Source organism: Streptomyces sp. NPDC048197 (assembly GCF_043202395.1).
Classification (GTDB): Bacteria; Actinomycetota; Actinomycetes; order Streptomycetales; family Streptomycetaceae; genus Streptomyces; species Streptomyces siderophoricus.
In genome coordinates this window covers 1-55910 of sequence record NZ_JBIDAJ010000028.1, presented here as the reverse complement: position 1 = coordinate 55910, position 55910 = coordinate 1, and the positions used below count along the sequence as shown (strand labels likewise).

General features: G+C 73.3%; 51 protein-coding genes. 33 read left to right on the top strand and 18 right to left on the bottom strand.

The window, feature by feature from the left end; genetic code table 11:
- Positions 1-22 precede the first annotated feature (22 nt).
- The 4 genes from ACGF4C_RS29255 to ACGF4C_RS29240 all read left to right on the top strand — a co-directional run bounded on the left by ACGF4C_RS29255 (position 23) and on the right by ACGF4C_RS29240 (position 4821).
- Positions 23-1213: a segregation/condensation protein A gene (locus ACGF4C_RS29255; RefSeq protein WP_393570054.1), complete on the top strand. Its 1191-nt coding sequence runs from the start codon at positions 23-25 to the stop codon at positions 1211-1213.
- The gene (gene scpB / locus ACGF4C_RS29250; RefSeq protein WP_393570051.1) at positions 1210-1974 is read left to right on the top strand and encodes an SMC-Scp complex subunit ScpB; all 765 of its coding nucleotides are present in this window, start codon (positions 1210-1212) and stop codon (positions 1972-1974) included. The genes ACGF4C_RS29255 and scpB overlap by 4 nt, the downstream gene beginning before the upstream one ends.
- Positions 1974-3119, top strand: a complete 1146-nt coding sequence (locus ACGF4C_RS29245; RefSeq protein WP_393570049.1) for a pseudouridine synthase — start codon at positions 1974-1976, stop codon at positions 3117-3119. Before scpB ends, ACGF4C_RS29245 begins: the two co-directional genes overlap by 1 nt.
- A 658-nt stretch (positions 3120-3777) precedes the next feature.
- Positions 3778-4821 (top strand): ADP-ribosylglycohydrolase family protein, encoded by a 1044-nt coding sequence (locus tag ACGF4C_RS29240; protein WP_393570047.1) that lies wholly within the window; start codon positions 3778-3780, stop codon positions 4819-4821.
- A gap of 715 nt (positions 4822-5536) precedes the next feature.
- Here ACGF4C_RS29240 and ACGF4C_RS29235 read toward each other — a convergent pair.
- A complete protein-coding gene (locus tag ACGF4C_RS29235; protein WP_393570045.1) occupies positions 5537-6232 on the bottom strand; it encodes a DNA polymerase beta superfamily protein in 696 nt (231 codons plus the stop codon).
- Positions 6233-6449: 217 nt separating this feature from the next.
- Between ACGF4C_RS29235 and aroH the strand changes: the two genes are divergently transcribed.
- From aroH to der, 5 genes are all read left to right on the top strand, one after another.
- Positions 6450-6812 (top strand): chorismate mutase, encoded by a 363-nt coding sequence (aroH, locus tag ACGF4C_RS29230; protein WP_393570043.1) that lies wholly within the window; start codon positions 6450-6452, stop codon positions 6810-6812.
- Positions 6809-7894: a prephenate dehydrogenase gene (locus ACGF4C_RS29225; protein WP_030417225.1), complete on the top strand. Its 1086-nt coding sequence runs from the start codon at positions 6809-6811 to the stop codon at positions 7892-7894. Before aroH ends, ACGF4C_RS29225 begins: the two co-directional genes overlap by 4 nt.
- Before the next feature lie 99 nt (positions 7895-7993).
- On the top strand, positions 7994-8758 hold the full coding sequence (cmk, locus tag ACGF4C_RS29220; RefSeq protein WP_393570040.1) for a (d)CMP kinase: 765 nt from the start codon (positions 7994-7996) through the stop codon (positions 8756-8758).
- Positions 8759-8862: 104 nt separating this feature from the next.
- Positions 8863-9495 (top strand): 1-acyl-sn-glycerol-3-phosphate acyltransferase, encoded by a 633-nt coding sequence (locus ACGF4C_RS29215; RefSeq protein ID WP_236681018.1) that lies wholly within the window; start codon positions 8863-8865, stop codon positions 9493-9495.
- Between the two features lie 69 nt (positions 9496-9564).
- Positions 9565-11025 carry a ribosome biogenesis GTPase Der gene (der, locus tag ACGF4C_RS29210; RefSeq protein ID WP_393570038.1) on the top strand — a complete coding sequence of 487 codons (1461 nt, stop codon included), beginning with the start codon at positions 9565-9567 and terminating at the stop codon, positions 11023-11025.
- A 230-nt stretch (positions 11026-11255) separates the two neighbouring features.
- Here der and ACGF4C_RS29205 read toward each other — a convergent pair whose 3' ends face one another.
- On the bottom strand, positions 11256-11597 hold the full coding sequence (locus ACGF4C_RS29205; RefSeq protein ID WP_393570036.1) for a hypothetical protein: 342 nt from the start codon (positions 11595-11597) through the stop codon (positions 11256-11258).
- 117 nt (positions 11598-11714) lie between these two features.
- Positions 11715-12521: a hypothetical protein gene (locus tag ACGF4C_RS29200; protein ID WP_393570034.1), complete on the bottom strand. Its 807-nt coding sequence runs from the start codon at positions 12519-12521 to the stop codon at positions 11715-11717.
- Positions 12522-12805: 284 nt separating this feature from the next.
- Between ACGF4C_RS29200 and ACGF4C_RS29195 the strand changes: the two genes are divergently transcribed.
- Positions 12806-13906 carry a transglycosylase family protein gene (locus ACGF4C_RS29195; protein WP_393570032.1) on the top strand — a complete coding sequence of 367 codons (1101 nt, stop codon included), beginning with the start codon at positions 12806-12808 and terminating at the stop codon, positions 13904-13906.
- On the opposite strand, the gene ACGF4C_RS29190 is transcribed toward ACGF4C_RS29195, so the two are convergent.
- The gene (locus tag ACGF4C_RS29190; protein ID WP_393570030.1) at positions 13852-14133 is read right to left on the bottom strand and encodes a hypothetical protein; all 282 of its coding nucleotides are present in this window, start codon (positions 14131-14133) and stop codon (positions 13852-13854) included. The genes ACGF4C_RS29195 and ACGF4C_RS29190 overlap by 55 nt on opposite strands.
- Before the next feature lie 494 nt (positions 14134-14627).
- On the opposite strand from ACGF4C_RS29190, the gene ACGF4C_RS29185 reads away from it, so the two are divergent.
- The 3 genes from ACGF4C_RS29185 to ACGF4C_RS29175 all read left to right on the top strand — a co-directional run bounded on the left by ACGF4C_RS29185 (position 14628) and on the right by ACGF4C_RS29175 (position 17567).
- A complete protein-coding gene (locus ACGF4C_RS29185; protein WP_393570028.1) occupies positions 14628-15887 on the top strand; it encodes a glycosyltransferase family 4 protein in 1260 nt (419 codons plus the stop codon).
- Positions 15884-16873 carry a hypothetical protein gene (locus ACGF4C_RS29180; protein ID WP_393570026.1) on the top strand — a complete coding sequence of 330 codons (990 nt, stop codon included), beginning with the start codon at positions 15884-15886 and terminating at the stop codon, positions 16871-16873. The genes ACGF4C_RS29185 and ACGF4C_RS29180 overlap by 4 nt, the downstream gene beginning before the upstream one ends.
- Positions 16874-17351: 478 nt before the next feature.
- Positions 17352-17567, top strand: coding sequence for an I78 family peptidase inhibitor (locus ACGF4C_RS29175; protein ID WP_030414095.1), 216 nt, complete (start codon positions 17352-17354; stop codon positions 17565-17567).
- Positions 17568-17719: 152 nt separating this feature from the next.
- Here the strand turns inward: ACGF4C_RS29175 and ACGF4C_RS29170 are convergent, their stop codons facing one another.
- The gene (locus ACGF4C_RS29170; RefSeq protein WP_393570023.1) at positions 17720-18757 is read right to left on the bottom strand and encodes a phosphatase PAP2 family protein; all 1038 of its coding nucleotides are present in this window, start codon (positions 18755-18757) and stop codon (positions 17720-17722) included.
- A 307-nt stretch (positions 18758-19064) separates the two neighbouring features.
- Positions 19065-20258 (bottom strand): hypothetical protein, encoded by a 1194-nt coding sequence (locus ACGF4C_RS29165; protein WP_393570021.1) that lies wholly within the window; start codon positions 20256-20258, stop codon positions 19065-19067.
- Between the two features lie 211 nt (positions 20259-20469).
- Here ACGF4C_RS29165 and ACGF4C_RS29160 point away from each other — a divergent pair, with 211 nt between their 5' ends.
- Positions 20470-22119, top strand: a complete 1650-nt coding sequence (locus ACGF4C_RS29160) for an MFS transporter (RefSeq protein WP_393570019.1) — start codon at positions 20470-20472, stop codon at positions 22117-22119.
- Positions 22120-22260: 141 nt separating this feature from the next.
- Positions 22261-23493 (top strand): acyl-CoA dehydrogenase family protein, encoded by a 1233-nt coding sequence (locus ACGF4C_RS29155; RefSeq protein ID WP_393570017.1) that lies wholly within the window; start codon positions 22261-22263, stop codon positions 23491-23493.
- Between the two features lie 114 nt (positions 23494-23607).
- Here the strand turns inward: ACGF4C_RS29155 and ACGF4C_RS29150 are convergent, their stop codons facing one another.
- The 4 genes from ACGF4C_RS29150 to ACGF4C_RS29135 all read right to left on the bottom strand — a co-directional run bounded on the left by ACGF4C_RS29150 (position 23608) and on the right by ACGF4C_RS29135 (position 26844).
- Entirely contained in the window at positions 23608-24057 is a 450-nt protein-coding gene (locus ACGF4C_RS29150) for a cell division protein SepF (protein ID WP_362146234.1), read from the bottom strand.
- 245 nt (positions 24058-24302) lie between these two features.
- Positions 24303-25256 carry an ABC transporter substrate-binding protein gene (locus ACGF4C_RS29145; RefSeq protein ID WP_393570014.1) on the bottom strand — a complete coding sequence of 318 codons (954 nt, stop codon included), beginning with the start codon at positions 25254-25256 and terminating at the stop codon, positions 24303-24305.
- Positions 25253-25759 (bottom strand): GNAT family N-acetyltransferase, encoded by a 507-nt coding sequence (locus ACGF4C_RS29140; RefSeq protein WP_393570012.1) that lies wholly within the window; start codon positions 25757-25759, stop codon positions 25253-25255. Before ACGF4C_RS29140 ends, ACGF4C_RS29145 begins: the two co-directional genes overlap by 4 nt.
- Positions 25756-26844 carry an LLM class flavin-dependent oxidoreductase gene (locus tag ACGF4C_RS29135; protein ID WP_393570010.1) on the bottom strand — a complete coding sequence of 363 codons (1089 nt, stop codon included), beginning with the start codon at positions 26842-26844 and terminating at the stop codon, positions 25756-25758. Before ACGF4C_RS29135 ends, ACGF4C_RS29140 begins: the two co-directional genes overlap by 4 nt.
- Before the next feature lie 501 nt (positions 26845-27345).
- Here ACGF4C_RS29135 and ACGF4C_RS29130 point away from each other — a divergent pair.
- From ACGF4C_RS29130 to ACGF4C_RS29080, 11 genes are all read left to right on the top strand, one after another.
- The gene (locus ACGF4C_RS29130) at positions 27346-28236 is read left to right on the top strand and encodes an amino acid ABC transporter permease (protein ID WP_393570008.1); all 891 of its coding nucleotides are present in this window, start codon (positions 27346-27348) and stop codon (positions 28234-28236) included.
- Positions 28233-30092, top strand: coding sequence for an FAD/NAD(P)-binding protein (locus ACGF4C_RS29125; RefSeq protein WP_393570006.1), 1860 nt, complete (start codon positions 28233-28235; stop codon positions 30090-30092). The genes ACGF4C_RS29130 and ACGF4C_RS29125 overlap by 4 nt, the downstream gene beginning before the upstream one ends.
- Positions 30076-30975 (top strand): amino acid ABC transporter permease, encoded by a 900-nt coding sequence (locus ACGF4C_RS29120; RefSeq protein WP_393570004.1) that lies wholly within the window; start codon positions 30076-30078, stop codon positions 30973-30975. The genes ACGF4C_RS29125 and ACGF4C_RS29120 overlap by 17 nt, the downstream gene beginning before the upstream one ends.
- Positions 30976-30989: 14 nt before the next feature.
- Positions 30990-31742, top strand: coding sequence for an amino acid ABC transporter ATP-binding protein (locus ACGF4C_RS29115; RefSeq protein WP_393570106.1), 753 nt, complete (start codon positions 30990-30992; stop codon positions 31740-31742).
- Between the two features lie 2 nt (positions 31743-31744).
- Complete coding sequence (locus ACGF4C_RS29110; protein WP_393570002.1) at positions 31745-32737, top strand: ABC transporter substrate-binding protein; 993 nt, start codon at positions 31745-31747, stop codon at positions 32735-32737.
- Positions 32738-32763: 26 nt separating this feature from the next.
- A complete protein-coding gene (locus ACGF4C_RS29105; RefSeq protein WP_393570000.1) occupies positions 32764-33789 on the top strand; it encodes an LLM class flavin-dependent oxidoreductase in 1026 nt (341 codons plus the stop codon).
- The gene (locus tag ACGF4C_RS29100; RefSeq protein WP_393569998.1) at positions 33786-35138 is read left to right on the top strand and encodes an NtaA/DmoA family FMN-dependent monooxygenase; all 1353 of its coding nucleotides are present in this window, start codon (positions 33786-33788) and stop codon (positions 35136-35138) included. Before ACGF4C_RS29105 ends, ACGF4C_RS29100 begins: the two co-directional genes overlap by 4 nt.
- Positions 35135-35920 (top strand): DUF1684 domain-containing protein, encoded by a 786-nt coding sequence (locus ACGF4C_RS29095; RefSeq protein ID WP_393569996.1) that lies wholly within the window; start codon positions 35135-35137, stop codon positions 35918-35920. Before ACGF4C_RS29100 ends, ACGF4C_RS29095 begins: the two co-directional genes overlap by 4 nt.
- A 264-nt stretch (positions 35921-36184) precedes the next feature.
- Positions 36185-37093: a S1 family peptidase gene (locus ACGF4C_RS29090; RefSeq protein ID WP_393569994.1), complete on the top strand. Its 909-nt coding sequence runs from the start codon at positions 36185-36187 to the stop codon at positions 37091-37093.
- A gap of 175 nt (positions 37094-37268) precedes the next feature.
- Positions 37269-38264: a slipin family protein gene (locus ACGF4C_RS29085; protein ID WP_393569992.1), complete on the top strand. Its 996-nt coding sequence runs from the start codon at positions 37269-37271 to the stop codon at positions 38262-38264.
- Positions 38265-38628: 364 nt separating this feature from the next.
- Positions 38629-39702: a S1 family peptidase gene (locus tag ACGF4C_RS29080; RefSeq protein ID WP_393569990.1), complete on the top strand. Its 1074-nt coding sequence runs from the start codon at positions 38629-38631 to the stop codon at positions 39700-39702.
- A 91-nt stretch (positions 39703-39793) separates the two neighbouring features.
- Here the strand turns inward: ACGF4C_RS29080 and ACGF4C_RS29075 are convergent, their stop codons facing one another.
- The 3 genes from ACGF4C_RS29075 to ACGF4C_RS29065 form a co-directional block, all read right to left on the bottom strand.
- The gene (locus ACGF4C_RS29075) at positions 39794-40603 is read right to left on the bottom strand and encodes a metallophosphoesterase family protein (RefSeq protein ID WP_393569988.1); all 810 of its coding nucleotides are present in this window, start codon (positions 40601-40603) and stop codon (positions 39794-39796) included.
- 84 nt (positions 40604-40687) lie between these two features.
- Positions 40688-41128: a subtilase-type protease inhibitor gene (locus tag ACGF4C_RS29070; protein WP_030811498.1), complete on the bottom strand. Its 441-nt coding sequence runs from the start codon at positions 41126-41128 to the stop codon at positions 40688-40690.
- A 411-nt stretch (positions 41129-41539) separates the two neighbouring features.
- Positions 41540-42223, bottom strand: a complete 684-nt coding sequence (locus tag ACGF4C_RS29065) for a TetR family transcriptional regulator (RefSeq protein ID WP_393570104.1) — start codon at positions 42221-42223, stop codon at positions 41540-41542.
- A gap of 143 nt (positions 42224-42366) precedes the next feature.
- Here ACGF4C_RS29065 and ACGF4C_RS29060 point away from each other — a divergent pair, with 143 nt between their 5' ends.
- Positions 42367-43137: an SDR family NAD(P)-dependent oxidoreductase gene (locus tag ACGF4C_RS29060; RefSeq protein ID WP_393569985.1), complete on the top strand. Its 771-nt coding sequence runs from the start codon at positions 42367-42369 to the stop codon at positions 43135-43137.
- A gap of 167 nt (positions 43138-43304) precedes the next feature.
- On the opposite strand, the gene ACGF4C_RS29055 is transcribed toward ACGF4C_RS29060, so the two are convergent.
- A complete protein-coding gene (locus ACGF4C_RS29055; protein WP_393569983.1) occupies positions 43305-44369 on the bottom strand; it encodes a DUF3533 domain-containing protein in 1065 nt (354 codons plus the stop codon).
- 247 nt (positions 44370-44616) lie between these two features.
- On the opposite strand from ACGF4C_RS29055, the gene ACGF4C_RS29050 reads away from it, so the two are divergent.
- Complete coding sequence (locus tag ACGF4C_RS29050; protein ID WP_393569981.1) at positions 44617-48165, top strand: DNA polymerase III subunit alpha; 3549 nt, start codon at positions 44617-44619, stop codon at positions 48163-48165.
- The gene (locus ACGF4C_RS29045; protein ID WP_393569979.1) at positions 48162-49274 is read left to right on the top strand and encodes a hypothetical protein; all 1113 of its coding nucleotides are present in this window, start codon (positions 48162-48164) and stop codon (positions 49272-49274) included. Before ACGF4C_RS29050 ends, ACGF4C_RS29045 begins: the two co-directional genes overlap by 4 nt.
- 21 nt (positions 49275-49295) lie before the next feature.
- Here the strand turns inward: ACGF4C_RS29045 and ACGF4C_RS29040 are convergent, their stop codons facing one another.
- Complete coding sequence (locus tag ACGF4C_RS29040) at positions 49296-49871, bottom strand: pyridoxamine 5'-phosphate oxidase family protein (RefSeq protein WP_393570102.1); 576 nt, start codon at positions 49869-49871, stop codon at positions 49296-49298.
- 457 nt (positions 49872-50328) lie between these two features.
- Between ACGF4C_RS29040 and ACGF4C_RS29035 the strand changes: the two genes are divergently transcribed.
- Positions 50329-51180: an esterase/lipase family protein gene (locus tag ACGF4C_RS29035; RefSeq protein WP_393569977.1), complete on the top strand. Its 852-nt coding sequence runs from the start codon at positions 50329-50331 to the stop codon at positions 51178-51180.
- A gap of 64 nt (positions 51181-51244) precedes the next feature.
- Here ACGF4C_RS29035 and ACGF4C_RS29030 read toward each other — a convergent pair whose 3' ends face one another.
- Positions 51245-51832: a helix-turn-helix domain-containing protein gene (locus ACGF4C_RS29030; RefSeq protein ID WP_351535055.1), complete on the bottom strand. Its 588-nt coding sequence runs from the start codon at positions 51830-51832 to the stop codon at positions 51245-51247.
- A gap of 120 nt (positions 51833-51952) precedes the next feature.
- On the opposite strand from ACGF4C_RS29030, the gene ACGF4C_RS29025 reads away from it, so the two are divergent.
- A complete protein-coding gene (locus tag ACGF4C_RS29025; protein ID WP_393569974.1) occupies positions 51953-52435 on the top strand; it encodes an SRPBCC family protein in 483 nt (160 codons plus the stop codon).
- Here the strand turns inward: ACGF4C_RS29025 and ACGF4C_RS29020 are convergent.
- Positions 52402-52731 carry a hypothetical protein gene (locus ACGF4C_RS29020; protein WP_393569972.1) on the bottom strand — a complete coding sequence of 110 codons (330 nt, stop codon included), beginning with the start codon at positions 52729-52731 and terminating at the stop codon, positions 52402-52404. The genes ACGF4C_RS29025 and ACGF4C_RS29020 overlap by 34 nt on opposite strands.
- Positions 52732-52859: 128 nt before the next feature.
- Positions 52860-53864, bottom strand: a complete 1005-nt coding sequence (locus tag ACGF4C_RS29015; protein WP_393569970.1) for a lytic polysaccharide monooxygenase — start codon at positions 53862-53864, stop codon at positions 52860-52862.
- 457 nt (positions 53865-54321) lie between these two features.
- Between ACGF4C_RS29015 and ACGF4C_RS29010 the strand changes: the two genes are divergently transcribed.
- Positions 54322-54861 (top strand): hypothetical protein, encoded by a 540-nt coding sequence (locus ACGF4C_RS29010; RefSeq protein WP_393569968.1) that lies wholly within the window; start codon positions 54322-54324, stop codon positions 54859-54861.
- Positions 54862-54941: 80 nt separating this feature from the next.
- A complete protein-coding gene (locus tag ACGF4C_RS29005; RefSeq protein ID WP_393569966.1) occupies positions 54942-55661 on the top strand; it encodes a methyltransferase domain-containing protein in 720 nt (239 codons plus the stop codon).
- Positions 55662-55910: the final 249 nt, after the last annotated feature.

Here is a 55910-nt window from a genome sequence, read left to right as displayed (position 1 = left end):
CGCTGACGGGGCTCCCGTAGAGGTGGCCGATGAGACACCCGCGGGCCGGACGTTCGTAGAGGCCGGGGGTGGGGCCGGGGTCGCCACCGGAGCTGGAGCCGGGGCCTCGTGCCAGGTCGATGACGAGACCGGTGGTGAGACCAATGCCGGGACCAATGCCGGGACCGATGCCGAGACCGGTGGCGGGCCCGGCAGTGAGACCGGCAATGAGGCCCGTGGCGAGGCCGGCGGTGAGGCCAGGGGCGAGACCGGCAGTGAGACCGGCAGTGACGGGAAGTTCACGCTCCGGCTCGACAACTTCGAGGGGCCCTTCGATCTCCTGCTCCAGCTGATCTCCAAGCACAAGCTGGACGTCACCGAGGTCGCGCTGTCCAAGGTGACCGATGAATTCATGGCGCACATCCGGGCCATGGGACCGGACTGGGACCTCGACCAGACCACCGAATTCCTGGTCGTCGCCGCGACCCTGCTCGACCTGAAGGCGGCCCGGCTGCTGCCCGCCGCCGAGGTGGAGGACGAGGCGGACCTCGCGCTCCTGGAGGCCCGCGACCTGCTCTTCGCCCGGCTGCTCCAGTACCGCGCGTACAAACGGATCGCCGACATCTTCAGCGACCGGCTGGCCGTCGAGGCACGGCGCTACCCGCGCACCGTCGGGCTGGAACCGCAGCACGCGGAACTGCTCCCGGAGGTCGTGATCAGCATCGGCGCCGAGGGCTTCGCCAAGCTCGCGGTGAAGGCGATGCAGCCCAAGGCCAGGCCACAGGTCTACGTCGACCACATCCACGCGCCCCTGGTGAGCGTGCGGGAGCAGGCCGAGGTGCTGCTGGCGCGGCTGCGGGAGGCCGGCGGGGCCAGCTTCCAGCAACTGGTCGCGGACGCCCCCGACACCCTCACGGTCGTCGCGCGTTTCCTGGCCCTTCTGGAGCTCTACCGCGAGCGGGTGGTGGCCTTGGACCAGGAGGAGGCCCTCGGGGCGCTCACGGTGCGCTGGACGGGCGCGGAGGGGGCAGTACCGGTCGTCACCGACGAGTTCGACCAGGAACCGGCCCAGCAGGAACCGGGCCGACACGAACCAGGCCGACAGGTACCGGGCCGGCACGAACAGGGCGGGCCCGGACCAGGCAGGCAGGAACAGCAACCGGAGCGGCAACAGCAACCGGAGCGGCAACAGGTACCGGGGCGGGCCGGGCGAGCGGAAGAGGAGCAGGCATGAGCGGCGTGCCCGAGGGCGACGCGTACGGCGTGCAGCCGTACGACATCAACGCCTACGACATCGCCGCGTCCGGCGGTGTCGACGCGTACGAGGTCACGGAGGCCGGGGCGGGCGGCGGGGGGCCGGCGGAGCGTCCGGGGCCGCCGGCCGGGGCGCTCGGCGTCGCCGAGCTGGAGCTCAAGCCGGCGCTGGAGGCGGTTCTCATGGTCGTCGACGAGCCGGCGACCGAGGAGCACCTGGCCAGGGTCCTGCAGCGGCCCCGCCGCGCGGTCGCGCTGGCGCTGCGCGAGCTGTCCGACGACTACGCCCGCGAGGGCCGCGGATTCGATCTCCGGCTGGTCGCCGGCGGCTGGCGGTTCTACTCCCGGGCCGAGTACGCGGACGCCGTGGAGAACTTCGTCCTGGACGGCCAGCAGGCCCGGCTCACCCAGGCCGCCTTGGAGACACTGGCCGTGGTCGCGTACCGTCAGCCGGTCAGCCGTTCCCGCGTCTCGGCCGTTCGCGGTGTGAACTGTGACGGCGTGATGCGCACGCTCCTCCAGCGCGGCCTGGTGGAGGAGGCGGGGACGGAACCTGAAACAGGTGCGATCCTGTACAGGACGACGAACTACTTTTTGGAGCGGATGGGCCTGCGCGGCCTGGACGAGCTCCCTGAGCTCGCACCGTTCCTCCCGGAGGCGGACGCGGTCGAGGGCGACTCCCCGGAAGGTATCCCGTCGTTCGACGTAGACGACAGCGGCGACTCTCAGACGGATCATTGATGCGAAGCAGCGGCAGGAACAGCAGGGACAGCGGACGCGGCAACTACCGCGGCGCGGGTGGGGGCAGCTCCCAGCCGAAGGCTGGGGGAAAGAAGGACGAGAAGCAGCAGCGCGCCGGCCGCCCCCGTCCCGAGGAGCGCCGCTACGACGTGGGCGGATCCGGGAGCGCGGGCGGCGCCAAGGACGAGCGCCGGGGCGGCGGCCCCAAGGCGGGCGGCAGCCGGGGTGCGGCGGCCCGGGGCGGCGCCAAGGGCGGTCCGCGTACCGGTGCCAAGACCGGGGGCCCGGGCGGCAAGGGCGGCCCCCAGCGCGGCCGCGGCCAGGCGCCCGCCCGGCCTCGCGAGTACGACGCCCAGGTCGAGGAGCGCAACCGCGCCCGGCACAACAAGCCGCAGATCAAGACCCCCAAGACGTTCGACGAGCAGGAGGGCGAGCGGCTCCAGAAGGTGCTGGCCCGGGCCGGCATGGGCTCGCGGCGGGCCTGCGAGGAGCTGATCGACCAGGCGCGGGTCGAGGTCAACGGCAAGATCGTCATGGAGCAGGGCGTCCGGGTCGACCCGGAGAAGGACGAGATCAAGGTCGACGGCCTGACGGTCGCCACCCAGTCGTACCTGTTCTTCGCGCTGAACAAGCCGGCCGGTGTCGTCTCCACGATGGAGGACCCCGACGGCCGCCAGTGCCTGGGCGACTACGTCACCAACCGCGAGACGCGGCTGTTCCACGTCGGCCGGCTCGACACCGAGACCGAGGGCATCATCCTGCTCACCAACCACGGTGAGCTGGCCCACCGCCTGACGCACCCGCGCTACGGCGTCAAGAAGACTTACCTGGCCGCCATCCAGGGCCCCCTCCCGCGCGACCTGGGCAAGCAGCTCAAGGACGGCATCCAGCTGGAGGACGGCTACGCCCGTGCCGACCACTTCCGGGTCGTCCAGCAGACCGGCAAGAACTACCTCGTCGAGGTGACCCTCCACGAGGGCCGCAAGCACATCGTGCGCCGCATGCTGGCCGAGGCCGGCTTCCCGGTCGACAAGCTGGTACGCACGGCCTTCGGCCCGATCTCCCTGGGCGACCAGAAGTCCGGCTGGCTGCGCCGCATGACCAACACAGAGGTCGGCATGCTGATGCGCGAGGTCGAGCTCTAGCCCCCACCCACGGCCCAGCGGGCCCGCCTGCCCTTTGGGGTGGGCGGGCCCGTTCGTGGTTTTGGGGCGGGGCGCCGGGCGGTGCTTGGTTTTGGGGGCGGGGTGGGGTGGGCCCGTGCTTGGTTTTCGGGGTCGGCGTCGGTGGCCGCGCCTGGGTTTGGGGTAGGGCGTTGGGGGAGGCTGTGCCTGGGTTTGGGGTAGGGCGTTGGGGGAGGCTGTGCCTGGGTTTGGGGTGGGGCGTCAAGGGTCCGTGCTTTGACTTTCGGGCTGGGGCCTCGGGGCCGTGCCTGGGTTGCGCGGCGGCGTGCCCGGCATCGGCGTATGGCGTTCACGGCGGGCGCCCGGAATCCGGGGCCGGAACCGTTGCGCGCGCCGGAACCTCACCACCTCACCCGCCCACCCGCGAAGGGGGGTGGGCGGCGGGGAAAAAGAGGTAGCAGAGGGTGGGTCAGATGCACATGGCTCCACCGGGCGCGCCGAAAAAGGCCGCTCCACCAGACCGGGCAGTCACGTCGCTCTTACAGGATGCGCAGAGCATGCCGCCGCACTACGCCATCGAAGGAACGCCACTCACCTGGGCGCCCGAGCGCGTCAACTGGCTTGCGATGGCGGCCCGTCACCCCTTAACGTCACCATGACGATTAAGGGGTGGTTTTTCATGAGGAACGCGAGCTCCACAGGCTCGGTATCCGGCACGGGTACAGGTACGGGCGCGGCCATCGGCGCGCTGGTCGGGCTGGCGCTCGGTGATGCGCTGGGCTTCCCGACCGAGTTCAACGACGTACCGGCGATCGAGGCCAAATTCGGCCCCTGGCGGCAGATGGCACTGCCCGACCCCGCCTTCGTCACCGACGACACCCAGATGACGCTGGCACTGGGACGCGGTCTACGGGCGGCCATGGACGCCGGTGAGCTGACGCCGGCGCGGCTCGTCGGGCCGGTGCGTACCGAGTACGTCGCCTGGTGGCGCTCGCCCGACAACAACCGTGCACCCGGTAATACCTGCCTGCGCGCCTGCCAGCTGCTCAGCGACGAGGACCGCCCCTGGGCCGAGGCGAGCCAGATCGGCTCCAAGGGGTGCGGCGCCAACATGCGGGTCGCGCCCATCGGGCTCGCCCCGGGACTGAGTGCGCAGCAGCGTTCCGGCGCCGCCCAGCTCCAGTCCGCGCTGACCCACGGCCACCCGACCGCTCTCGCCGCGAGCGACCTCACCGCGTACGCCGTGCGCGCCCTCGCCGACGGCACTACCCCCGCGGAGCTGCCCGCCCTGCTCCGTACGTACGCGCACAACCAGCGGACCGTCTACCGGGAGGACTGGCTCGGGGATCTGTGGCAGCGCGCCCAGGACGCCTCCGCGGCCGCGTTCATCGCCCGCGGCTGGGACGACTGCCTCGGCGTCCTGGACCGGCTGGACGCGGCGCTCGCCGCCCCGGACCGGGAGGCCGACCCCTGCCTGGCGACCGGCGCCGGCTGGATCGCCGAGGAGGCGCTGGCCACCGGCCTGCTCTGCTTCCTGCTCTTCCCCACCGAACCGCTCACCGCCCTGCGCCGGGCCGCCTGCACCTCGGGCGACTCCGACTCGATCGCCTGCCTCACCGGTGCGTTCGCCGGCGCCCATCTGGGCGCCGGCGCATGGCCCGCGGACTGGGCCGCCCGCATCGAGTACCGCAGCGAACTCCTTTCCCTGGCGGAGGGGTTCTGACCCCACGTACCCGTCTTTCCCGCCGTGCCGCTGCGCTTTGCGGCGCCTCCCACGTACTTGGCCGTCCCGTCGCGGGGCTTGGTCGCCGTGGCGCTTTGCGGCGCCCCGTACGTAGCTGGCCGTCCCGCCGCGGGTGGTCTCGCCGTTGCGCCTGCGGCGGGCTGGGTTGTTGTTGGGTGCGGTGACAGCCCTACAGACTTCGTCCTCCGGTCTGTCCCCTCCCGTTGGGGGAGTGGGAAGAGGGCGGTGGGGGTGGGCGTTGGGGGTATAAGGGGGCCTGGGGACCCGTAGGGGTTGGTCGAACGGATCCCGTAGGGGTCGTGAGGGCCCCCTGCGGGGCCACAACTCAACGGGCGGGGCGAGGTATTCCCGAGATCTCATGACGCGAGGTGCGTGCTCGACGACGCGCGCCCCCACTTACCCGCACACTCCCTCAACGGGAGGGGACGGGCCGGAGGGGCCGGTGTTTGGGACGTAAAGCGTCAGCAGTCCCAAACACCGGCCCCGGAGGCCCGTCACCGCACCCGACACCCACCCAGCCCGCCGCAGGCGCAACGGCGAGACGCCCCGCGGCGCCACAGATTGCTACGTGCGGGGCGCCGCAAAGCGCAACGGCGAGCGAGCCCCGCGGCGGGACAGCCAGGTACGTGCGGGGCGCCGCAAAGCGCAACGGCGAGCGAGCCCCGCGGCGCCGCAGACGGGTACGTGGGAAGGCTCAAGCAAGCGCTGAGGAGCGACGAGCCCGGAACAAGAAGTCCGCCACCCGGGCCCGGTCCGGTTCGGGTGGGAGGGGGGAGCCGGACACCGCCGCGTCGGCCTCCTCGGCCAGGTGGGCCATCCGTCGTTCGACCGCCTCCCAGGGCACCTCGCCCCGCCGGACCGCCAGCAGCTCGGTGCGGTCGTCGCCGACGTCCAGCGTGAGCGCGCCCGTACGCAGCAGATCGCGGGCGCTCGCCAGCAGGCGCAGCAGATGCATGGCGTGCTTCCAGCGGGGCGCCCCGTGGCGTCGGAGATCCGCCCGCAGTTGCTTGAGCTGCCCGGTGGCGTAGCCGGTGAACGTGCGGTGGACCTGGCGGGAGAGGAACGCCGCGCGCAGCGACAGCAGCTCGTGGCCGGTGGCGTCGATGCGCTCCACGAAGGGGGAGTGCAGGCACTCCAGGGCGGTGGGGTTGGCCCGCAGCGCCAGTTGGCAGAAGCGTTCCAGCTCCCAGGAGAACTCCTCCTCGCGCGGCCCCTCCACATGGGTCGGCGGCTTCTCGAAGCCCCAGAACAGGCGGGTGGGGGCGAGATACACCCCGCGCCGGTCGGTGTCACTGCTCCCGGTCGCCAGCCCGAAGGCCCGCGAGCCCATCACGCAGGCGTAGACGGTGTGCTCGGTGACCAGGGCGTGGTCTGCGGCAGCTGCGGACATGGCGGCGATTGTCGCTGGTGGGAGGGGGAATGTCACCAGGTTTGCGGCGGGCGGCCGGGACCGGTCCGGTGCGTTCCGGCCGGGCCGGGCGCCGGGCGGTGCGCGGGGCCGGGCGGGCGGACGGCCGTCGCGTACGCGATGTCGGTGCGGCTGGTTACGCTGAGCAGTGAAGCGCACGGGTGTGTGGCGGGGTTCGAGGACGCAGGGGAGCAGTGACGTGGCGGTACGAGCGGTCCGCGGGGCCGTCCAGCTGGAGCGGGACGACGCGGAGCACATGCAGGAGCAGGTCGGTGAGCTGCTCACCGCCATCCTGGAGCGCAACGGACTGCTCGCGGACGACCTGATCAGCGTGTGGTTCACGGCCACCCCGGACCTGCACAGCGACTTCCCGGCCGCCGCCGCGCGCGCCCTGGGCATCGCGGACGTCCCGCTGATCTGCGCCCAGGAGCTGGACGTCGACGGCGCCATGGAGCGCGTGGTGCGGGTGCTCGCCCATGTGGAGACCGAGCTGTCCAAGACCGGGATCGCCCACGTCTACCTCGGCGCCGCCGGGGCGCTGCGAAAGGACATCGCGCAGTGAGGACCGCACTCGTCATCGGAACCGGCCTGATCGGCACCTCGGCCGCGCTCGCCCTCGGCGCACGCGGCGTGCAGGTCTACCTGGAGGACCACGACCAGGCCCAGGCCCTGACCGCGGCCGCGCTCGGCGCGGGCACCGCCGAGGCGCCCCCGGGGCCGGTCGATCTGGCCGTGGTGGCCGTGCCGCCGGCCCATGTCGCGTCGGCGCTCGCCGATGCCATACGGCGCGGGGTGGCCCGCGGGTACATCGACGTGGCCAGCGTCAAGGGCGGCCCGCGCCGTGAGCTGGAGGCGATGGGCTGCGACCTGAGCGCCTACCTGGGCACGCACCCGATGGCCGGCAAGGAGCGCTCCGGCCCGCTGGCCGCCACCGCCGACCTCTTCGAGGGCCGCCCCTGGGTGCTCACCCCGGCCCCCGGCGGCGACACCGAGGTGCTCAACCTCGCCCTGGAGCTGGTCGCGCTCTGCCGGGCCGTCCCGGTCGTGATGGACGCGGACGCCCACGACCGCGCCGTCGCCCTCGTCTCGCACACCCCCCAGCTGCTCTCCAGCCTGGTCGCCGCCCGCCTCAAGGGCGCCGACGAGACCGCCGTCCGGCTCTGCGGCCAGGGCATCCGGGACGTGACCCGGATCGCGGCCTCCGACCCGGCGATGTGGATCGACATCCTCTCCGCGAACCCCGGTCCGGTCGCGGACGTGCTCGCCGAGATCGCCGCCGACCTGGACGAGACCGTCCGGTCCCTGCGCTCCCTGGAGTCCGCAGACGAGGAGAAGCGCGGCGGCGGCGCCAGCGGCATCGAGGACGTCCTGCGGCGCGGCAACGCCGGCCGCGAGCGGGTCCCCGGCAAGCACGGCGCCGCCCCGGCCGCGTACGAGATCGTCGCCGTGTACATCGGCGACCAGCCCGGCGAGCTGGCCCGGATCTTCGCCGACGCCGGCCGTGCCGGGGTCAACATCGAGGACGTCCGCATCGAGCACGCCACCGGGCAGCAGGCCGGTTTCATCCAGCTGATGGTCGAGCCGAAGGCGGTCCCGGTGCTGACCGCGGAGCTGCGGGAGCGGGGCTGGTCCATCCGGCAGTGACGTCCCGGTTCCCTCCGGCGGTGACGTCCCGGGTCCGCCCGGCCGGGACGCGGTGGACGGCGCCGTCCGGGTGAGCCAGTAACCTTGGGCGGGGCCCTCATGGCCCTTGGACCCGCCCCGTGTACCAGAAAGGTGTTCGTCACCGTGGAAACCGCCGCCCGGACCGCCCCGGCTGCAGTGATTGTCGCCATCGACGGCCCCGCAGGCACGGGCAAGTCCAGCACGTCCAAGGCCGTCGCCGCCAAGCTGGGCCTCGGCTACCTCGACACCGGCGCCCAGTACCGCGCGATCACGTGGTGGATGCTCAACAACGGCATCGATGTGAACGACGCCACGGCAGTGGCCGACGCCGCCGCCAAGCCCGCGATCGTCTCCGGTACGGACCCGGCCGCCCCGACCATCACGGTCGACGGCCTGGACGCCGCGGGCCCGATCCGCACCCAGGAGGTCACCGCCGCGGTCAGCGCCGTCAGCGCGGTCCCCGAGGTGCGGTCCCTGATCACCGACCTGCAGCGTTCCATCGCCACCGCGGCCCCGAACGGCATCGTCGTCGAGGGCCGGGACATCGGCAGCACGGTCCTGCCCGACGCCGACCTCAAGGTCTTCCTCACCGCCTCGCCGGAGGCCCGGGCGGCCCGCCGCAGCGGCGAGCTCAAGGGCAAGGAGGCCGCGGACCTGGCGGCCACCCGCGAGGCGCTGATCAAGCGGGACACCGCCGACTCCTCCCGTAAGACCTCGCCGCTGGCCAAGGCGGACGACGCGGTCGAGGTGGACACCACCGAGCTCACCCTCGACCAGGTCATCGAGTGCGTGGTCACCCTCATCGAGGGCGCCAGCGCCGAAAAGGCGGGACTCGCCCGGTGACCGACACGGGGGCACCGAGCGCCACCGGCGCCGGGGCCGGGCAGGCGTCCGGCGTCCCGAGCGCCAGCGGTGCCGCGGTCGGCCGGCGGATCGGCATCGGCCTGATGTACGGCCTGTGGCGGCCACGGGTGCTGGGCGCCTGGCGGGTGCCGTCCACCGGCCCGGTGATCCTCGCCGTCAACCACTCGCACGGCATCGACGGCCCGATGCTGATGGGCACCGCGCCGCGGCCGGTGCACTTCCTGATCAAGAAGGAAGCCTTCGTCGGCCCGCTGGACCCGTTCCTGCGGGGCATCGGGCAGCTGAAGGTGGACCGCAGTACCGCCGACCGCAAGGCGATCACCGACGCGCTCGCGGTGCTGGCGCACGGCGGCGTGCTGGGGATCTTCCCGGAGGGCACCCGCGGCGCGGGCGACTTCGCGTCGCTGCGGGCGGGCCTGGCGTACTTCGCGGTGCGCTCCGGCGCCCCCGTCGTGCCGGTGGCGGTGCTCGGCGGCGCGGAGCGCCGCAGCCGGCTGACACCGGCCGTGCCGCCGCTGCGCAGCCGCGTCGACGTCGTCTTCGGCGACGCCTTCGAGGCCCAAGAAGGTGCGCGAAGCTCGGCCGAGGGCGGTGGCGGGCGACGGGCGGGCGGCAGCGGCCGGCGCACCCGTAAGGCGCTCGACGAGGCGACCGTACGGATCCAGGAGCGGCTGACCGCCCACCTGGCAGCGGCCAGGCGCCTGACCGGGCGCTGACCGAAACTTGAGTAGTGGGCCGCGGACGAGCGGCCCACCGATCACGATGATGAACGAGGAACGGACTTCATGAACGACCAGATCCCCACCGGCGACGAGCACGGTGCGCTTGGCGACGCCGAGTACGCGGAGTTCATGGAGCTCGCCGCGCAGGAGGGCTTCGACCTCGAGGAGGTCGAGGGCGACATCGCCGCGGCCGGCCACGGCCCGCTGCCCGTCCTCGCCGTCATCGGCCGCCCCAACGTCGGTAAGTCGACACTGGTGAACCGCATCATCGGCCGCCGTGAGGCGGTCGTCGAGGACAAGCCGGGCGTCACCCGCGACCGGGTCACCTACGAGGCCGACTGGAACGGCCGCCGCTTCAAGGTCGTCGACACCGGCGGCTGGGAGCAGGACGTCCTCGGCATCGACGCGTCCGTGGCGATGCAGGCCGAGTTCGCCATCGAGGCCGCCGACGCGGTGGTCTTCGTCGTCGACGCCAAGGTCGGCGCGACCGACACCGACGAGGCCGTCGTCAAGCTGCTGCGCCGCGCCGGCAAGCCGGTCGTGCTGGTCGCCAACAAGGTCGACGGCCCGTCCGGCGAGGCCGACGCGGCCATGCTGTGGTCGCTGGGCCTCGGCGAGCCGCACCCGGTCTCCGCGCTGCACGGCCGGGGCACCGGCGACATGCTCGACGCGGCGCTGGAGGCACTGCCCGAGGCGCCCGCGCAGACCTTCGGCCAGACCGTCGGCGGGCCGCGCCGGGTCGCGCTGATCGGCCGTCCGAACGTCGGCAAGTCCTCACTGCTGAACAAGGTCGCCGGCGAGGAGCGGGTGGTCGTCAACGAACTGGCCGGCACCACCCGCGACCCGGTCGACGAGCTGATCCAACTCGGCGGCAAGACCTGGAAGTTCGTGGACACCGCCGGTATCCGCCGCCGGGTGCACCTCCAGGAGGGAGCGGACTACTACGCCTCGCTGCGCACCGCCGCGGCCGTGGAGAAGGCCGAGGTCGCGGTCGTCCTGATCGACGCGGGCGAGTCCATCAGCGTCCAGGACCAGCGGATCATCACGATGGCCGTGGAGGCCGGCCGGGCCCTGGTCATCGCCTACAACAAGTGGGACAACCTCGACGAGGAGCGCCGCTTCTACCTGGAGCGGGAGATCGAGCGGGACCTCGTCCAGGTCCCGTGGGCGATGCGGGTGAACGTCTCCGCGCGCACCGGCCGCCACATGGAGAAGCTGGTCCCGGCCATCGAGACCGCGCTGGCCGGCTGGGAGACCCGTATCCCCACCGGCCGGCTGAACGCCTTCCTCGGCGAGATCGTCGCCTCCCACCCGCACCCGATCCGCGGCGGCAAGCAGCCCCGCATCCTCTTCGGCACCCAGGCCGGCACCAAGCCGCCCCGCTTCGTCCTCTTCGCCTCCGGCTTCCTCGAGGCCGGCTACCGCCGCTTCATCGAGCGCCGCCTGCGCGAGGAGTTCGGCTTCGACGGCACCCCCATCCACATCTCGGTGCGGGTCCGCGAGAAGCGCAACAAGAAGAAGTAACGGCTGTTGCGGCTGCGCCCTGGGGAGGTGTGGCCCCGGCTGCGTGGGGGTGGCTGGGGGGCTGGGGGACTGGGGGTTATCCCCCGGGTGGGTGCAGTATCGAGCGCCGCCTGCGCGAGGAGTTCGGCTTCGACGGCACCCCCATCCACCTCTCGGTGCGGGTCCGCGAGAAGCGCAACAGGAAGAAGTAGCGGCTGCCGGTGCCCCCGGTTCCTTGGTGCCCCGGGGCCTCAGGGGTGGCGGGGGCGGGCGTCGCGGGGGCTCGGGGGGAGAGCCGGGAGGGGGCTGTGGGCTTGGTACGGCTGGCGGCCGACGACCTCCCAGTGGCCCGTGGACGCCGTCGTACGGGCCCAACTCCCGGTGCCGCCCAGCACTTCCGAGGTCTCCGGCTCGTCCGTGCGGTCCCCGGGCAGGGCCCGGAAGGAGCGGCGGTACTCGGCGTACAACGCGTCGTAGATCGGCGTGGCGGAACCACGGTCGGTCGGGCGCGTCGTCCCGTGCTCGCGCGACGGGCGCATGCCGGGGATCGGGTGGGCGTACGGGGCGCGGGAGGAGGGGTCGTATGCGTGCACGTATGTGCCAACGACCCCGATGGCCGCGGGATGCGGGCTGTGTGCGGAAATGGCTGATCGCGGGGGCAGGACCGGCCGAAACGACGGTCCTGCCCCCGCGATCGGGTGCCGGTTCGGTCAGGTGCCGGCCAGCGGCATGGCCGCGGCGACCAGCTTGCCCTGCGCGGCGGCCTGCTCCAGCGCCTGCCGCATGAGGTCCTCGCGCGGCTGGTGACCGATGGTGCCCGCGGGCGCGGCGTACATCAGCACGGTCTGGGCCTTGTTGGCCGCGGTGCGCCAGCCGTCCGACACGGCCAGCGGCTGGTGGGCCTGCCACCAGGCGGCCTGGCTGCCGCCGCTGCTCGGCTGCAGCACGGCGTGCAGCTTGCCCATCGCCAGCAGGGCGGACCAGCCCGGGATCACGGCGGGGAGCTTGTTCATGTCCGACACCGGCTGGAAGCCCTGCTCCAGGAGCAGCGGCAGGAAGTCGTCGTCCAGGCTGACCGAGCCGGGGCGGGCGATCGGGCCGTCCGGTTCGACGACCAGGGCCGGGCGCAGATCGTCCTCGACGAGCACCAGACCGCAGGTGATCCCGAGGGTGGCCTGGCGCTCACTCGTGGGGATCGCAGTGGCCGGCGCGGCCTGCGCTCCGGGGTGGGGGGCGGCGTCCTCTCCGGTGATGGAGCGCACGGCTCCCTGGAGCTGCTCCTCCGATACCGGGACGACCTGCGAGGGGATGCAGGTGGCATGGGCGAACGCGAGCACCGCGGTCTCCTCGCCCACGAACAGGACGGTGCTGGTGCGCTCCTGCTCGCTGTCTCCGGGGGTCCGGCAGGAGGTGCAGTCGTAGCTGCCGGGGGCGTCGCCACCGGCCAGCAGGCGGTCGGCTTCTTCGTCGCCGATCTCGGCGCGAACGTCGTCGCTGACGTCGAGCATGCGCGGCACGGGTGGCTCCTCGATCTCTGTGCGTCTGCCGGGCGGTCTCCCGGCTCGTACAAGGACAACGGGTGACCTGCGGCAGGGGTCACGCGACGACGGGAACAGAATCGAACCATTCCCCGCACAGAGGAGAACTGCGGAAAGTCACCTGTTGGGCGATCACGTACGGACATGTTCTGGGCAAGGAATGGCGCAGTCGGGCGCGTTCCGTACACCGGAGCGGGTGGGACCGGGCCCTCGCGGGCGCGGCGCGCGAGCCGGCCGGGGGTGCCTGCCTACCGTCACCGGCTATGTCGGACAACTCTTCGGCCGCACGGCGTGTCGTGGGAACCGTCGGGTCGCTCACCGCGGCGGCCGCCGCACTCGTCCTCGGTCTGTGCCCGCCCGGCGCCGCCGCCGAGCTCCCCTACGACGGCGGCGGCGCGCCCGCGCCGGTGCGGGCCCGCCACGCCTGCGCCGGCAACAACTGGCCCTGGGGCTGCCTCGCGGAGTGCGAGAGCAGCGGCGACTGGCACATCAACACCGGCAACACCTTCTACGGCGGCCTGCAGTTCTGGCAGCCCACCTGGGAGGCGTTCGGCGGGCTGGCCTTCGCGCGGCGGGCCGACCTCGCGACCCGTAAGGAGCAGATCCAGGTCGCGAAGAAGGTGCAGGCCGCGCAGGGCTGGGGCGCCTGGCCGGTCTGCGCCAGGCGCTACGGGCTGATCAGCGAGGACCGGACCTATGTCGTCCGGCGCGGCGACACACTGGGCACGATCGCCCGCAGCCTGCGCGTCAAGGGCGGCTGGCGGGCGCTCTACAAGGCCAACCGCAAGGTCCTGGGCGCCGATCCGCACCGGCTGAAGGCCGGCCTCACACTGCGGATCCCGGGACCGCCGGAGCCCCCGGAAGCCGTTCCGGCCCGACAGCCCACCGGCCCCGCCCCGGTGGCCCCGAGCCGGAACGAGAATGAGGGGGCGCCCCCGTTGGTCAAGCCGGTGGATGTGGTGCCCCCGGTGGCGAAGACGGTGGACTTGGTGCCCCCGGTGGTCAAGCCGGTCGATGCGGTGCCTCCAGTGGCCAAGCCGGACGACCTGGTGCCCCCGCTGACCAAGACGGTCGACGCGATGCCGCCTGGGATTGCGTCGGGCGGGCCGCCGCCTCAAGGCGACCGGCCCGGTGGGGTGGTGCCACCGGGGCCCCCGACGGGCGGTGCGGTGTCACCGGCAACGTCACCGGCGGTCACGACGGCCGGTTCGGCGTCTCAGCAGGCCCCGGCGGGCGGTGCGGCGCCGTCGGGGGCCCCGGCGGGCGGGCTGCCGCCTCAGGGCGGTGCCCGACCCGTCGGCGCGTCGTCTCAGGGCAGCCAGACCGTCAACTCGGTCGTGAAGACCGCGGAGTCGCAGGAGTAGGCGGGCCAGTGGCCCTGGCGGCGGCCGGTCTCGCCGGTGGCGCGGCATTCGGTCCGGCCGGCGAGGGAGTTGGAGAAGGTGTCGTACCGGGCCCAGTGGCCCGAGGGGGGCCGGGGTGCCGGTGCGCCGCCGTCCTGGTCGGCCGCGCTCGCCGGGCCCGCCGCCACGAGGCCGCCGACCGCCAGTAACGCGGCCGCGACCGCGGTGCCCCATCGTCCGATCCTCACCGGTACCTCCTCGGCGGCCCGGCACCTCCCCCGGTGCGGGCCGGACCGTCGCGGTTCGGCTGCTCCCCCGTTCGAGCAGCCGAAGTGCCCCACCGTGCCCCGGCGTAGGACGCCGGGCGCCGCAACGGCCCCGTACAGGCTTCCGGTTGGGGCGGGGCCCCGGCAAGGCGGATCCCGGGCCGGATCCGGACAGAATCCGGGGGCGGCCGCGGCGGAGAATGACCGACACGCGGGCGGCGGAGTGTGGCCTTCCGCCGCCACCAGGCCGTACTGCGACAAGGGGACGGGGGGCGACGGGATTTCGGGGGGCGAGGTTCCGTACCGCCGCTACCGATGGCCTAACTGTTTCGGCACATCTTGGCGAAAGCCCCCAACCCGGAACCAGCTTGTGCGGTCTTCGCGTTCAGAAAAGGGATGCCTTGCGCGGGGGAGGGGTGCGCGCGGCGACCGCAGGGAGAGCGGGACGACCGGAAGACCATGGGGACACAGGGACGATGCACATCTCATTCCTGATTCACAACGCCTACGGCATCGGGGGGACGATCCGTACGACGTGCACGCTGGCGCGTACGCTCGCCGAGCAGCACGACGTCGAGATCGTGTCGGCCCTGCGCCACCGCGACACCCCCGTCTTCGACCCCGGACCGCGGGTCGTGCTGCGGCACCTCGTCGACCTCAGGGAATCCGGCCCCCGCTACGACGGCAGCGACCCGGCGCACGCCCGGCCCGCCAAGGTCTTCCCGGCCGCGGAGCGCCGCTACGACCAGTACAGCGAGCTCACCGACCGGCGAATAGCCCAGCACCTGCGCCGGATCGAGGCCGATGTGGTGGTCGGCACCCGGCCCGGGCTGAATGTGCACCTCGCCCGGCAGACGCGGCGCGGCCCGGTCCGTATCGGCCAGGAACATCTGACCCTCGACACCCACAGCCGGGCGCTCAAACTGGCGCTGCGCGGGGCCTATCCGCGGCTGGACGCGGTCACCACCGTCACGGAGGCCGACGCCCGCGCCTACCGCCGTGGCCTGCGGCTGCCGGGCGTCCGCGTCGAGGCGGTGCCCAACGGCGTGCCCGCACCGGCGCTGCCGCCCGCCGACGGCACCGGGAAGGTCGTCGTCGCGGCCGGCCGGCTCGCCCCCGTCAAGCGGTACGACGTCCTGGTCCGGGCCTTCGCCCGGGTCGTCGCCGAGCGCCCGGACTGGCGGCTGCGGATCTACGGCGGCGGGGCCGAGAAGGCCGCGCTGCGGTCGCTGATCGACGAACTCGGGCTGTACAACCACGTCTTCCTGATGGGCCCGGCCCACCCCCTGGAGGCCGAGTGGGCCAAGGGCTCGATAGCGGCGGTCTCCTCCAGCATGGAGGCGTTCGGCATGACGATCGTCGAGGCGATGCGGTGCGGACTGCCGGTCGTCGCCACGGACTGCCCGCACGGCCCCGGCGAGATCATCAGCGACGGGGTGGACGGCCGGCTGGTGCCGGTCGGCGACCCGGAGGCGATGGCCGGTGTGCTGCTGACGCTGATCGGCGACGACGGGGCCCGCCGCCGGATGGGCGCCGCCGCCCTCGCCGCTTCCGCCCGCTTCGACCCGGCCCGGATCGCCGCGCGCCATGAGGCGCTCTTCGGCGACCTGCTGGCGCGCCGACGCGCCAGTTGGCTGCACGGCGGTCTGCACCGCGCCCGGGGAGCGCTGCTCAGCGGCGCCTACGCGACCAAGGACGCGGCCCGCGCCGCGCTGAGAGGGGTGCGCACGGCATGACCGCGTCGCGCCAGTTGAGCTGGACCGGAGACGAGACGAAGGAGTCGGCCGCCATCGATCAGGAAGCCACGGCCGGGAGCGGCGGGGCACCCGACGGACGCGAACGGCGGGCCGGGCGGCGGAAGCGGGCGGACGGCCCGGCCGCGCCCGCCGAGCTGCGGGCCGACTGCATCGCGGACTCCGCGGGTGGCCTCACCTTCGACCTGACCGCCCCGCAGGACACCGCGCCCGCCTGGAGCGCGGCGCTGGTGCTGCGGCGGCGCGGCGGCGACGGCGCGGACGACGAGGTCCGGCTGCCGCTCGGCCCGAACGGCGCCGGCCGGCTGCGGGCCGTGCTGCCCAGCACCGTCGCGCTCGGCGAGGGCCGCTGGAACGCCTACGCGGACCTCGGCGACGGCGACGCCCTGCGGCGCCTGCAGCCCGGCCTCAACGACCTGCGGTCGCTGGTGGACCGCCGTCCGCTGGCCGGCATCGGCCGGCTCGGGGTCCGCATCCCGTACGCGACCAAGCTCGGCAACCTCGCGCTGCGCAGCTGGCTGCGCGGACCGCACGCGGAGGCCGGGGACATCCTCGTCACACCGGACGGCATGACGGTCTCCGGGCGGCTCTACGGTGCCGCCCCGGCGGCCGGCGCCCTGGCCGAGGCGCGCGCCCGGCGCGCTGCCGGCTCCCCGGAGGCGGCCCCGGCGCCGGTCACCGTCCCGCTCACCGTCGACGGCCCGGAGTTCTGCTTCACGCTGCCCTACGAGGAGCTGGCAGCCCGCTGGGAGCACGGCACCGAGCCCTGGGACCTGTGGCTGCGCCCCGCGGAGGGCGCCCACCCGGTCCGGATCGCCCGGCTGCTCGACGACGTCGCGGACAAGAAGCAGGTGTTCAGCTACCCCGCGATGCCGGTGTCCGCCGGCGCGGCACAGCTCCGCATCGGCCCGTATTACACGCTCGACAACGACCTGGCCGTCCGGGTCGCCGGCCCGGACGCGGGCTGAGCCGGTCGCGCACCGGGCCGGAGCCGTGGAAGCCCGGTCGGCAGGACGCCGGCCGGGCTTCCGCATGCCCGCCCACGTCCGCCCACGCCTGCCCGTCCGCCCCCGCTGCCCCCGCTTCCGGTCGGGCGATGTGCGGGAAATGTGTATGGAGTGTGCTGCCTGCGCCAAATTCCCGGTGGCCAGGAATGGGCGTCCGATAAGGGGGAATCCGCTGCCGGCCGTGGATTAATTTCCGGCCGGTGCTGCCCGGTGTCCGGAGCGGCCGTGTCCGTTTCGTATCCGATCACGGCGGAATTCCGCCGGTTTTATTTTCCACCCGGTTGCGCCGTCACGCGGCGCGTACGGGTGACGGAAGTTCCGGCAAACGCCACAACGCCGGCTGTGACACAAGTGTGACCAATGACGGACCGGGAAGTCACCGGGGTGTGCGCCGGACGGGCCTTCCGCGGGCCCGGTAGGGGCGCCTACGGTGGCTGTCATGAGTGACGTACCCGACTTTCCGACCAACCCCGAGGACGACGTCCGGACCTATGTCGGTCTGGAGCAGCAGGACGCCGAGGAGCGGGCCCGGGGGCGCGGCTGGAGCACCGTCCGCGCGCTGCCGCCCGGCACGGTGATCACCATGGAGTACGTCGCCGGCCGGCTCAACTTCGAGGTCAAGGACAACGTGGTCCACCGCTGCTGGCCGGGCTGAGCACCGGCGGCACACCGCACCCGGAACGACGACGGAACAACGACGGAACGAGACGGAAGAACGACGAAGGCCCCGGCCGCTCGGAGGGAGCGGCCGGGGCCTTCGCTGCGGGGTGGGGTGTGTGCGTACCGGCCCCGCGGCTGGTGGGGCGGTCAGCCGCCGGTGTTGCGGCCGCGCGCGGACGTCGGGCCGATCGGGGTCGTGCGCGGGACGCGGTCCGCATGCGGCGGCCGCCGGCTGCCCGCGGGAGTGACGGGGCTGCGCTCCGACCGGATGGTGTACGGGCGCGACGCGTGGTGCGGCCAGCCCTCGGGGGCGCGGGTGGCCGGGCGGCCGCCCGTGGTGGCGCCGATGGTCTCGCGGACCAGCACCTCGCCGTCCGGGGCGAGGCGCTGCCGGGAGAGGCCGGGGGCCAGCGAGCCGGCCGGCAGCGGGCCGCGCAGCGAATCGGGGCGCAGCCGCAGCCAGAGCCGCAGCAGGATGCCCATGAGGCGGTCCTCGACCCAGGTGACGCCGGGCTCCAGCCAGGGCATGGTCAGCAGCACCAGCAGGCCGGCGGCCCAGCCGAGCAGCACGTCACTGACCCAGTGGGTACCGAGGTAGACGGTCGTCATGCCGACGCCCAGCGCGCCCAGCGCGGCGATCACCGACAGCGTGCGGCGGCGCAGCGAGGTGGTCGCCAGGTAGGCCAGCACGCCCCAGGTGACCACGGCGTTCGCGGTGTGACCCGAGGGGAATATGTCGCCGCCCAGCCACATCTCGTTGGCGCCGACGGTCGTCGCGTAGTGCGGACCGAGCCGCCCCATGCCCAGCTTCGCGGCGCCCACCGTGATGTTCAGCAGCAGCAGTGAGGCGCCGAGCACCAGCAGCGGGTGGAGGTTGCGCTGGCGCCAGCAGCGCCAGCCCAGCCAGGCTGCCACCGCCACCGCGGTCGGGCCGCGCTGGCCGAGCACCACGAAGTAGTCGAGGAAGGCGTGGATCGCAGGCCATTGCTTGTACGGCCTGAAGAACATGACCTGCCAGTCGAAGGTGACCAGCCAGGAAGTGGTCAGCACTCCGACCACGATCGCCACGTACACCGCCAGGGTGCCGCCGAACAGCCACAGGCGGGTCCGGGTCATCTGGGGTGGCCGGGCGCGATCGGTCGGGCGCTCCTCCATCTGGTCGAGCTTCTTCTCATCGGTACGCACTCAATCGACGTTACCGCCTGTGATGTAGGCGCTTGGTCAAACTGTGCGCTTTGTAATGACGATGTGATGTGGAATGGGTCTCAATCGGGGCTTCGACGGCGGGATTTGGAAGGGAATTCCGCGGGATTCTCAATCCCTTCCGGTCGTCCGCGTGTCGGTCTGTCGAGCGCCTTATCTGCTTTTCTCCGGAGGGAGTTTATCGGCTATTTGCCGGGGCGTCGGACGATGTTTCCTCGCCGCCGGGATCGCGGAAGAGGATCATCCGGCTGCCGGCCGGAAGAAGTTGATCTTTGTGGTCGCGGCCGGATCACGGCGGGCCCGATCCGTTCAGCCAGAACGCCCCGTAGACCGCGGACCCCGCCGCCACCGCCCCGATGACCAGCCAGGACCAGGCCGGCCGCCACCGGGCCAGTGCCGCCGCCGGCGGCAGCAGCAACGGGTAGGCCGGCATCATCAGCCGCGGCTTGGACCCGAAGTAGCCCTTGGCGGTCAGGGCCAGCAGCAGCACCAGCCCGCCGTAGACCGCCAGCGGCAGCGGCTGGCCGCGCCGCACCCCGTGGACGTACAGCCAGATCACCAGTCCCACGCCGGTCAGCAGCCCGAGACCGGCCGCGAAGGACGGGCCGGCGAGCTGCTGCCCGATGAACTCCGCGAACGCGACGCCGCCGTCGAAGCCGTTGCCCCAGCCGCCCTGGACGTCCAGATAGCCGGTGGCCGAGCCCTGCCGGATTCCCACCCATACGAAGTAGCCGCACCAGCCGAGCGGCGCGAGCAGCACCCCGGCCGCCATACCGGGGTGGGAGCGGAGCGCCGCGCGCAGCCGTACGCCCGCCGCCCGCTCGCGCCACAGGGTCACCGCCGCGGTGATCCACACCGCCGTGACCACCGCCGCGCCCACCGGCCGGGTCAGCCCGGCAAGTGAGGCCAGCACTCCCGCCGTCACCCAGCGCCCGGTCAGCACGGCGTACACGCCCCAGGCGGCGAGCGCGGTGAACAGCGCCTCCGAGTACGCCATCGACTGCACGATCCCGACCGGCAGCGCGGCCCACAGCGCCGCCAGCGCGATCCCGGCCCGCGGCCCGTGCAGCCGCTCACCGGTCGCGTACAGCGCCCAGGCCGCGGCCAGCGACGCCGACCAGGCCACCGCCATCCCGGCGTCCGCGGCCGACAGCGGCGTGAGCGCCGACAGGCCGCGCTCCAGCCACGGCAGCAGCGGGAAGAACGCCAGGTTGGAGTGCACATCGCCGTTGGCCAGCTGAACGCTGTAGCCGTAGCCCTGCTCGGCGACCCGGGTGTACCAGAGCGAGTCCCAGCGGGCGGTGAGCAGGGTGTGCCAGTCCTTGCCGTTCGCGGCCGACCAGATGCCGAGCACCAGCAGTCCGAGCAGCCGGACCGCGGCGTACGCCGCCAGCGCGGGCGCGGCCCGGCGCAGTGCGGCGACCACGGCGGCGCCGTCCCGTGCGGTCCGGCCGGGAACCGCGGCCGAGGCAAGATCGTTCATCTGGACGATTATCCAGGTCTCCGGAAATGCCGGACGACGGGCGGAGGGGGAACGTCCGGCACTGCGATGAGCGTCTCATCGTGAGGTGAGCCACGCGGCAGCCCCGGGGACTCGCGTAGTCTGACGTCCTTACTCGCCCGTGCCGCCGGTTCCCCCGGGGCGTTTTTCGCGCCCTGATCCGTGGCCGCGAGAGCATGACTGGAGGTGCTGCATGTCCGGGACGACCGCGTCCGGCAAGGGACGGACGGCTGGTGTTCCCCGGCTTCCAGGCGGCGGTGTGAACCGCTGGACCGTGCTGATCGTGCTCTGCGTGAGCCTGCTCTTCGTCGCGCTGGACACCACGATCCTCTACGTCGCCGTGCCCTCGGTCACCGAGGACCTGCGGCCGGGACCGGTCGAGCTGCTCTGGATCGTCGACATCTACCCGCTGATCGCGGCCTCGTTGCTGATCCTCTTCGGCACGCTCGGCGACCGCGTCGGCCGCCGCCGCGTCCTCCTGCTCGGTTACGGCCTGTTCGGCCTGGCCTCGGCCGTCGCCGCGCTCGCCCCCAATCCGCAGATCCTGATGACGGCGCGCGCCCTGCTCGGCATCGGCGGCGCGATGATCATGCCCGCGACGCTGTCGATCCTCCGGCAGGTCTTCCCCGACCGGCGGGAGCGTGCGGTCGCCATCGGCGTGTGGAGCGCGGTGGCCGCGGTCGGCGCCGCGGTCGGCCCGGTCCTCGGCGGGTTCCTCGTCGAGAACTTCTGGTGGGGCTCGGTCTTCCTGATCAACATCCCGATGATGTCGGCGATGCTCCTGATAGGGCGGTGGCTGCTGCCGGAGTCGCGTGGCGAGCGCAACGGCCCCTGGGACGTGATCGGCGCGGTCGTCGCGGCGGGCGGCGTGCTGGGCATCGTGCTCGGCGTCAAGCGGATCGGCAGCGGCGCGGCCCTCGTCGGACCGACCACGCTGTTGCCCATCGCGCTCGGCGTCGCCCTGCTGCTGCTCTTCGTACGGCGCCAGCGCCGGCTCACCCACCCGCTGATCGACATGCGGCTGTTCGCCCGGCCGGCGTTCGGCACCTCCGTCGGCTGCATCGTGCTGGCCATGCTCGCCCTGGTCGGCCTCCAGCTGATCGCCGTCCAGTACCTCCAGCTCGTCCTGGGGCTGAGCCCCCTGGAGACCGGGCTGCGGATGCTGCCCCTGGTCTTCGCCGCGATGGCGGCCGGCCTCACCGGCTCGAAGCTGCTGCAGGCACTCGGCCCGCGGGCGATGGTCTCGTTCGGTTTCGTGCTCACCGCCGCCGCGGTGCTCTGCCTGACCGCGATGACCAGCCACGACCGCCCGTGGCTGCTGTCCGGCGGCTTCGTGCTGCTCGGCTTCGGCTTCCAGTCCACGCTGTTCGGCGCCTACGAGTCGATGCTCAGCGAGGCCCCGGCCGAGCAGTCGGGCGGCGCCGCGGCCATCGGTGAGACCTCCTACCAGCTCGGTGCCGGCATCGGCGTCGCGCTGCTCGGCAGCGTCATGAACGCCGCCTACGCCCCCGGCCTGACGCATGTCGACGGGGTTCCCGCGAAGACGTCCGCGTCCGCCGCGCACTCCCTGGGCGAGGCGTACAAGGTCGCCGCGGGCCTGGGCGAGAGCGCCAAGGAGGCGCTGCGGATCGCGGCCCGTGATTCCTTCGTCCGCGGGCTGCACATCACCCTCGTCGCCAGCGCCGTGCTGCTGCTGGTCGGTGCGGGCATCGCGCTGCGGCTGCCGCGCCGGGCCGCGGAGTCCACCGAGCGGGCCGAGGGCGACACCGGCACCGCGGAGGGCGCCCCGGCGGGCGCCGGGCGCGGCACCGGCAAGCCCGCCCCGGCCGGCTCCGGCCGCTGAGGCTCCGGCCCCCGCTCTCTTTCCGTTCCGCCGCGCGGCGTTGGCCCTTGCCGCGCGGCACCGCGGGCCGTACCGTCGGACGCGCTGCATAACTACCACTGCTAGTTTTATTCGCGCGCGCTGCACCCGCCGGAGGCCCGCATGTCAGCCAAGCCGTCCTCAGCATCCTCAGCTTCTTCGGGTTCTTCACCTTCTTCGACGGTTCCGCCGTTCGACCCGGGCGATCCGCTGGGCATCGACGACCTGCTCACCGACGAGGACCGCGCGGTCCGCGGCACCGTCCGCCAGTGGGCCGCCGACCGGGTCCTGCCGCACATCGCCGAGTGGTACGAGGCGGGCGAACTCCCCGGCATCCGCGAACTGGCCCGGGAACTCGGCGCGATCGGCGCCCTCGGCATGTCGCTGACCGGCTACGGCTGCGCCGGCGCCTCCGCCGTCCAGTACGGCCTGGCCTGCCTGGAACTGGAGGCCGCCGACTCCGGCATCCGCTCGCTGGTCTCCGTACAGGGCTCGCTCGCCATGTACGCCATCTGGCGCTTCGGCTCCGAGGAGCAGAAGCAGCAGTGGCTGCCGGCGATGGCGGCCGGCGAGACCATCGGCTGCTTCGGCCTGACCGAGCCCGACCACGGCTCCGACCCGGCCGCCATGCGGACGTACGCCAAGAAGGACGGCGACGACTGGGTGCTGACCGGCCGCAAGATGTGGATCACCAACGGCTCGGTGGCCGGCGTCGCGGTGGTGTGGGCCCGCACCGACGACGGCATCCGCGGCTTCGTCGTACCCACCGACGCCCCGGGTTTCTCGGCCCCCGAGATCAAGCACAAGTGGTCCCTGCGCGCCTCGGTGACCAGCGAACTCGTCATGGACGAGGTGCGGCTGCCGGCCGACGCGGTGCTCCCCGGCGTCACCGGTCTGCGCGGCCCGCTCGGCTGCCTGAGCCACGCCCGCTACGGCATCGTCTGGGGTTCCATGGGCGCGGCCCGCGCCAGCTTCGAGGCGGCGCTGGACTACTCCCGTACCCGGGAGCAGTTCGGCAAGCCGATCGGTGGCTTCCAGCTGACCCAGGCCAAGCTCGCCGACATGGCCGTCGAACTGCACAAGGGGATCCTGCTGGCCCACCACCTGGGCATGCGGATGGACGCGGGGCGGCTGCGCCCCGAGCAGATCAGCTTCGGCAAGCTGAACAACGTCCGGGAGGCGATCGAGATCTGCCGCACGTCCCGGACGATCCTCGGCGCCAACGGGATCTCGCTGGAGTACCCCGTCATGCGGCATGCCACCAACCTCGAATCGGTGCTCACCTACGAGGGCACCGTCGAGATGCACCAGCTGGTGCTGGGCAAGGCGCTCACCGGGCTGGACGCCTTCCGGTGAGCGACCCGGCAGGCGCCGGCACCGCCCGGTGACCGGCCCTGCCCTCAACTCTGGTTGCTGCAACATCCGGGGGGGGCAACCCCCGGGCCCCGGCCGGAAGCGCCGGGACGTCGCTCAACTCTGGTTGAAGAAGCCGCCGTTGCGGTGGTCGCGGGTCTCGCCGCTGAGCACCCGGTAGTCGGCGGGGGTGAGCAGGAAGACCCGGGTGGCGACCCGCTCGATCGAACCGCGCAGGCCGAAGGTGAGGCCGGCCGCGAAGTCCACGACCCGCTTGGCGTCGGCGGACTCCATGGACGTCAGGTTGACGATCACCGGGACGCCCTCCCGGAACAGCTCGCCGATGCCACGGGCGTCCCGGAAGCTCTCCGGGGTGACCGTGGCGATGCGGGTGCCCTGGTCCTGGGCGGCCTCGTCGGCCACCCGGACCCGGGGGTCGGTCACCCAGGGGTTGCCACCCGGGCCGGCGGCATCGGGTCCCTCGGCGTAGTCGTCGTCGTAGTAGCGCTCGTCATCATTGTCGTCGACGAGGCCAAGCCAGGCACTCGCCTTGCGCACCGATCCCATTGACGCCTCCTCTCACCCGTGGTCTGCGTGTGTTCCTGCCCCTATCGTCGTCCATCAGGCCGACAGAGTGCCAAGTGGATAGCGGCCGCACGGGGGGTTCGTGACACATCTGGTGCAAAGAGGGTGGCGCGCCATCAGCTTCCGCGCCCTATAAGGAAACTGACTGTATGAAGAGCGTAACGATCGGTATCCGACCGAGTGGTGACGGCAAGTGGCCGGGCCGGTCCCCGGCCTGATCCGCCTGTCTACTTGATCTCCGGCGGGCTGATCTGCGACGTCTTGATCGCCGAGGGCCCGGTGCCCCACTTCTTCAGGATCCGGTCGTAGGTGCCGTCCTTCTTCAGATGGTTGACCGCGGCCTGGAAGGCGGGCGCCAGCGGGGTGCCCTTCTTGAACGCGAAGCCGACGTCGAGCCGTTTGAACTCATTGAGGAACTTCAGACCGGGCTGTTGTTCGACGGCGTACCTCAGCCCGTTGATGGTGCTCATCACCACGTCGCTGCGGCCCTGCTGGAGGGAGATCCACAGCGCTCCCTGCTCGGCGAAGGTCCTGACGTCGTACGGCTTCTTGCCGGACGCCGTGCACAGGTGCCGGTTCTGCTCCAGCGTCGCCTCGAAGGTGGTGCCCGCGCCGGTGGCGACGGTCAGTCCGCACAGCTGCTTCAGCGAGGTGACCTTCTTCAGCGGGCTGTCCTTGCGGGCCGCGAAGCCCTGGCCGTCGTTGACGTACGTGACGAAGTCGATGGTCCTGCGGCGCTCGTCGGTGACGCCGAAGTTGCCGGTGCCCACGTCGTACTTGCCGCTGCCGAGGGCCGGCAGGATCGCCTCGAAGCTCGCCACCTCGCGGTGGATCCGCAGCCCGAGGGCCTTGCCGACCGCGTCCGCGAAGTCGATGTCCTGGCCGGCCAGTGTCGTGCCGTCGGGCAGGTAGGTGGCGCCGGGCGGGGTGCCGACGCTGGCGGCGAGCGCGAGGGTGCCGCGCTTGCGGACCTCGGCGGGCAGCAGTTTCGCCGCCGCCGGGTCCTTGGTGACGCCGGAGACCACGTCGGTGGTGGGGATCTTGGCGTGCGCGGCGGCCGGCCCGGTGGCGCCGGTGCCGTCGGACGGGTCGCCCGGGCCGCAGGCGGTGAGCGCCAGGACGGCGGTGGCCAGCAGGGCCGTGGCGCGCAGTGCGGTGGTGCGGGGCGTGGCGGTGGTCATGGGCGCGGGCTCTCCAGGTGCTTCTCGAACGGCAGCGGGCCGATCGACTCCGGGTCGGCGGACAGGTCGAACAGCGGCCGGTAGCCCACGGCGAGGTAGAGGCCCTTGGCCTCGGGCTGGCGCGGACCGGTGGTCAGGTGGATACGGGTGTAGCCGCGGGCCGCGGCGTGCTGCTCCAGGGCGGCGAGGACCCGCCGGCCCAGTCCGCGCCGGCGGTGCGCGGAGTGCGTCCAGATCCTCTTGAGTTCGGCGGTCCGGGCGTCGAGGCGGCGGTACGCCCCGCCGGCCACCGGCTCGCCGTCCGCAAGCAGCAGCAGGAACGCGCCGCCGGGCGGGGCGAACTCCTCCGCCGGGTACTCCAGGCCGAGATCGACCGGCTTCTCGTAGCGCGTGCTGTATTCGTGGGTCAGCTCGTCCAGCAGCGGGCGGGCGAGGGGATCGGTGACGGTGGTGTGCCGCACCGTCAGACGGCTGTCCGCCAGGGGCCGGGGCGTGGTGGTCATCGGGCCGCCTCCGCGGCCGGTTCCGGTGCCGCGGCCGGTGCGGGCGACGGCCAGGGCAGTGGGTCGGGCAGCTCGTGGCGCAGCCGGGGCAGCACCTCGGCGGCGGCCAGCCGCAGCACCTCGGCCTTGCGGGCGAACGGCAGCCCGGCGCCGTCCACGGAGAAGAACTGCAGCGCATGGCCGTAGGCGAGGTGCTGCGACCGGATCTTGTCGACGATCCGCGCGGGCGAACCGACCAGCGCCGGCCCGTGGTCGGCGGCCTCGTCCAGGGTGCGGAACGGGGTGTTGTTGCCCGGCACGTCGCGCGCGGCGACCGCCGTCTCGTAGTACGGCGCGAACTCCCGGCGGGCGGTGCGGTCGTCGGCCGCCGCGTAGAGCGTGCCGCCCGAGCCGACCAGCGCGGCCGCCGGATCGTGCCCGTAGTCCGCCCAGCGGGCCCGGTAGTGGTCGATCAGTTTGGCGTAATTGGCCACCGGCTGGATGACGTTGGCCGCGAGGACCGGATCGCCCCAGAGTGCCGCCAGCTCCACCGAACGCTCGCTGGTGGCGCTGCCGTGCCAGATCGTGGGCGGCCGCCGGAACGGGCGGGGCAGCACCGTGGCGTCCTTCAGCGGCGGCCGGAACCGGCCCGACCAGGTGACCTGCTCCTCGCTCCACAGCCGGCGCAGCAGTTCGTAGTTCTCCTCCTGGAGCGCGTACTGGTCCTCCGGATCGCGGTGGAAGAGGTGCCAGGGCTCGGGCGCGTTGCCCTTGCCGATGGTCAGCTCCAGCCGGCCGCCGGAGAGCTGGTCGACGGTGGCGTAGTCCTCGGCGACGCGTACCGGGTCCAGGGTGGACAGCACGGTGACGGTGGTGAACAGCCGGATCCGGTGGGTCCGGGCGGCGATCGCGCCCAGCACCGCGGGCGGCGAGCTGGACAGGAACGGCGCACCGTGCCGCTCCCCGACGCCGAACGCGTCGAACCCCAACTCCTCGGCCAGAACCGCGAGTTCGACGACCTCGCGGAGCCGTTCGTGGGGAGAGAGGAGGCGCCCGGACAGCGCGTCCGGGACGTTGTCGATCAGAGTCATGACGCCGAAGCGCATACCGCGCCCTTCTGCGAGCGGGACGGAGGGAGGAAGGAAGGGAGGAAGGAAGGAAGGAAGGGAGGAAAGGGCGCAGGGCCCCGGGAGGGGAGGGAGGCGTGGTGAAGCGGGTGGAGCGAGGGGAGGGGGCGCCGAAGAAGCGGCGCGGCGTGTGAAGGCGCGCGGCGGGAGGAGAAGGAGAACCGCGGAAGGGGCCCGGCCTTATCGGCGACGGGCCGCAGGGCAGGGGGTCAGCTCAACAGGACGCCGACCACACACGACCGAAGTCGATGTGGTCGCGGGTGACCAGCCGCTGCCATGCGTACATGCCGACAAGTGGAACAGGCATCCGTTTCCACGTCAACTGCGACGTGATCCCTCGCTCACAGTGCGGACGGCCTTGACAACCCGGCGTGTTGACCCCATAGCCTCAAGAGCCGGTCGTGCTGAGGGGCGCGGCCTGCTCGTTCGTGTGAAGGCGCCGGAGCCCGTGCTCGCTCTCGGCATCCACGGAGCCTTCGCATGCCCTTGGTCGACCCCGTTTCCGACACCCTCGACGCCCCGGCCGCACCCGCCGCGGCGCCCCCCGACACCCCCGACTCCCCGGACCCCGCCGCGTTGCGCATCGTGCCGCGCCGGCGCACCGGCCGGCGGGCCGCGGCCGCCGTCGTCCTCGTTCTGCTGGCGCTGGCCCTGGTCTCCGTCGTCCGCAACGACGCCTTCCAATGGGACGTGGTCGCCGACTACTTCCTGACCACCGCCGTCCTGCGCGGCCTGGGACTGACGCTCTGGCTGACCGTGGCCGTCATGGTCCTCGGCTTCGCGCTGGGCACCCTGCTCGCGGCCATGCGGCTGTCCGACAATCCCGTGCTGCGCGGCGTCAGTTGGGGCTACGTCTGGCTCTTCCGGTCCATGCCGATCCTGGTGCAGCTGCTGTTCTGGTTCAACATCGGGGCGCTCTACCCGACGATCCTCGGCGTGCGGACCGTCAATCTGCTCGGCCCGGTCGGCATCGCGGTCGTCGGGCTGACCCTGCACGAGGCCGCCTACGCCGCCGAAGTGGTCCGCGGCGGCATCCTGTCGGTCGACAAGGGCCAGCTGGAGGCCGCCCAGTCGCTGGGGCTGGGCGCCTGGCGGCGGCTGCGCCGGATCGTGCTGCCGCAGGCCATGCGGGCGATCGTGCCACCGGCCGGCAACATGCTGATCGGCACCCTCAAGGGCACCTCCATCGTCAGTGTCATCGCCGTGCAGGACCTGCTCTACTCCGTGCAGCTGGTCTACCACCGCACCTATCAGGTCATCCCGCTGCTGCTGGTCGCCACCCTCTGGTACATCGTGGTCACCTCCGTGCTCGGCGCCGGTCAGTTCTTCGTCGAGCGGCACTACGCCCGCGGTACGGCCGGTGCCCGGTGAACGCCTCGCTCGTCATCGTCGGGGCCGGCCCGCGCGGCACCGGCGTCCTGGAGCGGCTGGCCGCCAACCTCCCCGAGCTGTACGGCGACCGGCCCCTGGACATCCACCTCGTCGATCCGCACCCGCCCGGCGGCGGCCGCATCTGGCGCCACGACCAGTCCCCGCTGCTCTGGATGAACTCCATGGCCGAGGACGTCACGATGTTCACCGACGAGACGGTGGAGCAGGCCGGTCCGGTGCGGCCGGGGCCCACCCTCGCCGAGTGGACCGGGGCCGACGGGCAGGCGTTCCTGAGCCGGCAGCGGCAGGGCGCGTATCTGCGCTGGGTGTACGAGCGGTCGGTGGCCGCGCTGCCGCCCGCCGTCACCGTCCATGAGCACCGGGGCACCGCGGTACGGGTCTCCGGGTCGCGCGAGGGCCGGCAGCAGGTGTGGCTGGCCGGCCGCCCGGCGCCGCTCCTGGCCGACCTCGTCGTCCTCACCCTCGGCCACCTCGACGCCGAACTCCCGCCGGAACAGGCGGGGTTCGCGGAATTCGCGGTCCGGCACGGGCTCACCTACCTGCCACCCGCCTTCACCGCCGACAGCGATCTGAGCGCCCTCCGGCCCGGCGAACGGGTGCTGGTGCGTGGTTTCGGGCTGGCCTTCATCGACCTGATGGTGCTGCTGACCGAGGGCCGCGGCGGCACGTACACCACCGGCCGGGACGGGCGGCTGACCTACCGGCCCTCGGGCCGCGAGCCCGTGCTGCACGTCGGTTCGCGGCGCGGCGTCCCGTACCACTCCAAGATCGGCTACCCGCCGAGCGGTGAACGGCCGCCGCTGCCCCGGTTCTTCGGGCCCGCCCAGGTGGACGAACTCCTCGCCCGGCCCGGCGGGATCAGCTTCCGGCGCGACGTCCGGCCGCTGATCGACAAGGAGCTGGGCTTCGCCCACTACCACCGGCTGTTCACCGCGCACGCCGACCGCACCCGGATGGCCTGGCCCGACTTCGAGGAGAAGTACGCCGCCGCCGACTCGGGCAGTGCCGCCCTCCAGGCCCTGGTCGGCGCGGCCGTCCCGGACCCCGCCGACCGGCTGGACCTGGCGGCGCTGGACCATCCGCTGGCCGGCCTGCGCCACCCCGACGCCGAGGCGCTGCAGGAGGGGCTGCGCGGCTACATCGAGGCCGACCTCGCCCGCCGCCACGACCCCGCGCACAGCCCCGACCTCGCGGTCTTCCTCGCGCTGCTGTCGGTCTACGGCCAGCTGGTCCGGCTCGGCGACCTCGGCCCCTGGTGGCACGGCTTCTTCAGCTACCTCGCCTCCGGCCCGCCGGGACCGCGGCTGCGCCAGCTGCTCGCGCTCTCCCGGGCCGGTGTGGTGCGCTTCCTCGGCGCGGACACCACCGTCACCGCCGACCCGCGGCGCGGGCTGTTCCGCGCCGAAAGCCCCAGCGTGCCGGGGGAGTCGGTGACGGCCCGGGCGCTGGTCGAGGCCCGGCTGCCGGAACCGACCGTGGCGCACACCCGCGACGCCCTGCTCCGCTCCCTGTACGCCGAGGGCGCGGCCGCGACCCCGGCCGGGCTGCTGGCGGTCGACCCCGCCGACGGCCGGATCCTGGACCGGGCCGGCCTCCCGCATCCGCGCCGCTTCGCCCTCGGCCCGCACACCGATGCCCGGGCCGGCGGCGCCTTCTCCCGTCCCGGTACCAACGCCCCCGCCTTCCGGCAGAACGACGCCACCGCGCGGGCGCTGCTCACCTTCCTCCGCGACCGGGCCGCCCGGCCCGCCCCCGCCCCCGCCCCCGCCCCCGTCCCCGTCCCCACCCCCCGTACCGCACCCACCCCCGAGGACACCCATGCCGCTGACCACTGACCCACCCGCCGCCCGGACGGCCCCCGAGCGGGCCGGACCACCGGCCGCCGACGATCCGGCCACCCTGAAGGTCGTCCCCGTACGCCACCCCTGGCGGTGGGCCGCGATTGCGGTGACCGCCGTGCTGATCGCGCAGTTCGTGCACGGACTGGTCACCAACCCGGCCTGGGAATGGCCGGTGTTCGCACAGTTCTTCACCGCGGAGACGGTCCTCAAGGCGGTCTGGGTCACCCTCCAGCTGACCGTCTACGGCACCGCCCTCGGCTTCGCCCTGGGCATCGTGCTGGCCTTCATGCGGCTGTCCGCCAGCCCCTTCCTGCGCTGGGTCGCCTTCGGCTACATCTGGGCCTTCCGCTCCATCCCGCTCATCGTCCAGCTGCTGTTCTGGTTCAACCTCGCCTACCTCTACAAGCGGCTGGACTTCGGCATCCCCTTCGGGCCCGGCTTCTTCCACTTCGACACCATGGGGCTGGTCGGGGCGATGGGCGCGGCGGTGCTGGGCCTGGCGCTGCACCAGGCCGCGTACGCCGCCGAGATCGTGCGCGGCGGGGTGCTCGCGGTGGACGGCGGACAGCTGGAGGCGGCCGCCGCGCTCGGCATCCCGCGGCTGCGCCAGCTGCGCCGCATCGTGCTGCCGCAGGCCGCGCGTTCGATCCTGCCCAACGCCACCAACGAGGTCATCTCCCTCTTCAAGGGCACCTCGATCGTCTCCGTCATGGCGATCGGCGAGCTCTTCTACCAGGTCCAGGTCATCTACGGACGGAACGGCCGGGTCGTGCCCCTGCTGATGGTCGCCACCGCCTGGTACGTCCTCCTCACCACCGTGCTCTCCGTCCTCCAGCACTACGTGGAACGCCACTTCGCCAAGGGAGCCACCCGATGAGCACGCAGACCGTGATGGTCGACGTCCGCTCGGTCCACAAGAGCTACGGCTCGCTCGACGTCCTGATGGGAGTGGACCTGACGGTCCGGGCCGGCGAGGTCACCGTCGTCCTCGGCCCGTCCGGCTCCGGCAAGTCCACCCTGCTGCGCACCATCAACCACCTGGAGAAGGTCGACGGCGGCTCGGTGAGCGTGGCCGGCGCGCTGGTCGGGTACCGCAGGTCCGGCAACAAGCTGCACGAGCTGCGGGAACGGGAGATCCTCAAGCAGCGCACCGGTATCGGCTTCGTCTTCCAGAACTTCCACCTCTTCCCGCACCTGACCGTGCTGGCGAACATCACCGAGGCCCCGGTCTCCGCGCTCGGCCGCCCGAAGAAGGAGGCCGAGGCGGCCGCCCGGGCGCTGCTCGACCGGGTCGGGCTCGCCGACAAGGCGGACGCCTACCCGCGGCAGCTCTCCGGCGGCCAGCAGCAGCGGGTGGCCATCGCCCGGGCGCTCGCCCTCGAACCGAAGCTGCTGCTCTTCGACGAGCCGACCTCCGCGCTCGACCCGGAGCTGGTCGGTGAAGTCCTCGACGTCATCCGGGACCTGGCCCGCCGGGGCACCACGATGATCATCGTCACCCATGAGATCGGCTTCGCCCGCGAGGTCGCCGACACCGTCGTCTTCATGGACGGCGGACGGATCGTCGAACAGGGCCCGCCCGGCCAGGTCCTCGACCACCCGCGCCATGAGCGCACCGCGTCCTTCCTTTCCAAGGTCCTGTGAACATGAGGAGACATCCGTTGCCCCGCCGCACCCTGACCACCGCCCTCACCCTCGCCGCCGGCTCCGTACTGCTCACCGCCTGCGGCGGCGCGGCCGCGGGCAGCGGCGACGACGCCGGGAACGCCGTCACCGGCGCCCATGGCGTCAAGATCAACATCGGCCCGGACCAGCACCGCATCCACGGCGTCAAGGACCCCAAGATCGCCGCGCTGGTGCCCGCCCGGGTCCGCGGGACCGGTGAGCTGCGGATCGGCGTGAGCGCCGACGGCAGCCCCCCGCTGACCTTCCACGCCACCGACGACAAGACCCTCATCGGCGTCGAGGACGACATCGCCACCCTCGTCGCCGACACCCTCGGCCTCAAGCCCCGCTTCGACCCGCTGTCGTGGGAGAACCTCTTCGTCGGCCTGGACAGCGGCAAGCTCGACGCGGTCTTCTCCAACGTCACCGTCACCGAGGAGCGCAAGGAGAAGTACGACTTCGCCACCTACCGGCTCGACCAGCTCGCGATGGAGGCGAAGAAGGGCAGCGGCTGGAAGGTCCGCGGCCCCAAGGACGTCGCGGGCAGGACCATCGCGGTCGACTCCGGCACCAACCAGGAGAAGATCCTCGTCGACTGGAGCAGGGAGAACGAGAAGGCCGGCCGCAAGCCGGTCGACATCAAGTACTTCCACAAGCCCTCCGACACCTACCTCGCCCTCCAGTCCGGCCGCCTCGACGGCTTCTTCGGCCCGAACCCGACCGCCGCGTACCACGTCAACACCGCCGGGCAGACCGAGATCGTCGGCACCTTCTCCGGCGGCGGCAGCGTCCGGGGCGAGATCGCCGCCACCACGAAGAAGGGCAGCGGACTGGTCAAGGCCTATGCCGCGGCGCTGCAGAAGGTCATCGACGACGGCCGCTACGGAAAGGTGCTGGCCCGCTGGGGGCTCACCGGTGAGGCCCTCACGTCCTCGCGGATCAACCCGCCCGGCCTGCCCAGGACCGCCAACTGACCGGCGCCGGACCGGAAAGGAACCCCATGCCCCACCCCCTGCACCTGGCCGTCGCGCTGGACACCCCGCAGCCGTCCGGCGGTGCCGCCCACGACGCCGCGTACGACGCCGCGCACCTCGTCGCGCTCGCCCGGCTCGCCGAGCGCGGCGGCCTCACCTTCGTGACCCTCGGCGACGATTTCGGCCGCCCCGGCCTCGACGCCCCGGCCGTGCTCGCCCGGATCGCGCCCGCCACCGAACACATCGGGCTGATCCCCACCGTCACCACCACCCACACCGAGCCGTTCCACGTCTCCACCACGGTCGCCACCCTGGACTGGGTCAGCCGCGGCCGGGCCGGCTGGGCCGTCGAGGTCTCCACCACCGAGGCCGACGCCGCGCTCTTCGGCCGCCGGCCGGCCGCCCCGCCCGCCGAGGTCTGGGCCGAGGCCGGCGAGGTCGCCGACGTCGCGGCCCGGCTGTGGGACAGCTGGGAGGACGACGCGGAGATCCGCGACCGCGCCACCGGCCGGTTCATCGACCGGGACAAGCTCCACCACGTCGACTTCACCGGCCGCACCTTCTCCGTCCGCGGCCCCTCGATCGTGCCCCGGCCCCCGCAGGGCCGCCCGGTCATCGCGGTGGACGCCACCGACGAGCCGGCGCGCGAGGTGGCCGCGGCCCACGCCGACCTCGCCCTGGTCCGCGTCGAGGACCCGGCCACCGCCCGGGCCGTCCGCGAGGAGCTGCGCGGCTACGCCCGCAGGCACGGCCGCGACCCCGGCCACCTGCTGGTCTTCGCCTCGCTGCCGGTCGAACTCGACGACGCGGCCGACGGGGCCGGGCTCGCCGACCTGATCGCGGACTGGCGGGCGGCCGGCGCCGCCGACGGCTTCCATCTGCGCCCCGCCGATCCCGGCCGGGACCTCGCACTGCTCGTCGAGGCCACCGTCCCCGTCCTCCGGGCACGCGGTCTGCTCGGGCGCCCCGGCCACCCGGGCGGCACGCTGCGCGAGCACCTCGGCCTGCCCCGCCCGGCCGGCCGCTACGCCTCCGCCAGGGAGACCGCATGACCCCGACGACCCCCGCGACACCCACAACCCCGCCCCCGCGCAAGCAGATCCGGCTCGCCGCCCACTTCCCCGGCGTCAACAACACCACCGTCTGGGCCGACCCGAGGTCCGGCAGCCAGATCGACTTCGCCTCCTTCGAGCATCTCGCCCGTACCGCCGAGCGCGGACTGTTCGACTTCTTCTTCCTCGCCGAGGGGCTGCGGGTCCGCGAGCACAAGGGGCGGATCCACGACCTCGACGTGGTCGGCCGGCCCGAGTCGCTCACCGTGCTGGCCGCCCTGGCGGCGGTCACCGAGCACCTGGGACTGGCCGCCACGGTCAACACCACCTTCAACGAGCCGTACGAACTCGCCCGCCGGCTCGCCTCCCTCGACCACCTCAGCGACGGCCGGGCGGCCTGGAACGTGGTCACCACCTCCGACGCCTTCACCGGCGAGAACTTCCGCCGCGGCGGCTACCTCGACCGCGCCGACCGGTACACCCGGGCGGCCGAATTCGTCGCCGTGGCACGGAAGTTGTGGGACTCCTGGCCGGACGGGGCGGCACCCCGGCCGGTCGATCACCGCGGGCAACACTTCACCGTCCGCGGCGGGTTCACCGTGCCGCGCAGCCCGCAGGGGCATCCCGTCATCATCCAGGCCGGGGACTCCTCCGAGGGCCGGGAGTTCGCCGCCGCCACCGCGGACGTCATCTTCACCCGGCACAGCGGCCTGGAAGCCGGCCGGGCCTTCTACGCCGACGTCAAGCGCCGGCTCGCGGCGTACGGCCGGCAGCCGGACCACCTCGCGGTCATGCCGGGCGTCACCTTCGTCCTCGGTGACACCGCCGCCGAGGCCCAGGAGCACGCCGCCGAGATCCGCCGGCTGCAGGTCTCCCCGCAGAACGCGCTGCTCGCGGCCGAGCAGATCTGGGGCGTGGACCTCTCCGGGTACGACCCCGACGGGCCGCTGCCGGACTTCGATCCGGACCCCGGCAGCGAGCTGGCCCAGGGCCGGGTCAGGATCGCCGACCCGAAGGCGATCGCCGACAAGTGGCGGGCGCTGTCCCGCGCCAAGGGACTGTCGCTGCGCGAGACGGTGATCGAGACCACCGGCCGGCAGTCCTTCATCGGTACCCCGGAGGACGTCGCGGCGCAGATGGACGCCTTCGTGCAGGCCGACGCCGCCGACGGGTTCATCCTGGTGCCGCATCTGACGCCGGGCGGTCTCGACCCGTTCGTCGACCGGGTGGTACCCCTCCTCCAGGAGCGCGGGGTCTTCCGCACGGCATACACCGGCACGACGCTCCGCTCCCACCTGGGGCTGCCGCCGCAGCCCGGCCGCGCAGCAGGAAAGGGACCCACCGCATGAGCACCGACGCACGCGAGGAGTGGCAGGACTGGCGCGAGCGGCGCCGCGCCGCGATCAGCGGGCCGTACGGCCCGCTCGCCCTGGCCGGCACCCACTGGCCGGCGGACCACCCCGACGGCCGGATCGCGGGACTGCCGGGCCACTGGACCGCCCAGGACGACGCGGTCGTACTGCGGGCCGGGCCGGACGACGGACTCACCGTCGACGGCAGGCCGGCCGCCGGAGAGATCCGGCTCGGCCCGGACGCGGACCCCGCCTCGACGCGGGTGACGTCCGGCGAGCGGCATCTGCTGGTGCTGCGCCGCGACGGCGACTGGGCGGTGCGCGACTTCGACCCGCAGTCGGAGGCCCGCCGGTCGTTCGCCGGCATCGACGTCTACGAGCACGACGAGCGCTGGGTGCGGCCGGGTCTCTTCCGGCCGTACGCGCAGGGCCGCACGATCCAGGTGCGCAACGCCGACGGGCAGCGGCGGGGCCTGGGGCTCGCCGGGGAGCTCGCGTTCACCCTCGAAGGGGACGAGCACACCCTGCAGGTCGCGGTCGAGGGCGACGGCTCGCTGTGGGCGGTGCTCGCCGACGCCACCAGCGGCACCGACAGCTACCGCTTCCGGTTCCTGCGGCCGCCCGCGCCCGCCGCGGACGGCACCGTCACGGTGGACCTCAACCGGATCCTGCTGCCGCCGTGCGCGTTCGCCGACCACTTCCTGTGCCCCTTCCCGCCGCCCGGCAACACCCTGTCGGTCGCCCTGCGGGCGGGGGAGCGGAACCCCACCGTCCGCTGACCCGTCCCAGGACCGGCCGACGGGGTCACCCCGCGCCCCGGCAGCCGTCAACCCGGCCGCCGGGGCGCGGTGTTGAGGTGTCGGGCGCATTTCCGGCGCGAGACATGCGTGAAGCCCTCTTGCGCTCGACGGGTGGTGCGCCGGAGACTCCCGCTCAGCGCTTGTCAGGGGCACGCAAAAATGAACGTGCGGATTCCGCGTGCCCTTCGGCTGCGCCTCACCGGGCTGCCCACCGGCGGCCCCCCGATCCCCTCGGAGGAATCAGTGAGGAACGAGCGCACCACCCCCCGCAGCGGCGTGGCGAGACGCACCCGGCTGATCGCCGTGGCGTCCGGACTGGTGGCCGCCTGCGCCATCGCCGTCCCGACCGCCAGCGCCCAGAACCCCGCACCCGCACAGACGTTCAGCGCCGCCCGGCTCGCCGCCGCCGGTGACGCGGTCCGCGCGGCGGACGTCGCCGGCACCGCCTGGCGGGTCGACCCGGCGAACCACACCCTGGTCGTCACCGCCGACCGCACCGTCTCCCGGGCGGAGATCGCGAAGATCCAGCGGGCCGCCGGCGCCAACGCCGGTGCGCTCCGCATCGACCGGACCGCCGGCACCTTCCGCAAGTTCCTCTCCGGCGGCGACGCCATCTACACGCCGAGCTGGCGCTGCTCGCTGGGCTTCAACGTCCGCAGCGGCAGCACCTACTACTTCCTGACGGCCGGTCACTGCACCGAGGGCAAGCCGCCGTGGTACACCAACTCCTCGGACACCACGAGCATCGGCCCGACGACCGGCACCAGCTTCCCCGGCAACGACTACGGCATCGTGAAGTACACCAACACGTCCCTGTCGCACCCGGGCACCGTCGGCAGTCAGGACATCACCAGCGCCGGCACCCCGAGCGTCGGCCAGTCCGTCACCCGCCGCGGCTCCACCACCGGCATCCACAGCGGCAAGGTCACCGCGCTGAACGCCACCGTCAACTACGGCAGCGGCGACATCGTCTCCGGGCTCATCCAGACCACCGTCTGCGCCGAACCCGGTGACAGCGGCGGCCCGCTCTACTCCGGGACCAAGGCCCTGGGCCTGACCTCCGGCGGCAGCGGCGACTGCACGTCCGGTGGCACCACCTTCTTCCAGCCCGTCACCGAGGCGCTCAGCGCGTACGGCGTGAGCGTGTACTGACCGGACGGGACGTGCGCACTTCCTGACCGGACAGGTCCGGCCGGGCCCCCGTCAGCCGGCGGACGGGGACCCGGCCGGCACCCCTCGCCGCGCCTCGACCGCCTTCCGGAGCCGGGCATACCATGGAAAAGCAGCCCGGACACGGACGGTATACGGCACACCTCAGGGGGCCGTGATGGTCGAAGAACTGGTGACGGCCGGAGTGGGACTGGCATGCGCCGGCGCGGTGTATTTCATGGCGGCGGCGCGGGTGGTCAGGCAGTACGAGCGCGGTGTGGTGCTCCGGCTGGGCAAGCTGACCTCCGCGGTCCGGCCGCCGGGCTTCACCATGATCATCCCGGGCATCGACCGGATGCGTAAGGTCAACATGCAGATCGTCACGATGCCGGTGCCCGCCCAGGAAGGCATCACCCGCGACAACGTCACGGTCCGGGTCGACGCGGTGGTCTACTTCAAGGTCGTGGACGCCGCCGACGCGGTCATCCGGGTCGAGGACTACCGCTTCGCGGTCTCCCAGATGGCCCAGACCTCCCTCCGGTCGATCATCGGCAAGAGCGAACTGGACGACTTGCTGTCGAACCGCGAGAAGCTCAACCAGGGGCTGGAGCTGATGATGGACAGCCCGGCCATCGGCTGGGGCGTGACCGTCGACCGGGTCGAGATCAAGGACGTCTCGCTGCCGGAGACGATGAAGCGGTCGATGGCCCGCCAGGCGGAGGCCACCCGCGACCGGCGGGCCCGGGTGATCAACGCCGATGCCGAGCTGCAGGCGTCGAAGAAGCTGGCCGAGGCCGCGGCCGCGATGTCCGACCAGCCCGCCGCGCTGCAACTGCGGCTGCTGCAGACCGTGGTGGCGGTCGCCGCCGAGAAGAATTCCACCCTCGTCCTGCCGTTCCCCGTGGAGCTGCTGCGGTTCCTGGAGCGCTCCGCGCAGCAGGGCCAGGTTCCGGCCGGCCCGCCGGAGGCCGCGGACCGGCGGGAGCCGGTGCGCCGCCCGGACGGCGCGACCGCCGCGGAGGAGCCGCTGCCGGGCGAGGAGCGGCTGGAAGTGCTGCCCGACGCCGAGCACCCGGCCGACCTGCCCGCCCACCTGGCGACCGAGGAGCCGGTGGACCTGCCGGCCGATGTGCCGACCGACGTGCCGGTGGACCTCCCGGAAGACCTCCGCTGAGCCGGTCCGCCCGCCCCTGCCCCCGCCGCTCCCCGGCGGGGGCGTTTTCCGGCCGGACCGGACCCTCACATACGGGCCCGCCCGGAGTGGCCCGGACCCCCGTTGATGTCCGCACTCAGGAGCGCGGTCCGCGGATATCGGTGTGACGGCGATGTGGCGAAACCGTGAACTCCCGTACGTGAGACCGGAACTCGGTCTTGTGCACGACTGAGACGGGTGGGAATATTCGGCTCCGCACCTTGGCATGAACGCGACCCCCCGAGGCGCCGCGCCGCGGGGCGGGCCCCGTTCGTGCCGGATCTCACTCTCCGGGCCCGTGCGACTCCCCACAGTCCGGGCCCTTCCCCCCACGGGAGGCTCTGAGTTGAAGCACCGACGCATACCCCACCGGCGCGCCGTCCTGGCAGGCGCCGGAGCGCTCGCCCTCGCCGCCACCGCCACCGTCACCCTCGCCAACGCCCAGGCGTCCCCGGCCCCCACCGCCCCCACGGTGGCCAGGCTGACCTCCGCCGCGGCCACCACCCTGGCGTCCCACCTCAAGACCGGCACGGCCGGCGCGTACTACGACGCGCAGGCGAAGAAGCTGGTGGTCAACGTCGTCAGCGAGACCGCGGCCAAGGCCGTCCGGGCGAAGGGCGCCGAGGCCAGACTCGTCAAGCACACCCTCGCCCAGCTCGACGCGGCCCGGCAGACGCTGAAGGCCAAGGCCACCATCCCCGGCACGGCCTGGGGCATCGACCCGCGCAGCAACAAGGTCGTGGTGACCGCCGACCGCACGGTCACCGGCAGCAGGCTGGACCGGCTCACCGCGGTCACCCGGAGCCTCGGCGACCGGATCGAACTCCGGCGCAGCAAGGGGCAGTTCAGGCCCTTCATCGGTGGCGGTGACGCGATCTGGGGGAGCGGCGCCCGCTGCTCGCTGGGCTTCAACGTCGTCAAGGACGGTCAGCCCTACTTCCTCACGGCCGGCCACTGCGGCAACGCCGTCAAGAGCTGGTCGGACAAGCAGGGCGGCTCGGAGATCGCGACCACCGAGGACTCCAAGTTCCCCGGCGACGACTACTCCCTCGCCAAGTACACCGGGAACACCGAGCACCCGAGCGAGGTCGACCTCTACAACGGCAGCACCCAGAAGATCACCAAGGCCGCCGAGGCCACCGTCGGTGAGAAGGTGCAGCGCAGCGGCAGCACCACCCAGGTCCACGACGGCACCGTCAAGGCCCTGAACGCCAGCGTCAATTACCAGGAGGGCACGGTCGAAGGGCTGATCCAGACCGACGTCTGCGCCGAGCCCGGCGACAGCGGCGGTGCGCTCTTCGACGGCGAGTCCGCGATCGGCCTCACCTCCGGCGGCAGCGGCGACTGCTCCGGCGGCGGCGAGACCTTCTTCCAGCCGGTCCCGGAGGCCCTGAAGGCCTACGGCGCGCAGATCGGCTGATCCGCGGCCGCGGTCCCGGAGCCGTCCCGGCATGCTCCCGGGGCGCCGCCCCCGGACACGTCCGCCGTCCGGGGGCCGGCGCCCCGCGGGGTCAGCCGGCCGCCCGCCCGTCGCCCGGCCCGAACGCGGCCAGTGCCTCCTCGGCCGAAACCCGGGCCCGTACGTACGTATCCGCCCAGTCGGCCGCCGACGGGAAGCCCGAATCCCGGGCGATCCGGGCGCAGGCCGCGTCGTAGTCGAAGGGGGTGTGCCGCAGGGTGACCGCGCCGCCGCCGGGCCCCAGCAGCGCCCAGTGCGCACCGGCCCTGCCGTACGGCATGCCGACGCTGCCGGGGTTGACCACCAGCCGCCCGTGGGTGAGCCGGACGTACGGCATGTGGGTGTGCCCGCAGACCACGGTCCGTACGGTGTCGGGCAGCTCCGCCAGCACCTCGGCCCAGCGCTCGGGCCGTGAGTCGACGAGCACCATCTCCTCGTCGTCCCGGGGCGTGGCGTGGCAGAACAGGACCGGCCCGAGCCCGGCCACCTCCAAGGTGACGGAGGTGGGCAGCGCCCGGAGGGAGTACTTGTCCTCCGGGGCGAGTTGGCCGGCCGCCCAGGCGCTGACCGGGTCCGCCGGGCCGTCTTCCCCGCGGCCCGCCGGATCGTCGGTCAGCTCCCGGTCGGCGTTGCCGCGGACCCACACCGCGCGCTCCCCGAGGGAGCGCAGCGCGGCGAGGGTCTCGCGGGGCAGCGGCCCGGCGAGCAGATCGCCGGTCAGTACGATCCGCCCGGCGGCGCGGACGTCCGGTTCGGCGAGTACCGCCTCCAGGGCCGGCAGCACACCGTGGACGTCGGAGAGCACGGCGACCCCGGTCCGGTCCGAAGGTCCGTGCGGGGGCCGGATGTTGATGTCGGTCATGGGCCGAGCCTATGCACCCGTGGTCCCCGAACGTGGCGGTCCCCGGGCACCACCCACCGGTGCCCGGGGACCTGGGTGCGGTGCTCAGAACTCGAAGACCGAGCTCAGGCCGGCGCGCATCACACAGGAGTTGGCGTAGGTGTAGGTGTACGACACCCGCTTGCCCTGCCACACGCCGTCGGCGGTGACGACGATCGGGGCCCACTCCTTGGTGCACAGCCGGTCCGACTTGGGGCTGGTGACGGTGTTGAAGTCACCGGCCGCGGCCCGCAGTTCGGCGCAGGCGGCCTTCGGCGCCGGGTGGCTGCCGGAGGCCACCGGCATACAGCTGAGCGACACCGCGCGCTGGACCGTGGCGTTCGCGCGGCTGTCGCCCTGGCCGACCGTCAGCACCAGTTCCGACGGTGCGTAGAGACCGCCGCTGCGCGCGGGCTGTGCTGGGGCGGCGACGGCTTGGGCGCTGGTGGCCAGCGTGCCGAGGACCAGCGCCGTGCCGAGCGCGATCGCCCCAGTGGTGTACCGCATGACGAACACTCCTTTGCTCGAAGGTGCAGATACCGGACGGGAGTTTGGTCGAAACACGTCCCGAAAGCACCTTGAGCGGTCCTTCGCCGATCGCTTTGAGTCGTTGGGTGAAAGCTGAGAGTAATGGCGCGAACCTGACGGGAGGGGTTCGGGGGAGCGCACGGGAAGCGCGGTGCGGCCAGCCGGGATGCCCCGTGCATCGTGCGGGGGGCAAGGGCCACGATGACCGGGAGGGAAGCAATCCGGCCGCCGACCGGTCGTTCGGGCGGGTTTTGATCTCCGTCGATTGGCCGAAGAGGGGGGCCGGAGGCCGCCTCCGTACGGCCTGAGCCGCGCTTCGAGGTAACAGGCGGTCGGCGGCGGGCCGCCTTACCCGCCGCGTTTTCGTACGCAATCGGGGCCCGGGCGCCCTCAATCCCGGGGCGCGGACCGCCCGTTCGGCGGCCCGTCCAGCTCCGGCAGGCCGGCCGTCAGCGCCCGCATGCCGCGGGCCGCCAACTCGCCGGGCCCGCGCGGACCGTCCACCGGACCGTCGTCCGCCGCCCACTCCTCCACCGCGACCCGCAGCGCGGTGTTCGCCGCAGCCGCGGCCAGCCGGACCTGCAGCGCGTCCGCACCCGTCATCCGCGCCAGGACCGGCCGCAACGTCTCCTCGGCCTCGTGGTGGACCCGGTGCCAGACCGCGCGCAGCGCCGGATCGCCGGGCATCGCCCGCAGCAGCCCGCGGGTCCGGCGCAGCGCCTCCGCGGCCGGCTCGTCGGCGGGGGTCAGTGCCCGGCGGGCGGCCCGCTCCAGCACTTCACGGACCGTGGGCGCTTCCGGCCCGGCGGGCGGTGCGGCCAGGTCGTCGATCCACTGCCGCACCCCGACGGAGAGCAGCGGCGCCACCGCCTCCTCCTTGGTGCGGAAGTAGCGGTAGAAGGTGCGCAGCGCAACGCCGGAGGCGCGGGCGATCTCCTCGGCGGTGACCGCGGCGCCGCGCTCGGCGAACAGCACCGCCGCACAACGGGCGATCTCCAGCTGGGTCGCGGCCTTGCGCCGCTCGGTGAGCGAGGGGCGGGCGGCGGGCGCCGCGGGACGGGGTTCGGTGGGCACGGACTCGGCGGACATGGACTCAGCTTACGAGCGTGGTGACAGCGCGGCACATCGCGCGTGTCTGGCACATCGTGCCATCGCGGCGTACCGTGCACAGCGATCGCCGCAGCGTCGATCGTCGCCATTGCGAAGGGAGCACCACCATGAACCGCTTCGAGGGACGCCGGGTCCTGATCACCGGGGCCGGCTCCGGTATCGGCCAGGCCGCCGTCCACCGGATCCTCGCCGAGGGCGGCCGGGTGGTCGCGGCGGACGTCGACGCCGCGGGCCTGCAGGCCACCGCCGGCCGGGCCGCCGCGGACGGGGCCGCAGGCCGGCTGCGGACCGCGGTGCTGGACATAGCCGACGAGGCGGCGGTCCGCTCCGGCGTCGCCGCCGCGGTGGACGGCCTCGGCGGCCTGGACGTGCTGGTCAACGCGGCCGGCATCCTGCGCTCCGCGCACACCCACCAGACCGGCCTGGAGCTCTTCAACCGGATCATCGCGACCAACCTGACCGGCACGTTCCTGATGATCCGCGAGGCGCTGCCCGCCCTCCTGGCGGGCACGTCCCCGGTCGTGGTCAACTTCAGCTCCACCTCGGCCTCGTTCGCGCACCCCTACATGGCGGCGTACGCGGCGAGCAAGGGCGGCATCCAGTCCATGACCCACGCGATCGCCGCCGAATACGGCAAGCAGGGGCTGCGCGCGGTGTGTGTCGCACCGGGCTCCATCGCCAGCGGGATGACCAGCGGCCGCGGCCCGGGCCTGCCCGAGGATGCCGACATGTCGCTGTTCGTCAAGCTCGCTCCGGCCCTCGGCGAGGGCTTCGCGGGCCCGGAGACGGTCGCCGGCGTCATCGCGATGCTCGCCTCGCAGGACGGCGCGTTCATCACCGGCACGGAGATCCGGATCGACGGCGGCACGCACATGTGACGGTGCCCAACTGCCGGGCGGGCAAAGGCTGATGACGGACCATCAGGTCTGTGTGGTCCGCCACGAGGACAGCCCCGTCGTCCGACTGTGACCGCACCGTCAGGTGGCCGCGCGAGCCGAAGGCCTCGGTGCGGATGACCGGTGCGTCCGGGCCGGCGCCCGGTGGTTCAGGCCGGCAGTCGTTCGTCCTCCGGGGGGCGGCCCCTTGGGCGGTCCTTCTTCAGGAAGACCGACAGCAGGAGCGTGAGCAGCGTGCCGCCCACCGCCCAGGCGGCGAGCACCAGCAGCGGGCCGGTCGCCGCGGCGCCGTCGAAGTAGGCGAGCGAGCGCGCCGCCCAGGTGCCCGCGCCCGGCGGCAGGGCCGGGCCGATGGCGCGCCAGAACGGGGGCAGCAGCGGATACGGGTAGGCGCCGCCCGCGCTCGGATTGCCCAGGATGACGATCAGCAGGATCGCCAGGCCGATGCCGATGATGCCCAGCAGGGCCTGGCAGGCCAGCGTCGTGGCCCCCACCGCGAAGACCACCAGGGCGCCCAGCCCCCACAGCCCGGCGAAGGTGCCGGGCAGCGCGCCCAGGACCGGGCCGACGATGATCGCGCCGGCCAGCCCGGCGACGATCGCGTACAGCGCGAGGGCGGCCAGCCGGATGACGGCCCGGTGTCCGTTGGACGGCCGCGCCCCGGCGCTGATCGCGAGGATCGCGGCGCACAGATAGCCGCCGACGCACCAGCCGACGACCAGGTAGAAGGACGACAGGCTGCGGCTGTCGCCGGGGGCCGCGGGGGCGACGTCGACCGTCCGGACGGTGCGCCCCTCGGTCTTCTCGGCCGCCCGGACGACCAGTTCGACCGCCTGGGACAGCGAGGCGCCCCCGCCGCTCGCGACCAGCAGCCGGTCGGTGGTGCCGCGCGGCGCGACGATCAGTGCCCCGTCGACGGTCCGGTCGGCGAGCCGCTGCCGGGCCAGGCGCTCGGAGCGCAGCGCGCGCGGGTCCAGCGGGGCGCCGGGCAGCCGGTCCAGCTGCGCCACCACCTGCCGGGCGGCCGGCCCGGGAGCGACCACGCCGAGCGGTACGTCCGTCGGCCGGGGGTGGTGGAAGGCGCCGGTGTACGAGGTGATGAACGCGATCACCAGGCCCAGGACGCCGAGCACCAGCAACGAGGCGTGCGGGGTCACGGCGCTCTTCACCTCGCCGAGGAAGGTGGTGCGGGTGCCGTCGTCCGTGGTGGCCATCCGTCACTCCTCGCCGCAGGTTCACCCACCGGCATCCGGCTCATCGGAAGACGGCTTTTGCCCCCATATCTTGCGATCTACCACGGGTGGGTGCAGAACGGATGGGCTGAACGGCGGAGGGCGCGAAGACGATCTTTCGGGCTGCCCGGCGTGTTGTTCGTACGAATGTTCGACGAGCGGGTTATGGTGGAGGTGAGGAACGAGAGACACAAGGTCAGCCGGGGGCGGTGAGGTGCAGGAGGTGCGGATGCCCGGGTTCACGCATCTGCACACCGCTTCGGGGTTCTCGCTGCGCTACGGCGCCTCCCACCCGGAGCGGCTGGCCGAGCGCGCCGCCGAACGCGGCATGGACGCCCTCGCGCTGACCGACCGGGACGGCCTCTCCGGGGCCGTACGGTTCGCCCGGGCCGCCGCGGAGGCCGGCATCCGCCCGCTCTTCGGCGCGGAACTGGCCGTCGCGGAACACACCCCGGACCCCCCGGCCGCCACCACCCGCCGGCGCACCCCGGTGCGCGGCGGCGCCTTCATCGACGAGTCCGCCGCCCGCGCCGTCTTCCTGGCCCGCGACGGAGCGGCCGGCTGGGCCGCCCTGTGCCGGCTGGTCTCGGCCGCCCACGCGGGCGGCGGCGAACGGCCCGTCCTCTCCTGGGCCGAGCTGGAATCCGCCGCGGACGGGCTCACCGTGCTGCTCGGCCCGGACTCCGACATCGGCCGGGCACTGGCCGCCGGCCGCCCCGACCGCGCCGCCCGGCTCGTCGCCCCCTGGCGCGAGCGGTACGGCGAGGCGCTGCGGCTGGAGGTCGTCGACCACGCCCGGCCCGGCAGCGGCCCCGGCTCCACCCGGCTGGCCGCCCGCACCCTCGGCTTCGCCGTCGACCAGGGCATCCGCGCCGTCCTGACCAACGCGGTCCGCTACGCCGACCCCGGCCAGGGCCCGGTCGCCGACGTCCTGGACTCCGCCCGCCGCCTGGTGCCGGTGGACCCGCACCGCCCCGAGTCCTGGGACGGCGGCGAGCGCTGGCTCAAGGACGCCGACGCGATGGGCCGCACCGCCGAGCGGATCGCCGAGGCGGCCGGCTTCCGGCGCGGCCTGGCCCACCAACTGCTCGCCATGACCGAGCGGACCGCGGGGGAGTGCCTCGTCGACCCGCAGGACGACATCGGGCTCGGCCGGATCCACTTCCCCGAACCCCATCTGGTCGGCGCGGAACGCCGCACCGCCGCCCGGGTGCTGCGCTCGCGCTGCGCCGCCGGCATGGTCCTGCGCGGCCACGACCGCGACCGGGTCCGCTGGGCCCGGCTGGAGGACGAGCTGCGCACGATCGAACGGCTCGGCTACCCCTCGTACTTCCTGACCGTCGCCCAGGTCGTCGACGACATCCGGCAGCGCGGCATCCGCGTCGCGGCCCGCGGATCCGGCGCCGGGTCCCTGGTCAACCACCTCCTCGGCATCGCACACGCCGACCCGGTCGAGCACGGGCTGCTGATGGAGCGCTTCCTGTCGACGCGGCGGGCCGCGCTGCCGGACATCGACATCGACGTGGAGTCCGCCCGCCGGCTGGAGGTCTACCGCGCGATCTTCGACCGCTTCGGCGCCGAACGGGTCGCCACGGTCTCCATGCCCGAGACCTACCGCGTCCGGCACGCCGTACGGGACGTGGGCGCCGCGCTGGGCATGGACCCGGCGCGGGTCGACCGGCTCGCCAAGGCGTTCCCGCACATCCGCGCCCGCGACGCCCGGGCCGCGCTGACCGAACTGCCGGAGCTGCGCGGCATCCGGGAGGACGGCGGCGAACGGCTGTGGGAACTGGTCGAGGCGCTGGACGCCCTGCCGCGCGGCATCGCCATGCACCCGTGCGGGGTGCTGCTCTCCGACGCCACGCTGCTGGACCGCACGCCCGTCGTGCCGACCAGCGGCGAGGGCTTCGCGATGTCCCAGTTCGACAAGGACGACGTGGAGGAGATGGGGCTGCTCAAACTCGACGTGCTGGGCGTGCGCATGCAGTCCGCGATGGCGCACGCGGTCGCCGAGATCGGCCGGGCCACCGGCCGCCGGCTCGACCTCGACGACCCCGCACAGGTGCCGCCCGGCGACCCGGCCACCTACGACCTGATCCGCTCGACCGAGACGCTCGGCTGCTTCCAGATCGAGTCGCCGGGCCAGCGCGATCTGATCGGCCGGCTGCAGCCCGCCACCTTCCACGACCTGGTGGTCGACATCTCGCTGTTCCGTCCCGGCCCGGTCGCCGCCGACATGGTCCGGCCCTTCATCGACGCCCGGCACGGCCGTGCACCGGTCCGCTACCCGCACCCGGACCTGGAGGGGCCGCTGCGCGAGACCTACGGCGTGGTGGTCTTCCACGAGCAGGTCATCGAGGTGCTGCGGATCATGACCGGCTGCGGCCGGGACGAGGCGGACGAGATGCGGCGCGCACTGTCCGAGCCGGAGCTGCAGGGCCGGGTGCGCGCCTGGTTCGCCCGGCGCGCCGAACGGCGCGGCTACGCACCCGAGGTGATCACGCGGACCTGGGAGATCGTCGAGGCCTTCGGCTCGTACGGCTTCTGCAAGGCGCACGCGGTGGCCTTCGCGGTGCCCACCTACCAGTCCGCCTGGCTCAAGGCCCACCACCCCGCGGCCTTCTACGCCGGGCTGCTCACCCACGAGCCGGGGATGTACCCCAAGCGGCTGCTGCTCGCGGACGCCCGTCGGCGCGGGGTGCCGGTGCTGCCGCTGGACGTGAACCGCTCGGCGGTCACCCACCGGATCGAACTGGTGTCCGGTCGGGAGGGTGGCGGGGACGCCTGGGGACTGCGGCTCGCGCTTTCCGACGTCCACGGCATGAGCGAGGCCGAGGCGCGGCGGATCGCGGACGGGCAGCCCTACCACTCCCTCCAGGACCTGTGGCAGCGCGCCCGGCCCTCCCGCCCGATCGCCGAACGCCTCGCCCGGGTGGGCGCGTTGGACGCCTTTGGCGCGAACCGGCGGGACCTGCTGCTGTACGTCTCCGAGCTGCACCACCACGGGCGGCAGGCGACCGGCGGTCAGCTCTCGCTCCACACCGACCTGGAGGAACGGCGGGCCGACCCCGTCGAGCCCGCGGGGCTGCCCGACCTCAGCGACGTCGAACGGCTCAGCGCCGAGCTCGGCGTCCTCGGCATGGACGCCTCCCGCCATCTGATGGCCGACCACCGGGAGTTCCTGACCGAACTGGGCGCCCTGCCGGCCCGGCTGCTGCGCAATGCCAGGAACGGCGAGACGGTGCTGGTCGCCGGGGCCAAGGCGGCCACCCAGACCCCGCCGGTCCGCTCCGGCCGCCGGGTCATCTTCACCACCCTCGACGACAGCACCGGCCTGGTCGACTGCGCCTTCTTCGACGACTCCCACGAGGCCTGCGCCCACACCGTCTTCCACTCCTGGCTGCTGCTGGTGCGCGGCACGGTCCAGCGGCGCGGGCCGCGCAGCCTCAGCGTGGTCGGCAGCGCCGCCTGGAACCTCGCCGAACTGGCCGAACTCCGCCGCGAGGGCGGCCTGGAGGCGGTCGCCGCCCGGCTCGCCGCGGAGCCGGACCGGCCCACGGCCGGGCAGGGCACAGCAGCCGGCCCGGGCTCCGGTGAAGAGCCCGGAGCGGGCCCCGGCGAAGGGGCGGAGCCCGAACCGGCCGGCGCCGGACCGGGCCGCACCATCCGGCTGGAGACCGGCTACGAACTGCACCCCTGGGCCGACCTCCAGCCCCCGGGCGAACGCGCCGCCACCGGCCGGAAGCTGTGGCACGCCAGCCCCGGGAGCGCGGGATGACCCCCACGACCCGGCCCCCCGCCACGCCGCCGCGACCCACGGGCGCCGCGCGGCCGCCCGGCATGCTCCACGTCCGCTTCCGCAACGCCCACGACACCCCGGTGAGCGCCGGCCAGTTCGAGCAACTGCTCGCTCTGCTCGCGCAGTTCACACCGATGGTCGAGGCGCTGCCGCCGGACGCCGCACTGGCGGACGTCCGCGGTGCGCTGCGCTACTTCGACCGCGACGCGGCGGGCATCGCCGAGCTGATCCGGCTGCGCGCACTGGCATGGCACGGCGTACGGTGCACCATCGGGATCGCCGCCAACCCGCTGCTCGCCCGGATGGCGGCGCAGGCCGCGGCGCCCGGCGAGATCCGGACCGTCCCCGACGACGCCGAGGCCGTCACCGCCTTCCTGGACCGCCGGCCCGCCTCGGCGCTGCACGGCGTCGGCCCGGCGACCGCCCGCGCGCTCTCCGCCTACGGACTCGACAGCGTCGGCCGGATCGCCGCCGCACCCCCCGGGACCCTGCAGCGGATCCTCGGCGCCCGGACCGGCCGGGTCGTCCAGGACCGGGCCCGCGGCATCGATCCCACGCCGGTGGTGCCCAATGCCGTCGCCCGCTCGATGGGCGCCGAACACCGCTTCGTCCACGACGAGTTGGACCCGGACCGGCGCCGCCGGGCGCTGCTCTCGCTCGCCGACGACCTCGGCGCACGGCTGCGCACGACCGGGCAGGTGGCCCGCGCGCTCACCCTCACCGTCCGCTACGCCGACCGCTCCACGACGACCCGCACCCGCCGGCTCGCCGAACCGACCGCCCACGGCCCCGCACTGACCGAGGCGGCCTATGCGCTGCACGCCGCGCTCGGGCTGCAGCGGGCCCGGGTGCGGTCCGTGGCGCTGCGGGCCGAGGACCTGTGCCGCGCCGAACGCGCCGCGCACCAGCTGAGCTTCGACCCGTCCGACGACAAGGCCCACCGCATCGAGGCGGCCGTCGACCGGGCCCGCGCCCGCTTCGGCGCCGGCGTCGTACGCCCCGCGGCGACCCTCGGCCCGGCCGCCCGCCGCACACCCCCGCCCAAGCACGGCACCAAGCCGCCCGGCCCGGGCGCCGGCCGGCACTGAGCCCCACGGGCCGGGAGCGGACTAGCCGTAGAGCCGCTCCGCATACCGCGGGCCGTAGTGCTCCTCCAGCTCCGCCAGCGACCGGTCCTGGGCCTCGACGCCCCTGACGATCCGCGCCCGCGAGGGCACCGCCTCCGGCTCCCAGGTCTCCGGCCGCCACAACTCCGAGCGCAGGAACGCCTTGGAGCAGTGGTAGAAGACCTCCTCGACCTCCACCAGCAGCGCCAGCCGCGGGCGGTTGCCCTTGACCACCAGCCGGTCGAAGAACGGGGCGTCCCGCAGCAGCCGGGCGCGGCCGTTGATCCGCAGGGTGTCGCCGCGCCCCGGAAGGACGTAGTTCAGCCCGACGTGCGGATTGGCGAGGACGTTCACCCAGCCGTCCATGCGCTTGTTGCCGGGGCGGTCGGGGATGACGAGGGTGGTGTCGTCCAGGACGAGGGTGAAACCCGCCGGGTCGCCCTTGGGCGAGACGTCGCACCGGCCCTGGGCGTCCGAGGTGGCTATCACGCAGAACGGTGAGCGGGCCAGCCACTGCCGGTCGAGGTCGTGCAGCCGGTGGCGGGTCTTGTTGGCGGCATGGGAATTCGGATGGCCCATCAGCTCGCGCAGCTCCGCCTCCGACGAGATCTCCACGATGCCCGTGAGATCCGCCGTTCCCCGCTCATCCGCCGTCCCCGCACGGTCCGCCGTTCGCGCGCCGTCCGCCGTCGTCTCCATCGGTGTCTCCCCTCCGTCACCTGCCTGGTCAACGCGGTATCGACGGTACGCGACGGGTCTGACAACCGGCCCGTCCCGGGCGCATGAGTGAGGTATCCGACACGGCGGGCACCGCAGCACGGAACGGGAGGTTCGACCCCCGTGCGTCCGGTGAGGGTTGTGTGCGTTTTCCTTCACCGTCACACGACTGGTCCTTCTTGCTTACCCGGCCGTAACTTACTTGCCAGTCAACTGCGTTGGCCCTTGCGATCCGGATCGCAGGTGAACGGCTCACCGTGCACCTCGGAGTCTCCTCACCCTCGCACCCCCCTCACACCCCCCTCGCAAGGAGCATCGTATGAAGCTGCGCTGGTCCCGAACCCTCACCCTGCTTCCCGCCCTCGCCCTCGCCCTTGGTTTCGCCACCGCTCCCGCCTCCGCCGACGCCCCCACCGTCCGCAGCGGCTGGAACAACTTCTCGTGCAAGCCCTCCACCGCCCACCCGCGGCCGGTGGTCCTGGTACACGGCACCCTCGGCAACTCCGTGGACAACTGGCTCGGTCTCGCGCCCTACTTGGTGGCCCGCGGCTACTGCGTCTTCTCCCTGGACTACGGCCAGCTCCCCGGCGTACCGCTCTTTTACGGCCTCGGCCCGGTGGACGCCTCCGCCGGGCAGCTCGCCACCTACGTCGACCGGGTGCTCGCCGCCACCGGGACGCACAAGGTCGACCTCGTCGGCCACTCCCAGGGCGGCATGATGGCGCGCGTCTACCTGAAGTTCCACGGCGGCGCGGACAAGGTGAACACGCTGGTCGGGCTGGCCCCCGACAACCATGGCACCGACCTGGACGGGCTGACCCGCCTGCTGGACCACTTCCCCGGCGCCAAGCAGTACCTGAGCAAGGCGACCCCCGGGCTGACCGACCAGATCGTCGGCTCGGACGTGCTCAACCGCCTCAACGCGGGCGGCGACACCGTCCCCGGGGTGCACTACACCGTGATCGCGACCAAGTACGACGAGGTCGTCACGCCCTACCGGAGCGGCTACCTGGACGGCCCCGACGTGCGCAACGTCCTGCTCCAGGACCTGTGTGCGGTGGACCTCTCCGAGCACGTCGCCATCGGCACCGTCGACCCCGTGGCCTTCCACGAGACGGCCAACGCCCTCGACCCGGCCCACGCCACCCCCACCACCTGCCTGAACGGCTGACGGCGGCCGGCCCGGCTCCCCGCCCGCGCGGGGGCCGGGCCGTACGCCGCCCCCGCGGCTGGTCTCAGCCCACGGTCAGCAGGGCGTCGGTGCACTGCCCGGCCAGCTCCTCGGCGTGCGGGGGCAGCGGCTCCCCGCCGCGCAGATGGCGGCGCACCAGGGACAGCGGCAGGTCGACGACGGCGAGCGACACCCGCTCCAGGCCCAGCTCGCCGTGCAGCCCCAGCGCGCCCGCGAGCGCCGCCACCGCCGCCCGGACCCGCATGTTCCCCTCGTCCGCGCGGCGCAGCTGCTCCTCCGGCCAGTCGTCCCGGCCGAACTCGTGCGCCCCGTAGAGCAGCAGTGCGGCCTCCTGGGGGTGCGCACGGCTCCACGCGACCACGTGCCGGGAGGCCGCCCGGCCCCCGGCCCGCGGCCCGTCCCCTGAGCGCAGGGCCGCGAAATAGCCCTCCTGGAAGCCCTCGACGGTGCGTAGCCACACCTCGGCGAGGAGTGCCGGGCGGCCGGCGAAACGGTGGTACAGCGAGCCGCTCGGGGCGCCGACGGCCTGGGCGACCGCGGACATGGTGACTCCCGAGGGCCCGTGCTCGGCCGCCAGCCGTACGGCGGCGTCGAGGAGCTGTGAGATGTCGAAACGGGGTGGCCTGGCCATGTTCTAGAGGGTACTCTCCATAATATTGGAGAGACCCCTCCAAAACCGTTCTTCGCTGCGCCGGGCCCGCGCCCGCCCGCGAGCCGGCGCCTGCCCCACGCCTCACGGAAAGGCCGCCCGATGGGTGTCTACAACGTGCACGAGCGGGTGCTGCCCGTCCCCGACGCCGAGGCCGGCCCGCTGATCGACGGCCTGTCCGGCGCCGCCGACCGGCTCTGGCCGGGCCGCGACTGGCCCCCGATGGTGTTCGACGGCCCGCTCGCGGCAGGCGCCGCCGGCGGCCACGGACCGGTCCGCTACACCGTCGCCGCCTACGTCCCGGGCCGCTGGGTGCGCTTCACCTTCAGCGGCCCGCGGGGCTTCGACGGCTTCCACGAGTACACCGTCCACCCGCTCGGACCCGACCGCACCCTGCTGCGCCACACCCTCGCCATGCGCGCCCGCGGCCCGGCCCGGCTCAGCTGGCCGCTGGCCTTCCGCCAGCTCCACGACGCGTGCCTGGAGGACAGCCTGGACCGCGCCGAACACGCCTGCACCGGCCGCGTCGCCCGGCCCGCCCGCTGGAGCCGCTACGTCCGCCTGCTGCGCCGCCTCGCCCACTGAGCACCCTCACTGCCCGCCTGCCCGCGCCCGACGCAGCGCAGGAAGCCCAGCGCCGCACCGGCGAGCACCAGCGGGATCGCCAGCAGCCGGCCGGAGAGGACCAGGACCGCGGCCGTCAGCACGGCGCTCGCGGCCACGCCGCACCACAGGGGAGTGCGACGCGGCAGCAGCACCGGTGCGGCGGCCGGGCCGGCGAGGGTCACCGCCGCCGGACAGGTGGCGGTGACCCTCATCAGCACGTCCGGACCGGCGTTCCCGGCGCCGGCCACCACGCCGAGCCCGGCCGGCGCGCTCATCGAACCGCCGCCCCCGAACGGCGCGTAGCGCGGCACGCCGCCCACACGGCCGTGCCGCCGCCCCCACGCGCAGAGGGGGGCGGCGGCCTCCCGGCGTCAGCCGGGCCTGTGGGGGGGCTTGTGGGGTGTCAGCCGTGGTGGCGGGCGGCCTTGCGGCGGGTGGTGGCGAACAGCACCCCGGCACCGGTGGCCAGCACGGCCGCACCACCGATGGCCAGCGGGGCGGTGGCGGAGTCGCCACCGGTCTCGGCCAGCCGCTGCCCGCTGACCGGCTTGGCGTCCCCGTCGGTCCGCGCCGCATTCCCCGCGGCCTTCGGAGCGGCCGCACCCTGGTCCACGGCCGGCGCACCGGCCCCCTTGGAGGGCGCCGTCACATCGTGGCCGCCCCCGTGTTGGCCCATGTCCATCGAGGACTTGTCCGCACCCGCCGCGATCTGGCCGTCGGTCGGCGCCGAGGCGGCCGGCGCGGGTGCCGTGGCGGCCTTGGAACCGCCGCTGTCCTTCCCGAAGACCACGTCCGAGCAGGTGTAGAACGCCTCGGGGCTGTCCGACCGCTGCCAGATGCTGTAGATCAGATGCCGCCCGGACCGCTGCGGGACCGTGCCGTCGAAGACGTACTCCCCGTTGGTCAGCTTCGGGTCGGTGACCTTCACGAAGGGCTTCGACTCCAGGTCCGACCACTTCAGCGGCTTGGCCGGGTCGTAGCCCGGCTTGGTGAGGTAGAGCTCGAAGGAGCCCTTGTGCGGCGCGGTGGCCCTGTAGCGGAACGTGTGCTTACCGGCCCGCACCTTGGACGCCGGCCAGTCGGCACGCGGCAGGTCCAGGCCCTTGAACTGGGCGTCGCCGCCGCTGCAGAGCTTGCCGTCCGGGATCTTCTGCTTGGACCTGCCGCCGGCGTTGCCGTCCCGCACCCCGTTCCAGTCGTAGAACGCCTGCGCCCCGCCGGCCTGCACGGCCGCCTTGCACGCCGCGGACTTCGGGTTCTCCGGCCCCTCCGCGTAACAGGCCAGGACCCGGCTGACCGGGTCCGACATCGAACCGTGCGCGACGGCCGGCCCCGCGCAGAGCACGGTGAGCGCCAGCGGCGCGATCCCGGCCAGCGCGATCCCGGTGGCCTTGCGACGAACGGTCATGGTGGGGGTCTCCTTCATCAGATGCGTCGAGCGGGGAGAAGCAACGGGCGCAAGAGGCAGCCGAAGGTGGGGGGTCGGAACGCAGACACCGGCGCCGCCCCCCGGAGACCGGCGCCGACGGCCCGCAATGCCGCCTTGCGAGAAGCACGCTAGCCCCGCTGAACAGCCAATTCGCCCCCGGAAGCGGGTTGCTGAGGATCTTTATGGCGCACTTAAGGAACCGCTAAGCGGGGCCACAGGCAGGCCGGGAGGAAACGGGCGCGGGGACCGGGAGCGGGGCCGTCGGCCGTCCGTAAGGTGTCGTGCTGTGCAGGCCTGCTGTAGTGGTGCGGGCGCCCGCCGCGCCATTCCACCCGCGTTTCGTACGACGGCACAGACGCCCGCATTACCGCCATGCCGGGCCGCGCGCTGCTGAGTTGACGGACTCGACCACTCTGGAGGCTTCGTGGGAGACGCTTTGATCGGCCTGACCGCGGCAATGGTCCGGGTAGCCGGCACGCTCAGTGCCCCCGTCCTGTCGCAACGCCTGATGGCCCGCGTGCAGAGAGACCAGTTCGAGCGCCAACAGCAGGTCGAGGAAGCACAGTGGATCCGCGAGAGGCATGTCGCAGAGCTGGACCGCCGGCGCGACTGCTACGTGTCGGTGAACGCAGTCCTCCGCCAATACCGAACCCACCTGATGAAGTTCCTGTGGCTCATACACAAGGGGGAGGTGACGCCGGAAGCCCGAGAGGTGCTGGAGGAAGCCAGGCAGGCCCATCACGCCGCCTTTGCCGAGGCTCAGATGATTGCCTCGGCCCCGGTCCTGATCGAGCTCGACGGAATGACGATGGCTCTCTCGGAGACGTACCGCCGGACGATGTGCCTGGAGGAGGGAAATCCGGATCCGGACGGCTCGTTCGACGAGATCCGAGCGGAGATCCGTCAGCTGTGGCGCCGCTGGGAAAGGATGCGTGACGTGATGCGAGCGGACCTCATGGTGGACACCGGGCGCTGATCGCACTCTTGCGCCGACGACGGCCCGGACGGGCGCGGCGGGCCCGGGCCGTTGTCAGTGGTCGATGGCAGCATCGAGACATGAGCACGCACACCTCCGCCGACCCCTCCCCGCAGCCTTACGCCGACCCGTCCCCGCAGCCTTACGCCGACCCGTCCCCGCAGCCCCACGACCTGGGGCCGGAACCGACCGCCCTTCCGGTGGCCGACGCGGCGTACTGGGAAGCGGCCGCCGAGACCTTCGACGACGAGCCGGACCACGGGCTGCGCGACCCGGCCGTGCGCGCGGCCTGGGCCGCCCGGTTGCGGACGTGGCTGCCGGCCGGCCCCGCCGAGGTGCTCGACCTGGGCTGCGGCACGGGAAGCCTGGCCCTGCTCGCCGCGGAGCAGGGGCACCGCGTGCTGGGCGTCGACCGTTCCCCGCGCATGATCGAGCGGGCCCGCGCCAAGCTCGCCGCTCGGGACGCCGCCTTCCTGGTCGGCGACGCCGCTGAACCACCCGTGGGGGAGCGGCGGTTCGACGTCGTGCTGGTGCGCCATCTGCTGTGGGCGCTACCCGATCCGGCGGCCGCACTGCGCCGCTGGGCCGATCTGCTGATGCCCGGCGGGCGGCTGGTCCTCATAGAAGGCCGCTGGGGCGAGTCGGACCCGATCGGCATACCCGCAGACGAACTGACCCGCCTCGTCGCCCCGTTGGCGGCACATACGACCGTCCAGGACCTCGCACACGACGCGATCCTGTGGGGCAAGGAGGTCCACGACCAGCGCTACGCGTTGCTGGCCGATCTCCCACGTACCTAGCTTTCCCGCCGTTCCGCTGCGCTTTGCGGCGCCTCCCACGTACCCGTCTGTCCCGCCGCGGGGCTCGCCGTTGTGCGCTTTGCGGCGCCGCGTACGTAGCTGTCTGTCCCGCCGCGGGGCGTCTCGCCGTTGCGCCTGCGGCGGGCTGGGGTGTTGTCGGGTGCGGTGACGGGCCTCCGGGGCCGGTGTTTGGGACTGCTGACGCTTTACGTCCCAAACACCGGCCCCTCCGGCCCGTCCCCTCCCGTT

Bases quoted from the DNA above. Each gene is read 5' to 3' on its own strand.
- scpB (WP_393570051.1), top strand. From the start codon at position 1,210: ATGAGCGGCGTGCCCGAGGGCGACGCGTACGGCGTGCAGCCGTACGAC.
- ACGF4C_RS29245 (WP_393570049.1), top strand. From the start codon at position 1,974: ATGCGAAGCAGCGGCAGGAACAGCAGGGACAGCGGACGCGGCAACTAC.
- ACGF4C_RS29240 (WP_393570047.1), top strand. From the start codon at position 3,778: ATGAGGAACGCGAGCTCCACAGGCTCGGTATCCGGCACGGGTACAGGT.
- ACGF4C_RS29235 (WP_393570045.1), bottom strand. From the start codon at position 6,232: ATGTCCGCAGCTGCCGCAGACCACGCCCTGGTCACCGAGCACACCGTC.
- cmk (WP_393570040.1), top strand. From the start codon at position 7,994: ATGGCCCTTGGACCCGCCCCGTGTACCAGAAAGGTGTTCGTCACCGTG.
- ACGF4C_RS29215 (WP_236681018.1), top strand. From the start codon at position 8,863: ATGTACGGCCTGTGGCGGCCACGGGTGCTGGGCGCCTGGCGGGTGCCG.
- der (WP_393570038.1), top strand. From the start codon at position 9,565: ATGAACGACCAGATCCCCACCGGCGACGAGCACGGTGCGCTTGGCGAC.
- ACGF4C_RS29195 (WP_393570032.1), top strand. From the start codon at position 12,806: ATGTCGGACAACTCTTCGGCCGCACGGCGTGTCGTGGGAACCGTCGGG.
- ACGF4C_RS29185 (WP_393570028.1), top strand. From the start codon at position 14,628: ATGCACATCTCATTCCTGATTCACAACGCCTACGGCATCGGGGGGACG.
- ACGF4C_RS29180 (WP_393570026.1), top strand. From the start codon at position 15,884: ATGACCGCGTCGCGCCAGTTGAGCTGGACCGGAGACGAGACGAAGGAG.
- ACGF4C_RS29175 (WP_030414095.1), top strand. From the start codon at position 17,352: ATGAGTGACGTACCCGACTTTCCGACCAACCCCGAGGACGACGTCCGG.
- ACGF4C_RS29165 (WP_393570021.1), bottom strand. From the start codon at position 20,258: ATGAACGATCTTGCCTCGGCCGCGGTTCCCGGCCGGACCGCACGGGAC.
- ACGF4C_RS29160 (WP_393570019.1), top strand. From the start codon at position 20,470: ATGTCCGGGACGACCGCGTCCGGCAAGGGACGGACGGCTGGTGTTCCC.
- ACGF4C_RS29155 (WP_393570017.1), top strand. From the start codon at position 22,261: ATGTCAGCCAAGCCGTCCTCAGCATCCTCAGCTTCTTCGGGTTCTTCA.
- ACGF4C_RS29150 (WP_362146234.1), bottom strand. From the start codon at position 24,057: ATGGGATCGGTGCGCAAGGCGAGTGCCTGGCTTGGCCTCGTCGACGAC.
- ACGF4C_RS29145 (WP_393570014.1), bottom strand. From the start codon at position 25,256: ATGACCACCGCCACGCCCCGCACCACCGCACTGCGCGCCACGGCCCTG.
- ACGF4C_RS29140 (WP_393570012.1), bottom strand. From the start codon at position 25,759: ATGACCACCACGCCCCGGCCCCTGGCGGACAGCCGTCTGACGGTGCGG.
- ACGF4C_RS29135 (WP_393570010.1), bottom strand. From the start codon at position 26,844: ATGCGCTTCGGCGTCATGACTCTGATCGACAACGTCCCGGACGCGCTG.
- ACGF4C_RS29130 (WP_393570008.1), top strand. From the start codon at position 27,346: ATGCCCTTGGTCGACCCCGTTTCCGACACCCTCGACGCCCCGGCCGCA.
- ACGF4C_RS29120 (WP_393570004.1), top strand. From the start codon at position 30,076: ATGCCGCTGACCACTGACCCACCCGCCGCCCGGACGGCCCCCGAGCGG.
- ACGF4C_RS29115 (WP_393570106.1), top strand. From the start codon at position 30,990: ATGGTCGACGTCCGCTCGGTCCACAAGAGCTACGGCTCGCTCGACGTC.
- ACGF4C_RS29110 (WP_393570002.1), top strand. From the start codon at position 31,745: ATGAGGAGACATCCGTTGCCCCGCCGCACCCTGACCACCGCCCTCACC.
- ACGF4C_RS29105 (WP_393570000.1), top strand. From the start codon at position 32,764: ATGCCCCACCCCCTGCACCTGGCCGTCGCGCTGGACACCCCGCAGCCG.
- ACGF4C_RS29100 (WP_393569998.1), top strand. From the start codon at position 33,786: ATGACCCCGACGACCCCCGCGACACCCACAACCCCGCCCCCGCGCAAG.
- ACGF4C_RS29095 (WP_393569996.1), top strand. From the start codon at position 35,135: ATGAGCACCGACGCACGCGAGGAGTGGCAGGACTGGCGCGAGCGGCGC.
- ACGF4C_RS29085 (WP_393569992.1), top strand. From the start codon at position 37,269: ATGGTCGAAGAACTGGTGACGGCCGGAGTGGGACTGGCATGCGCCGGC.
- ACGF4C_RS29075 (WP_393569988.1), bottom strand. From the start codon at position 40,603: ATGACCGACATCAACATCCGGCCCCCGCACGGACCTTCGGACCGGACC.
- ACGF4C_RS29070 (WP_030811498.1), bottom strand. From the start codon at position 41,128: ATGCGGTACACCACTGGGGCGATCGCGCTCGGCACGGCGCTGGTCCTC.
- ACGF4C_RS29060 (WP_393569985.1), top strand. From the start codon at position 42,367: ATGAACCGCTTCGAGGGACGCCGGGTCCTGATCACCGGGGCCGGCTCC.
- ACGF4C_RS29055 (WP_393569983.1), bottom strand. From the start codon at position 44,369: ATGGCCACCACGGACGACGGCACCCGCACCACCTTCCTCGGCGAGGTG.
- ACGF4C_RS29050 (WP_393569981.1), top strand. From the start codon at position 44,617: ATGCCCGGGTTCACGCATCTGCACACCGCTTCGGGGTTCTCGCTGCGC.
- ACGF4C_RS29045 (WP_393569979.1), top strand. From the start codon at position 48,162: ATGACCCCCACGACCCGGCCCCCCGCCACGCCGCCGCGACCCACGGGC.
- ACGF4C_RS29040 (WP_393570102.1), bottom strand. From the start codon at position 49,871: ATGGGCCATCCGAATTCCCATGCCGCCAACAAGACCCGCCACCGGCTG.
- ACGF4C_RS29035 (WP_393569977.1), top strand. From the start codon at position 50,329: ATGAAGCTGCGCTGGTCCCGAACCCTCACCCTGCTTCCCGCCCTCGCC.
- ACGF4C_RS29030 (WP_351535055.1), bottom strand. From the start codon at position 51,832: ATGGCCAGGCCACCCCGTTTCGACATCTCACAGCTCCTCGACGCCGCC.
- ACGF4C_RS29025 (WP_393569974.1), top strand. From the start codon at position 51,953: ATGGGTGTCTACAACGTGCACGAGCGGGTGCTGCCCGTCCCCGACGCC.
- ACGF4C_RS29020 (WP_393569972.1), bottom strand. From the start codon at position 52,731: ATGAGCGCGCCGGCCGGGCTCGGCGTGGTGGCCGGCGCCGGGAACGCC.
- ACGF4C_RS29015 (WP_393569970.1), bottom strand. From the start codon at position 53,864: ATGACCGTTCGTCGCAAGGCCACCGGGATCGCGCTGGCCGGGATCGCG.
- ACGF4C_RS29005 (WP_393569966.1), top strand. From the start codon at position 54,942: ATGAGCACGCACACCTCCGCCGACCCCTCCCCGCAGCCTTACGCCGAC.